The following is a 57,671-nucleotide window of genomic DNA, read 5'->3' on the forward strand; positions in this document are numbered from 1 at the left end:
AGAAAGCAATTTCCTCCAGGCAGGCAATCTTGAAACCTTGACGCTGCTGTGTTGTTTTAATAAATTCAGCTGCATCAAATAAGGATTCCTGCGTTCCTGCATCCATCCAGGCAAATCCTCTTCCTAACAGCTCTACATGAAGCTGGTTCCATTTTAAATATTCTTTATTTAAATCTGTAATTTCTAATTCACCGCGCTCAGAGGGTTTGAGCTTTTTCGCAATTTGAACAGCTCTGGAATCATAGATATACAGACCTGTCACCGCAAAATCTGATTTAGGGTCCTCCGGCTTTTCCTCAATGGAAATCGCATTTTGATGATGGTCAAATTCAACCACTCCAAAGCGCTCTGGATCCTTCACACGATAACCAAACACGGTTGCATGCTTATGTTTTTTGATTGCATTCCGCAGTAATGTTGTAAAGCCCTGACCAAAGAAAATATTATCTGCAAGAATTAAAGTGACATCATCTTTTCCAATAAAATCTTCTGCAATAAGAAAAGATTCCGGGATTCCTTTTGGCTCAGACTGTTCTTTATAGACAATTTGAATACCTAAGGAAGATCCGTCTCCTAATAACCTTTCAAAGCGTTCCGTATCTTCCGGTGTACTAATTATCATCACTTCTTTAATACCGCCAAGCATTAAGACAGATAATGGATAATAAATCATCGGCTTATCAAATACTGGCAGCAGGTGCTTATTAATACTATCCGTACTTGGAGATAGACGTGTTCCGCTTCCTCCGGCGAGAATAATCCCTTTCATGGTACACACCCTCCGTTAAAATAGATTTTTATTATAAAAAACTTCTCTGTGAATATAACTCTTAGATTAAGTATTCCTTCTTATGACCATTTATAAACTTACATTCTTATTTCAAATTTATTTCGGGATGGTAATAATAACGGTGTTCATTGCCTAAGAATTGCCACAATTAGGATAAAGGTGTTAAAAGACAGAGACGTTCAGGGGTAATCTTGTATCTAAGGACCCAGCTTTTAAAGTTTAAAGCGATATTCTCTTTAAGTCCGGGAAATTATAATCTATAAAAAATATAAGCACGCATATGCTGATTCTTCTTTGGTAAAATAACAATCATAATTAAATAGATAGATGGAGATTGATTTCAAATGAATCAAGAACAGTTAGAGGAAAAATATATAAAAATGCCTCCGCAGAGCTTAGAGACAAAGGTTATATCAGTCCAATTAATGTTTTGGTGCAAATGGACCGGCTAACAGTTAAGCAGGTGGAAGGCTGGCGTTTCAAAAGAATTAATTATTTAGAAGGAGCAATTAATCTTAATCTGGCAAAATTAAAACACTTTCTACAGGGCTTCAAAAAATATGCTAAAGAACATCATTTAAAGCCTTCTGTAACTGTCTATAAATCCTGGGGAAAAGGTGCAAAAAAAACATTGCGATTTTCGAAGACAGGAAATCCCAGTTTGGAAAAATCTTGTTTGACGCATTATGTAAAACAATCCGATAAAGAATAAAATTAAAAACCCTCTTCACCATTTTGAATTGAATGATGAAGAGGGATAAAATAATTAATTTGCCCAGCTTCCTTCGCTTGCTGCCGTTTCTTGTTTTATCATTTTCGTCTGCTTTGCTTTTTTCCCATGCAGAAAATAGTATAAAACGGTAATGCCGACCACTAACAGACCCATGGCTAAATATAGATTACGGTAGCCTAAGAATGGAATCAGCATGCCTAAAAGAAATGGAGCAAAGCCTGCTCCTAAATCTGCAAGCATATAAAAGGTTGATGTTGCCAAACCATTCTTTTCTTTTGGAGCAGCTTTTACAGCAATTGCTTGAGAACTTGGTATGATTGTTCCATACCCCAGACCAATAAAAACAGCGGATAATAATAGTAAAAACCCGTTTGTTGCTGTTGCTAATAAGCCTAATCCAATAACAAAGCTTAAAAAGGATGGGTACATTACTTTATTTTCTCCAAAACGGTCAAATATTTTTCCAGTAAACGGACGTGAAACCAATGTGCTTACGGCATAAGCCATAAAGAAGAAGCTTGCAACAGAAACAAGGTTAATTTCCTGTGCATATGCAGTTAAGAAGGAAAGTACACTTGCATATGCAACCCCTACGAATACTGCAACAAAAGCAATTGGCAATGCTTCTTTCTGCACATATTTATCCAGCCCTTTTGCCGGAGCAGGCAATTTTTGATCCTCCAATTTTGGCAGAGGAGCCATGTTAATTTTTTTTATTGTCAGGCCAATTAAGAATGCTGCTGTAATAATTGCCAGACAGAATGTAAAGTTCATTTCAAATCCAAGGCGCTGGTTAATTAAAATACCAACAAATGGTCCGATTGCAGATGCTACGGTTGTACTTAATGCATAGTACCCAATTCCTTCTCCCTTACGAGATTCAGGAACAATTTTGGAAGCAATAGCCCCCGTAGAGGTAGATGAAATACCAAAAGCGATTCCGTGTAAAAAACGGACAATCATTAGAATTACCAAGCTATGAATTGTGAAATAAAGAGAAATAGTGGCAATAGAAGCAACCAGACCAATCATTAAAATATATTTGGGCTGCCATTGGTCAATATATTTACCGGAATACAGACGTCCAACTAACATACCTATAATGAATATTCCAGCTGCTAAGCCTCCCATTCCTTCACTTGCCTTGTACTCTTCCATTGTGAATACAGTCACAGTTACAATAAGAGAATAGTGAATAATATACATAAGAAAATTCACTAGTGTAATCAACATAAAATCCTTTGTCCAAAGCTTTTCCGACATGAAAAACACCACTTTCTTAAAAAACAGTATATATTTATTATATCCATCAGAAATATTGTTGTATAATTAAAATTAGTGATGTTTACATTAATAAAACTTATGTAAAGGAGTGATTAGATTGAATTTTGAACAATTACAGTATATCAAAGCTGTATTAGAATATGAGTCGATCACACATGCCTCTGAAGCGCTGCATATCAGTCAATCGGCTTTAAGTCAATCGATTGCAAGTTTTGAAAAAGAAATAGAGCATAAACTTTTTATCCGTTCCAGAAGCGGTACGATACCAACAGAAAATGGAAAAAAACTTATCCCGATTATCTTAGAAATCCTAGAATCCGAATCAAAGCTAAGGCAAACTGCCAACTCCTTATCAGCGACGCTGCGAGGAACGTTAAAGATTGCAACAACTCCATCCTTATTTATGACAGTTGTTCCACGTGCCCTCTCAAGCTTCAGAAAGGACTATCCGCAAATCGAAGTAAGTATTATCGAGGCAGAGAATGATGAGATTTTTCATCTCGTACAAAAAAAGGAGATAGATATCGGTCTGTTTTCTTTAATGGATTATCATAAAATTGATTCCAGCATGGAGGTCTATTCTTTATTCCTCTCCAGCAGCTTTAAAGTAATTGTTCCGATTGATTCCAAACTGGCTTTCCGAGAGTCATTAACCTTGGAAGACATTCAGGATTCACCTTTTATTTTATTCGACCGGGAATTTTATAATGTAAATATTGAAAAGTTTGAAGCAAGCCAAGGGCCGTTAAATATTTTATTTACGACAAAGAATCCCAGTGTTCTTTTCCGCTCTGTATCAGCCGGGCTCGGGATCAGCATTGCTTCTGACTTAATGCTGCAGGATGATCCTTATATACAGACGAAAACAATTACCGCTGTTCCGATAGGGTATCCATTTAATGATGAAATTCAATTTGCAGGATTAGCTAATAAAAATAATGAAAAAAAACAGCTTACTGAGACATTTATTTCTTATATAAGAAATAATAAATAATCAGCTTAATCCATTAAGCTGACTAAAAGGATATAGCATATTAACTCTTCAAAATATACTATATCCTTTTTATTTAACTGATGTATTTATAGATGAAATACCTTTATTGTGCTCTAATCATGCTGTCTGATACACTTTTTAATATCCATAATTGCCTGCAAATGCATCCCTTCATGGAAAATAGTACGAATTAATACCTGCTCAACTGTATACATCCCCATATCAATCGGTGCAAATTCTTCGGTCAGCCGATCTTTATATTGTTTCTTAATAACATCAGGCTGCTCTCTTAATAAACTCACCAGCTGTTCAAACGCTGGTGTTTCTGAGGTGAAATCCTCTGGAGAAGTTCCAAAACCGAACCACTTATTAAAATACCTTGTTGCTTCAGAGGTCTCTTTCGTTAATGCCTCGATCCACAGAAATTGATCCAGGTAAATATGCCCCAGATTCCAGCGGATATTATTATTAAAATTCCCAGGTATTACCTCTGCCTGCTCACTTGATATTCCTTCCACAGCTGTCAAAACATCGGCCCGATATGCAGAAAGCTGATTAAACAATACTTCCTGTTCATTAGTCAATGTTGTCTCCTCCCTTCTACAGGTATTCCAACCTGTTTGTCCCCTCTTTAATCATTTCTACATAATTGATATAACTCCTGCCTGAACAGTACACGTATATGTAATAATCTATTGTGCCCTGCAACAAAAAAAGATATGATACTCATTTTCCAATGAGCAACATACCTTTGCTTAAATACTTATGCTTCTTTCTTAAATTTCTGGTCAACAGCAGACTCAGACTGCACATGCGAATTTTTCTGTGTGATTCCATACCAATAAGCAGCTCCAATAAAAACAGCTCCGCCGACAATATTACCTAAGGATACAGGAATTAAATTTGCAGCAAGTCCGGCCAGGGAAATTGTTTCCGGATGCGGAATCATTAAGGCCGTTGTCAATACAGTCATATTTGCCACACTATGCTCAAATCCAGATGTGATAAAAGCGAATAGACACCAGAAAATCATAATAAGCTTTGCTGTTTCATCCTTCAGCTTCACAGAACACCATACTGCAAGACAGACAAGAATATTACACAGGATACCACGGACAAACAGCTCCATAAACGCGCCATTCATCTTTGCTCCTGCTGAGGAAATAATGAAATCAGCCGTTCCTCCCGTTGCAAGTCCAGAATAAAAGAATAATCCGGCCACAATAATCGCTCCGGCAAAATTACCAAAATAACTGAACACCCAAATACGCAGCACATCTAAAATCTTTGTTTTTTTTGTTAAAAAACCAATCGTCATAATCATATTGTTTCCCGTAAATAAATCAGATCCAGCCATAATGACCAGGCTCAATGCTATTCCAAAGGATACTCCCATTACAATAGATGTTCCAGCAAAACCTGTCGGAGCAAGCATACCGCCGATAGTAAAAATCAAAATGATACCGAGTCCCACGAAAAAGCCTGCCAGCATGGTCATAATGAGATACTTACTTTTACTATGATTCAATTGTTTCACCTTGGAAACAGCGGTGTTACTGAAAGTGGTTATTGTCTCCATCATTTTTTATTCCTCCTCTTTGCATACATGTCTACAGTATAACCCAGGGTGTTGTTATAGCGGACTTCCAGTTCAGCTTTCAATTCTTTGGCGAGCTCCGGACTTGCACCGGATGTGGAAATTGCCAGGATGAACTTATCCCGTCTGACCACTGCCGGAGTAATAAAATCAGACCGTTCACTCTTACTCGTATCATTAACCCACTGATTCGCTGCAGCACACTGGCAAACATACTCATTCACTGCTTTGTTATCTGTCGCTGCAAAAATAAGATGTGCTCCCTTTAAATCTTTTGCTTCAAATTCTTTCTGCTTCCACACCACATCATGCAGTTTAAATAACTCCTTCCGTATACCCGGGCTGACAACTACTATTTTAACACCAGTCTCTGCCAGCCCCTTTGCTTTACGCAGAGCTATTTTTCCTCCTCCGATAATTACTGCCTTCTTTCCGCTCAGATTCATCATTACCGGATACAGCTTCTCCATCACAGGCTTCCTCCATCCGTTTGATTAATGTTTTTTTCATCAGCTCATCAAATTCTAAATTTCGGCAGATATCAAAGGTATCTTTTGAGTTGAAGACAGTCTGTTTTATTTTTTCAAGCAGCAGACCTGTAAATAATAGATAAGGCATTACATAGACTTTTTTATATCTATAGGGAAGGAAGGCCATTGCCTCCTCCATACTAGGTTTGCCAAGCTTTAGAAAAGCTGCATACACAGGAATACCCAATTTCTGCTCAACTTTTCTTCCAATCTGCTGCAATCCTTGAACAGGCCCAAGATGACTGCTTCCTCTGCCAACAAGTAAAATTGCTGTATCCTGCTCGTTCTTTTCAGCATTAATACGTTTCACTACAAGGTCAACCATATATGGATGCGTGCCAAATGGTTCTGTCATTTTAAATGATATAAAAGGATATTTCTTTTGAACAGCACGTAGTTCTTCCGGAATATCCAATTTATGATGGAGTGCTGAAAAAAGAAGGATAGGAACAACTAAAAAGCGTTTTGCTCCTCCAGCTATTAATTTTTCAAGTGTCTCAGAAATTGGTGGATCTGTTAATTCTAAAAAAGCAATTTCCTGGTTCCGATAATCTACTTCCTGCATCACTGATTCTATAAACTTCTTAAATTGAGCATTCCCTGCTTCACGCCGGCTTCCATGACCAATATAAACCACTGCATCAAACATGTTAATCCCTCCAATTCATTCGTTTTAATTCCGACTGAACCGCTTCATCAATAACACTAAACCCATGCTCCATGGCGTATTCCTTTACAGACTCTCCTATATATGCAAACTGAATATCCAATAGATGATGCACGTCAAGCTTCTTTAACTCTTTTATAAAGCTGGTTACCGCTGCTTTATTTGGAAAAATAACCGTTTCCCAATCTTCTTCCATTAACATTCGTTTGTTAATCTCATCAAAACGTTTATCAGCCAGCCACTCATGAGTAGAATAAGCTTCCTTTTCAGGACATATATCCGATTGTGAACCAATCACTATCGAAGATGCATCGCTGATCTCCGCTTTGTTCGCCATAATTCCTCTTGCTTCCAACGCTTTTTTTGTTTGCTCCGTCTGGTATTCTATATTACGAGGCAGATCACGAATATCATAATGGGCCTGAGTATATTGATGAAACAGAATATCTACACTTGATGCATTTGTAAAAGTGAGCCGATTCGCATGCATAATCACTTTTAATTCTTCCTTTGTAAATGAATGAATCTTTTGCTTCCATATTGGAAAGGAATAAGCTTCTGCTCCGAGCTCTGTAAAATAATCCTCCATAGCAAATGGACTTCCGGATGCTTTGGCAATAAGAATTCTTCTTCCACTGAACATTTTCTTATCAAACCAGATAAGCTTCTTTCTAAGCTCAACAACATCGCCGACAATCATCATCGCCGGACTTTCAATATGTCCTTTTTCAATGATGGCTTGAATGGTTTCCAATGTTCCCTCGGCCACTTTTTGTTTTCCTAATGTCCCCCACTGGATAATAGCTACTTTGGTGTCAACCGGCTTTCCCTGATTAATCAATTCTCTGCAATTAACCAGCATTTTTTTCATGCCCATATAGTAGGCAATCGTATCTCCCAACAGCTGTCCGTCACCATGCAAAGCCGCATTACTTTTACAGGTATGCCCTGTTCTGAGCGTCAAGCTGGTGCTGTAATCCCGATGAGTAACAGGGATTCCTGCATAGGCTGCTGCCGCAATACTGGAAGTAATACCAGGAACTATTTCAAATGCAATATGATTAGCGGCAAGCTCTTCCGCCTCCTCGCCGACTCTTCCGAAAACGGAAGGATCGCCACCTTTCAAGCGGACAACATAATACCCTTTGCTCGCGTATTGAACGAGCAGTTTATTTATCTTCTCCTGCCGCATCGTATGTCTCTCCGGCAGCTTCCCGCAATAAATAAATTCACAGGAATCCTTCGCATTGCGCAACAGTCTCGGGTTTGCCAGACGATCATACAAAATGATATCCGCTTTATTTAAACATTGAATTCCTTTTTCAGTCATCAGCCCTGTATCCCCAGGGCCGGCACCGACGAATGAAACAAATCCTTTTGGCTTTTCCATAAGCTACACCGTCATGTGTACATAACCGTCAATAATCTCTGTCTCATAGACAGTTACGCAGCCGTCATCCGGTGCTTGCACTTTTCCAGTGAGCAATGAAATTTTTCGGTTATGCAGTGGACAAAAGACAAATCCTCCAGAGACAATTCCTTCGGCTAAAGGGCCGCCGGCATGCGGACATCTGCTTCCGATTGCCTGAACCTCTCCATTAGTCAGATGAAAAAGAGCTATAGCCTCTCCGTTCACATGGATTTCCTTTCCAATTTGTTTTGGCAAATCCTCCAATTTGATGATTTTTATCTTCTCTTTACTGGCTTCCATAATAAGAACCTCCCTTTGTCAAAAGTACTATACTCTCTACAACTCATTGTTCATTTTTTCACAATTTCATACAGCTCTTTTTCTTTTCTATTTTTAAGTGTGCTGCTCCAAGCTTCTTCATACGTACCTTTTGCATGATGGAATCTTTCTATCAGTGCAGCATTTTGTTTTTCATTTAAAAGAACAAGTTTAATATTTTCCGCTCCTATCCGATCGACCCAAGGAGCAGTTCTTTCATTATAAATACCAGTTTCCCGATAATACTGCATAAAAGCCGTCGCCATGGTGATTACTTCTTCTTCTGTCTTTACGGTTGTAAAGGAGTCACATTCGCGGACCTCTGTTCCGCCATTTCCTCCAAAGTAAAGCTGAAATCCGTTTTCGACACAGACAACGCCAAAATCTTTGGTTAATGCTTCTGCACAGTTACGTGGACAGCCTGACACACCTATTTTCATTTTATGAGGAGTGTCTACCATCTCCAGCTCTTTCTCTAAACGAATTCCCAATCCCAGAGAATCCTGCGTTCCGAAACGGCAAAACTGAGCGCCGACACAGGATTTTACATTTCGCAATGATTTGGAATAAGCATATCCTGATCGCATGCCAAGGTCTTCCCATACTTGTGGTACATCTTCTTTTTTCACTCCGTATAATCCAACTCTGCTTGCACCGGTGATTTTTACTAAAGGTACATTATATTTATTCGCAACTTCCCCCAGCCGGATTAAGTCATCGCCAGTTGTTGTTCCGCCGTACATTCGTGGAACAACAGAGAATGTACCGTTATTTTGGATATTACCGTTCATCCGCTCATTTACTAAACGGGAAGCTTTGTCATCTTCATATTCTCCCGGTCTAATCATTCTCATATAATAATTGAGCGCAGGACGGCAGACATGACACCCTTCTTCATTTGCAAATCCAAGTACATTACGGACTTCTTTTGGAGATTGCAGACCTTTCTCTTTGATTTCTGTAACGACTTCATCCCGCGTCAGCATTGTACATCCACACATTCCAGTTTTTACCGCAGCCGGATCAAAGCTGTCTCCCAGCGTATGTGAGAGGATACCTTCCACAACACCCTTACATTTCCCGCAGGAAGCGCCAGCCTTGGTACAGGTTTTTACTTCCTCAAATGATTTTAAATTCTGTTCCAGGATAGCCTGAACAATCGTTCCTTTTGTGACACCATTACAGCCGCAGACTGTTTCATCCGGGCTCATCTCAGCTATCATCTCTTCTGCTGCATCTTCACTAGCTTTTTGCAGGACTGCAGCACTTGTAAAATCACTGATATCTGTTTCTTTCTTCAGCATGCTGAACAGCCGGGTTCCGTCTGAAGCATCACCATAAAGCACGACACCGACTACTTTGTTATCTGAAACAAGAACCTTCTTATACACACCCGAAAACTGATCCTGAACGATAATTGCATCTGTATTTTCATCTTCTTCAATTTTTCCACCTGAGAATAAATCACAGCCCGCAACTTTTAGTTGTGTAGATAAAATACTGCCGTGATACCCGGCTGTATTCTCTCCCGTTAAATACTTCGCCAGCTCAACCCCCTGCTCATAAAGTGGTGCGACCAGTCCATAGGTGATACCGTTATGCTCAGCACACTCCCCTATTGCATAAATAGAAGGAACTGAAGTCTGCATCTGATCATTCACGACGACACCCCGATTGACATTCAGCCCGGCCTGTTTTGCCAAAACAACATTAGGCCGGATCCCAACTGCCATCACTACAAGGTCACATTCGATAGAAGAACCATCTGAAAATGTGATTCCTTCCACCCGTTCCCCTCCATAAATTTCAGCTGTCTGCTTTTCCATTAAAAATTCCATTCCCTGTGCTTCTAAATCCTTCTTAAGCATTTTAGCTGCAGGGTTATCTAATTGCTGCTCCATCAGTCTTGGCATCAGGTGTACAACCTGAACCTGCATACCCCGATCCATTAATCCTCTGGCTGCTTCCAATCCAAGGAGTCCGCCGCCAATCACAGCTGCTTTTTTATAGCGCTTTGACGTGTCAATCATAAATTCTGTATCCTGAATGTTTCTAAAGCCGATAACACCTTCCAGCTCGCTTCCAGGTACAGGTAAAATAAATGCGCTGGATCCAGTTGCAATAATTAACTCATCATAAGGAATAACTCTATCTTTATCTGTCTTCATTTTTTTATCTTCCGTTTTTATTTCCGTTACTTTTTCACCGGTAAACAGTGTAATTTCATTTTCCTGATACCATTCCCAATCATTCATATTAATTTCAGAGACCTCTGTTTTTCCTTGTAAAACATGTGAAAGCATAATCCGATTGTAGTTCGGATAAGGTTCATCTCCGATAATAGTGATTTCAAAAGTCTCTTTATTTCTTTCTAAAATTTCCTCGATACACCTGACTCCAGCCATCCCATTTCCAATCATTACGAGCTTTCTCTTCATGGCATAATCCTCCAATTTTTGTGAAGTAATTCACATGATATCCCAAAAAATAAATTGTGAATTGTTTCACAATTGTAATTAAAATTTTTTGCTTTTTTAGCCTATATTTAGTTAAGAAGTAAATCCCTCTACAGTTAGTGTAGCATATTCTTTTTTTGAATTGCATTGATTTTTTGAACAGTTTGTGTCTGGTTTTGAGTGACTTGATGAAAAGTTGTTTAATTGAAAGGGCGTGCTTTAGGAAAAAATTAAATCGCTGAAATATATGCCATCATTTATTATGACAAAGCTGGGTCGCCTTAACCTCCAGGCAACCCTGCCAAATTAATGTTCATTCTGTATCTTTTAGCTTTATATATTTGTAAAACTATTCACTTTTTAGAAGTTGTCTAAATCCAAAGTGAAGGCATCCGTCTTTAAACTGCAACAGGAAATCAGTGCCCTGCATGGTAATTGTCACCGCTCTGCTGCTGACGGCTTGCGTTGGTATTTGAGCTCCCTGGATCTCTACAAAAATTGCTTTATCTTTTTCATAAACCTTAATTGTTTGTCCCTCATTAGATTTGTAGACTCCAGTAATAGCCTTGCAATCTGCTTCGCTAAGTGTATAATCATCATATTTAGCAGCTTTTTTATCTGGTGCTATATCCATTTCGCTTTGCAGAGCTCCTCTCAGAAGAGATTCCGCAGGGGCACCTGCAATATTCGTCAGACAGATAGCGGCAATATTTTTCTCAGACAGCACTGCGAAATGTGCCGTCACGCCTTTAATCCCTCCACCATGTTCAATAAGCGTTGTACCAAAAAAGTCAGGTGTAATCATAACTCCATAACCATAATACCGGCCAGGCTCTATTTCAATATATTGAGCGGTCATTGCAGTAAGACTTTCTTCCGTTAAAATACCATTGCCTTTGTTTAAAAAGACATCACTATAACGAAGCATATCATTCGCAGTTGATTTAACATAACCGGCTGCCCACATTACTGGGGCATCCCACCATTCAGGTGAGTATTTAATAGCCGGTGTCTCAGCTGTCGGGTCAATATCATACTGACGTGCTGCCTGCTCGTCCAATTGATTCGGATTCAAAAAGCTGCTTTTCATCCCGAGAGGAGTAAAGATATTTTTCTCTATATAATGTTCATATGGCAGCCCGCTAACACGTTCAATAATGATACTAAGCAAGGCATAGCCGTCGTTTGAATAGCTGAATGATTTTCCGGGCTCGTCAAGCAGGTCAAATGACAGGCTATTTAAATAACCTATAAATTCGTCATACGTATCAATACTGTCCTGCTCCCGTTCAAGAGGTAAGCCCAATTTGATCTGCACATCGAATGAGCCATCTCTTTCCATTGACCGCTTATTTGCGTAAAAAAGTGTGTTTAATGGCGGAATGCCGGACGTATGAGTCATCAAGTGATGAAGCGTTATTTCATCACTTCCTTTAAATGTAATCTCAGGTATATATGCCTTAATATAATCATCGACGGATAGATTTCCCTTTTCTTGCAGCTGGAGAATTGCGATACTAGCCATTGATTTTGTGATACTTCCAATTCCAAAAATCGTGTCAGCCGTTACAGGTAATTCATTTTCCTTATCCCGGTACCCGAACCCTTTTTCGTAAATTTGATTGTTCAATGCAACGATTGCTCCCGGAGTTTTATAGGCATTCACGAGCGATTCAGCGAATTCTTCATATACTTTTTTATCCATAGAACTACCTTCCTTTTTAACTTAATAAATATTCTTTTTATTGTTCAAATGTTCTCTGAAATTTCCTTTAAATACAATACTTGTTAAGTTATTTTAACATACATGGAGGTTAGTTCATGAAAAAAATCCGCCTATTTTTATTTATTAGTCTTTGTTTAATTCTTAGTAGTTGTAGTAGTCAAACGAGTTCTTCAAAAGAATTACCTCCTTCCATAACGATAAAACAAGCGATCGATTTAGCTTATTCAGATGCTATAAAATGGGATGAAAAAGCTAAATTAATTGAAGGGACCAGTGTTGATAATGATATGATAAAGAACCAACCGGAGCTGATGGAAAACGGAGATATTGGAACATAACTTTTGGAGTACCTAATACAAGCCGCCTTTATTTGGTAAACATACATGACGCAAAAATTAATGAACACGTAGAATTACCTGATGAAGGCATCATTCATCCAGAAAATCATTTTATTGATGACTTATCAAAAATCAAACACGACAGCCCTGAACTCTTAGAAAAAGCAAAAAAATTAACAGACTTATATCCAGGCGACCTATTTGCAAAAGGATATAACTTCGGAGTTACAAATGATCCTAAAAATGGGACAGTGGTGATTAAAGTAGTTGGATGGGACAAAGCATTAAAAAGCATGAAATATGTCTTATTTAATGCTGAAACTGGTGAATTTTATTCTGAATTTGAAAGAGAACAATACAGATAACATGGGGATGCTTTTTTTTAGCAAAGAATAATTTTGAACCTTAAAAGGGCCGCACATTTTTATCTGCTTCTAAGATGTGATCCCCCTTTTACTAATCAATATTGTAAAACTCTGTACATTGCAGATCGTCAAACACTGCATCTCACAAACCATTCAGGTGGATTATTATTATTAAAATCATGTGTTTCAATGATATAACGCGTTCTCTCCTGCACATCTTTCAAATTCCCTCTCAAGTAACCGCTGATTTGATTCGCATGCTGGTTTAAAGCAACAAATAAATTGTACTTTCGCCAGAATATATCTGGAATTTTATTATCAAAATATCCCATCACCTGTCCTTTAGCAAAATAAGTGCTTGTTTGAATTGTGTATTTCGGCAGCTTAAAAAATTCTTCCCATGGATCGCCCCAGTCAAATGAATCAAAATCGATAATTCCGTTTAACTTCTCATTTTTTATAATAATATTTTGAGGATGAAAATCATCGTGCTGGAAACTCACCGGGCTATTCTTTAACATATCAATATTCTCATTAATATAACCCTCTATAAATTTTTGTTTATAAAAGGCCAGGCCGAATTTTTTGCAGGTTTGTAATTTATCTTGATATTTTTGGAACCTTTTTTGATACCAGTTAAATGTGATATCCGGTGTTAATAAATGAATTTTTCTTAATTCTCTCCCTGCTTGCAAGCCAATTTTATACTGTGAATGCTCCCCTAGCTCAGGTAAAGCAATATCACCGCTTATTCCTTTAATATAAGGCAGAATCAGATAGCATATCCACTCTTTTTCACTGTATCCAAACAGCTTTGCTTTTTGGCATAAAACTTTATTTTGATAATGATGATTTAGCAGCTCAAATTCATGTTTGATTCTATCTCTTTTTTCAAAATCATATATTTTCAATAAATATGCCGGATTATTTTCAGAAGAATAGAGTTTATATTTTTTTGCAGATGAATACCCTGCTTTTAATTCTTTATAGCTTTCTGCGTGTAAATGATTAGAAGTGATGATCTCTCTTATGTTAACCATACAGCCCCCTCATAAGTTCCTTTATCTCATTCAATTTTTATCAAAGGTGCCCTTTCTCTTTTTTATACCATTCCAAAGCTCTCTGCTCCAGTTCACTCACATAGCTTCTTTTTGCTTTACTGTATTCGTTTGTATCCTGATACTTCATTGCTAACTGCTCTTTAAACTGGCTATATTTAACGGCTTCCTTTGTATGTATCCTTAAATAATCTCTGAATATTAAATGTCTGTCTATCTCCTCATTTCCTTCTTGATAGATATGTATATGATGTGTTCTATCCTCGCCTCCTTTGCGCAATAATCTTCTGCCTTCAATGCCCCATTCACCAGCTATATCATAGCCTAGTTCTCTTATGTACGGGTTAAGTTGATCAACTTTATCAATATTTTTAACAATAATCAGCATATCAATGACTGGCTTAGCTTTCATATTAACAATAGAGGTACTGCCAAAGTGCTCAAATTGAATGACAAGATCACCAAACAGTTCGCTTAACCGCTTACATTCCTTTTTATATTCATTTACCCAATCAGGATTATAAGGACTTAATCTGACTTTCAACATATCTCTCCCCTTTTATATACATAGTTTAAGATAATATTTTTAACCTGATTTCTGAGCCCAGTAACAAAATAGCAGTCCTAAAATAATAAAAAGAGTTGAAAACATTGATATATCAACATTTACAACCCTTTTTCATATTCTCCAAATGGAGACGGAGGGAGTCGAACCCTCGTCCAAGAGTATCGGCACTCAAGTATCTACACGCTTAGTCAGTATATTATCATTCGCTCTCATGTCAGCCTACTGACAGGCTTTCATGGAACTAGTCTGATTAAGTTCTTCTGCCCATCCTCAGACGGTGGATAGCAGTATAGCCCGCTTCATTTGAGACCCTTCAATCTGCCACACGGGCGATGGCAGGAAGGATCGTTTTAGGCTACTTACGCAGCTGCTAAAACAGGTTGATTGTTTTCTTTGCCAATTATATTTAGGCGTAACGTTTTACGAGCCGTAACCTCGACGTGCAACTTGAGCTCAATCTACCCCTGTCGAATCCGTAACGTCCCCGTATAAAAAAATCACAGGGAATAATTAAACACATTTTAATTATTCAGTTATCCCTTGTTTCTATAGTAATAGCTGTTCAATAAACAGCATACTATGAACAGGGTACCTTCCATTATAACAAATCATGCTAAATTGTCAAATATGCTTCAGATTAACGCATATGGTCTTTAATAGCACGGTCCACATCGCGCTTCATTTGCTTACGTTTTAGGTCTTCACGCTTATCGTATTTCTTCTTCCCTTTTCCAAGTCCAATTAACACTTTTGCATAACCATTTTTAATATAAATTTTTAATGGGACTAATGCATACCCCTGCTGCTGAGTCAGACCAATTAATTTATCAATTTCCTTGCGATGAAGCAACAGCTTTCTTGAACGGGTCGGGTCGTGATTATAACGATTTCCCTGCTCGTATTCAGCGATATGCAAGTTAATTAATTGCACTTCCCCTTTTCTGTCAATCCGCGCATGAGCATCTTTAATGTTCACTCTGCCGTTACGAATGGACTTAATTTCCGTGCCCTGTAGAACAATACCCGCCTCATACGTTTCTTCAATAAAATAATCGTGGGAAGCTTTTTTATTTTGTGCAATGGTTTTTCCATTTCCTTTTGGCATCTAAAATCATCCTCTTCCATCGAACTTTTAAAAGTTCTTGTTCACATGGAAAGAAATCTCGCTCTCTCCCCGTATGAATCCTCTGTATATTTTACCAAAAAACCTGTCTTATCTCAAAAGTTTCATTCATTTGATGAACCTCTGCTCCCTGTGTGAAAAAACGATAAAATCTCCTAGGCAGAGATTTTATCGTTTTGGTTTATTCTTTTTCTTATTTTTAAGATTTGCTTTACCTTTTGGGTTTGCTTTACCCTTCACTTTTGGCTTTGCTTTTGATTTTTCTTTCGTTTTTGGTGAAGATTGGATAACCCGTCTGGAAGACTTGTCCTTTCTTTCCTTCCTGCGCGGTGAACCTAAGGATGTCAGTTCAAAATCAACTGTGTATTCCTCCAGGTTTACATCAGCCACCTTAATATCCACTTCGTCTCCAACACGGAATACTTTAGCTGTCCGTTCGCCAATCATCGCCTGACTGCGCTCATCGAAATGATAATAATCATCTGTCAAATAGCTGACATGAACCAGCCCTTCTACCGTATTTTCCAATTCGACAAACATACCGAAATTCGTTACAGAGCTGATAATGCCGGTAAATTCTTCACCAATCTTATCTTTCATAAATTCTGCTTTCTTCATATTATCGGTATCACGCTCGGCATCTACTGCCCGACGTTCCATTTCTGAAGTATGGCGGGCAATTTCCGGCATCCGATCCTTCCAATGCTTCATCGTTTTCTTATCCATCTTGTTTTCAATTAAATAAGTGCGGATTAAGCGATGTACAATTAAATCCGGATAACGGCGGATCGGCGATGTGAAATGTGTATAAAAATCCGTTGCCAGGCCAAAATGGCCAACACTATGTGGCGAATATTTTGCCTGCTGCATGGAACGTAGCATTAACTTGGATACAATCATTTCCTCTGGCTCATCTTTAATGGAGTCCAGCACTTTTTGAAGCTGCTGCGGATGGATTTCGTTAGCTGTTCCTTTTACTGAGATGCCAAGTCCAGCTAAGAATTCATAGAATTTCTCAAGCTTCCCTTCATCCGGATCCTCATGAATACGATGGATAAATGGTACATCCATCCAATGGAAATGCTCAGCAATTGTTTCATTCGCTGCCAGCATAAATTCTTCAATTAATTTCTCCCCGACGGAGCGTTCGCGAATGACCACATCAGTCGGATGGCCTTTTTCATCGACAAGCACTTTTGCTTCTTTAAAATCAAAGTCAATAGCGCCTCGTCCAAAGCGTTTCCCGCGCAAAATAGCTGCAAGCTTTTCCATATTCTCAAACATCGGAACAAGCGGTTCATATTTCTTGCGTAATTCTTCATCCTTATCTACTAAAATCTTATTCACATCAGAGTAAGTCATTCGTTCATTCGAATTAATAACACTTTGGAAAATTTCATGATGAACAACTTGTCCACTTGTATTAATCTCCATTTTACATCCCAGTGTTAAACGATCAACCTGGGGGTTAAGGGAACAGATACCATTGGATAGGCGATGAGGAATCATCGGAATCACTCGATCGACTAAATAAACACTTGTTCCCCGCTCAAATGCTTCATTATCCAGCGGTGTACCTTCCTTCACATAATGACTGACGTCTGCGATATAAACTCCGAGCTCATAATTTCCATTATCAAGACGTTTGACACTTACAGCATCATCAAGGTCCTTGGCATCTGCTCCATCAATCGTAACGACAACTTCATCCCGCAGATCCTTTCTCCCCCGTATATCATTTGGATCAATTTCTTCCGGAACCTCATTTGCTTGCTCTATTACCTCTTCCGGAAAATCTATCGGGATACCGTGCTTATAAATAATGGAAAGAATATCAATTCCCGGATCATTTTTATGACCCAGAATCTGAATAATTTCTCCTTCTGCACTTTTTCTTCCTTCCGGATATTTAGTAATGCGTGCAAGTACTTTATGACCGTCGATAGCTCCATGTGTATGTCCCTTAGAAATAAAAATATCATTTGGAATCCGCTTATCATCAGCAATAACAAAACCAAAGGAACGGTTATCCTCAAATGTACCGACAACGGTAACTACTGCACGCTCTAAAATACGTATAACCTTTCCTTCCGGGCGGGAGCCTTCTGTATCTTTCTTTTCCAGACGTACAAGTACTTTATCCTTATTCATTGCAGATTCCATATCATTTGCATGGATATAAACATCCGTTTCATTTTCATCTTCCGGAATAAGAAAGGCAAAACCTTTTGCATGCATTTGAATGGTTCCCTTAATGAGATTCATTTTGTCAGGAAGTCCAAATCTGTTTTTCCTTGTCCGGACAAGCTCTCCCTCTAATTCCAGTTCATTCAGAGCAATGACCAGCTCTTTAAATTCTGATGCTTCCTCTAATCCCAGGGACTCTTCTAATTCTTGTACAGACAAGGGTTTGGTACTATTTTCTTTAATATAATCTAAAATTCGTTCTTTCATTGTCTCACCTTCTTTCTATTTATCTTTCCTGCTTTATAGTTTATACTTCCCAATTTAAGTTTTCTAAAAACATATAGATATCTTCGTGAAGCTGTTCCTTTTCTTTATCCATTGTAATAACATGACCTGAATTGGGGTACCACTTAATCTCTTTTTGTGTAGATTCTACATTATTATAAATATAATTAGCACTGTCCTTGTTGATCATTTCATCCTTTTCTGCCTGGACAACAAAAGTTGGTGTATAGATCATATCAATATTTGATTTTACTTCTTTAATGGTAGCTCCTACACCCTTAAACAGCTCCTTGGAATTTTCCATTAATGTATCCAATTCTTCTTCAATAACAGCTTCATCCTTTTGTTCGAGCTGTTTAAACTCTCTGGAAAACTCCCGAAAACCCTTCGTCAGCTGCTCCTCATTATCAAAAAACATCGGTGCACACATAGATACCATACCTTTAATTTGCTCAGAATAAGCAAGTTTTAAACCTAATACCCCTCCAAGAGAAAGACCCGCTACAGCAATTTCCTTATAACCTAAATCCTTCAAATAGTTATATGCGGCTTTTACATCTGCCCACCACTGTTCCGGATTACTTTTAATTAATTCCTCCGGAGGGAGCCCGTGCCCGCGATAAATTGGCGCATGGCTCGTATAGCCTTTCTTTTCTAAAAACCGTCCAAGCATACGGACATCTGCAGAATGACCTGTAAATCCGTGTAATAATAAGACAGCACGCTCTCCAGCTTCAAATGTAAATGGCTGCGGCAGCTTTATTTTCACAATCATCCATTCCCTTCATCTTCTCTAAATCATTTTTTCCAAATTCATTTCTAGTATACCCTGTATCGTTATAGAAGTGTGTTCAAAAAGGCTGGTAAAGCGTACTTTTTAAACTTCCCCTTTAAGCGGAAATAAAAAAACCTTACCACAAAACTGTGATAAGGAATAATATTTATTGTAATACGTACGCTGCCAGGAAAGCTAATAAAAAGAACAGCACACCTGTAACAATTGTTAAACGATGAAGCACTAAATCAATTCCGCGTGCTTTCTGTTTTCCAAATAACTGCTCTGCACCACCAGAAATAGCTCCAGAAAGACCAGCGCTTTTTCCAGACTGCAGTAACACAAGTGCAATCATAACGATAACGTCAATTACTAATAAAACATTAACCACAGTTAACAACATGTTTCCATACTCCTCCTATGTTCCGACAATCCCTAGTCTTTACTTTATCATACTTTGAATTTGTTGTGCAAGGCAGATTTGTGAATTACCAGGGGAAAATCAATATTTTATCAAATTGTAAAAGTGGACGAATTAATCAGCATGTGAACCTCCCTCACCAAATCTAAGATTTGAAAGGGGCTTCTATTGACTTAAATACAGCAAACAGCACGCATAATCACGCACCATTAGTACGTAACGCCTGATGTAAGCTAATTAATGAAGCCAATGTCAGCCGAGTTCTAGTTACTAAGGAAGGAACTTTTGCCTCCAGTAGTAACCTTTTCTTTTCAGAAAAGGACTTAAGGAATTCTCTAATAAAATACAGTGCTCCTATATTATAAGAAGCACTTAAATCTGCGTGATAGACTTTATCATTTTGATAGGCGGCAAGGTCTTTTTTATGATTCCGTTTCACTTCTCCAGAACCGTCAAAAGCAAGTGCGGAAGTATACTTAGCACTTACTCGTCGAATACGTATGCCCTTGTAATGGGCCATCTCTTCGGCTTTACTTTGAATGCCCAGCTTGCTCCAATGATGTACTTTATGACGTAACTTTTTTGCACCATACATTCCCTCTGGGTGTTTCATTTTACCAAGGTACTCAAATACGATGATATCTGCTTGATGATCGACAGCGAATTTGATAATTTCTGAAGATGTATGATGCACGATATGTTTCTTTAGACCATTAATTCGTCTCCAATAGTTTGGTGCATTTACATACCCAGAATGACGTTGAGCTTTCTTTAGTTTGTTGATTTTTGTGTACATACGGTCTTTTTCTACCGGTTGATTAATAAATTTCCTGCCGATGACAGTTCCATCTGAACGCATTGCGCAACAAACCGCAGAATTCGTTATACCTAAGTCTACAGAAACGATGACTTGTTCTTTTAATTTTGTTTTATTTAATGTAATCTTTTTCTCATAAGAAAAATGAATGAAATACTTTTTGCCTGTTTTTACTAAGGTAGGGTTATTTTCTTTCCAACCGGCAATTCCACGATTCTTTAAATTTTTATGATGGAAAGCAATCGTTACCCAAACCCAATCATTATTTAGGAAAACTTTGATTTTTGTTTGATTGCTAGATAATTGTTTAAACATATTCCCTTTATAAAACACCGGAAACACTTCATGCCTAACAGATAAAACAGGGCGCTGTTTCTTAAAACGCTTACCATTTACAATTGATTCGCTTTTTTCATCCAACCAGTTTTGATAGTTAGAACGATAACTTTTTACAATTCCATAACCTTTAGAATTGGCAGATTAAGAAGGGAACTTATAAAATGTTGCGTCAAAATCACATTTTGGGCAGGGGTTCGTTTTGGTGTGATGCGTTAATTTTTCTACAGCGTTTACCAACTCTTTCGTGCTTAAATTTTCTAAAACAGACCATTCCGTATTTATAACATCTACTAGAAAAGATAGTGCCTGCCGATAGATAGCAAGTGTAGGTTCGAAGGTTTCGAACTGTGAGAGGTTATTTTATTTTTAATCGTTTTCGTCTGTTGCATCAACCAACCCTCCCTTATATATGTGTTATAATCACATTGTAAAACAAACCGTTGTAAAACGGTATCCTCAAGATATATACGAAAGGAATTCGCTGTATTCTTAGCGCCATATTATTGGAAACCTTATTTTTGGAGTAGGAGCTATCTTATCCTTTCGACAGAAGGAGCTTCTTTAAAAGTAATCAAAAACTATATCGAAAACCAAGACCGTGAAGGCTGACCCCCACTAATTGCTTTTCAATTTGAAGGGGACTGCGCCTTCACTTTTTGTCCAAACAGATAGCATTTGTTGTCAACCTGTCTTCAAAGTATAATAAAAATAGCAGCGTTATATACAAAATTATATGAAGAATGACAGGGATAATAAAGGGGGAGACTAAATGCAGTTGAAAGAAGATTGGCTGGAGTCCTCTGATGGCACCAATATCTATATTAAACAGTGGCTTCCTGATAAACAAGCAATCGGAATCCTTCAGATTGCACATGGAATGGTTGAGCATATTGAACGCTATCACGACCTTGCTTCTTATTGTACTTCCCTCGGATTTATTGTTATTGGCAGTGATCATCGCGGCCATGGTAAAACCGGGGATAAAGGAATACAAGGATACTTTACAGAAGAAAATGGATTCCAGCGTGTTGTTACAGACCTTTATGAAATTATGCAATTTGGAAAAAAAGCCTTTCCACACCTCCCATACTACTTTCTTGGGCATAGTATGGGCTCCTTCTTAATGCGGAATTTTATTCAGCGTTACAGCGCTGAAATAGATGGATTAATATTAACCGGTACGGGACACTACTCCAGAATTGTCACAGCAGCAGGCAAAAGGGTTGCTTCCTTTTTACCGCCTCTGAGTCCCTCTCCATTGATGAATAAGCTTGTATTAGGGAGCAGTAAAAAGCGGAATAAACACTATAAGCATGCATGGCTGACCAGAGATAAAACATTTGCAGCTTCCTACGAAGAGGATGCCTATACCGGCTTTATTCCAACAGCCCGTTTTTTCTACGATCTATTAGAAGGTATCTATCAAACAAGAAATCAAAAACTCAATCAAAGCATTCGTAAAGGCCTCCCTCTTCTCCTTATCAACGGAGATCAGGATCCGATTGGCCAATATGGAAAAGGTATATGGAAAACAGCTGTTCTTTTTCAAAAAAGCGGTATGACAAATATTACCGTTCTGGTTTATGAAGGAGGAAGGCATGAGCTGCTAAATGATACATGCCGGGAAGAGGTATTTGCGTTTATAGGAAACTGGCTGAAAACGCTCTGCAATACCAATAATTAACACTTCTTTCAAATACAGAAAAACACTTGCAGCTGGCATTTATTACTTGCACAATGACCTGCGCTAATTTAGTATATATATGTTATAATGATGTTTAAAGCTTTACTAAAGAAAGGATGCTCTCATGATGAAAAAAATGAATGGAATTGCTGCATCTAGTGGAATTGCCATTGCTAAAGTATATGAACTTAAGGAACCAGAATTAAATTTCGAAAAATCTTCAATTGATGATCCAGGAAAAGAGATTGAACGTCTTGACAGCGCACTGGAAGTTTCCAGAAAAGAACTGGAGAAAATCAAAGAACATACATTAAAAGAGCTCGGAGAAGAACATGCAGAAATCTTCTCTGCACATTTGCTTGTATTAGGAGATCCAGAGCTTATTAACCCGATAAAAGATAAAATCAATGATGATAAAGTAAATGCAGAAGCAGCTTTAGATGAGGTTGCTACAATGTTTATCGGGATGTTTAAAGGAATGGATAATGAGTATATGCGTGAACGTGCAGCTGATATCCACGATGTAACAAAACGTGTGATGTCTCATTTACTGCAGGTTACCTTCCCTAATCCAGCCTTAATTGATGAGCAGGTAATTGTCATTGCCAGAGATTTAACCCCTTCTGATACAGCACAATTAAATCGTGAATTTGTAAAAGGGTTTGCAACAGATATCGGCGGCAGAACTTCCCATTCAGCAATTATGGCCCGTTCATTAGAGATTCCAGCTGTTGTCGGCACAAAAGAAATTACCGGCGCAGTGAAAAAAGACGATCAAATTATTGTTGACGGAATTGAAGGAAAGGTTATTATTAACCCGACAGAAGAAGAAATTAAAGTATATGAAGAGAAGCAGGCTGCCTTTGCTAAGCAGCAGGCAGAATGGGCAAAATTAAAAGACGAGCCTACTTTCTCTGCTGATGGTGAACAGGTAGAGCTGGCTGCAAATATTGGTACACCTGATGACGTTGAAGGTGTTCTTAATAATGGCGGTGAGGGCGTCGGCCTTTATCGTACAGAATTCTTATACATGGGTAACTCTGAATTACCTTCAGAGGATGTTCAATTTGAAGCATATAAAACAGTGTTAGAAAAAATGGGAGACAAGCCTGTCGTTGTAAGAACACTTGATGTCGGCGGCGATAAGGAAATCAGCTATTTAGATATGCCGCATGAAATGAATCCGTTTTTAGGATTCCGTGCAATCCGTTTCTGTTTAGAAAATGAACATGTATTCCGTCCACAGCTTCGTGCTTTATTACGTGCAAGTGCATACGGCAATTTAAAAATCATGTTCCCGATGATTGCTACATTGGAAGAATTCCGTCAGGCAAAAGCATTACTGCTGGAAGAAAAAGAAAATCTTCAAAAAGACGGTGTAGAAGTTTCTGAGGATATCGAAGTTGGTATTATGGTAGAAATTCCATCTACTGCAGTTATTGCAAAACAATTTGCAAAAGAAGTTGACTTCTTCAGTATTGGAACAAATGACTTGATTCAATACACTATGGCTGCTGACCGTATGAATGAGCAGGTATCCTATCTGTATCAGCCGTACCATCCAGCAATTCTGAACTTAGTAAACAATGTTATTGAAGCAGCTCACGCAGAAGGTAAATGGGCTGGTATGTGTGGTGAAATGGCGGGAGATTCTACTGCTATTCCATTACTTCTTGCACTCGGTCTGGATGAATTCAGCATGAGCGCTACTTCTATCTTACCGGCAAGAACGCAAATTCTTGGACTTAATAAAAAGGAACTTGCAGCACTTAAAAATGAATTCCTTTCTCTAAGCACAGCAGATGAAGTTGTTGCATTAGCTGAAAAAACAATAAATAAATAAGATGATGAAAACCTGTGATTATTGTTTGGACAAAACAATAATCACAGGTTATTTTAGTACATTCGGTACATTCCTACAGAATTGGGAGCTGTGTATTGAAATCCAAATTGTTCATATAATTTATCAGCCGGAATATCTGCAATCAGACTGACATATGAACCTTTGTATGTATGGCTATCTAAATAATTCATAATTTCCTTCATCACACGTTTTCCAAGCCCTTGTCCCTGATAGCTTGGTTTAACTACAATATCAACTACATGAAAAACAACTCCTCCATCACCAACAACTCTCCCCATACCTATTAACGTATCTCCATCATAAATAGATATAGCAAACAGAGTATTAGGAAGCCCAATTTCAATTGCCTTTCTTTCCTTGCTGCTGAGCCCGGCTTCTATTCTTAATTCATTAAATACTTCAACACCTGGTGTCTGATACTTGATTTGATAATGTTCATTCATTTCCTTGTCATCCTTTTCGACAGTTTATTCTATTTTAACATTTAAATATATATCCAAATAAGCTTCCATATAATATTTTCTTATCTAACCCTATTAAAAACCAATATTATACTTAAATAGTCTACAAAGCTATAATTAATTATAACGATAAAAATTACTGAGGAGGAGATGCGTTGGATTTTCATAGTAAAGATAATATGTACAGCTATACAAATCGTGAAGTCGATATGACATGGAAGGAGAAAATAAAAGAGCTGATTGATATTGCTTCTATTCACCAGGCTGCAGATATAGGATGCGGAGGCGGTATTTATTCTAAAGCTTTGGCTGATATCGGAATTCCCTCTGTATCAGGTATCGACTATTCCAAGCCGATTTTAGAAGGAGCCGTGAAACACTGCAGCAATTACTCCAATATTTCCTTTCAGCTCGGTTATGCTAATAATACCGGTTTAGAGTCGGGCAGTGCAGATTTCATTTTATCCAGAGCATTAATCCATCATATAAAAGACCTAGGTTCTGTATTTGTTGAAGCATACAGGGTATTGAAAAGTGATGGCTGTTATCTTATTCAGGATCGCACATTGGACGATTGCTTGCTGGAAGGAAGTAACGAGCATATTCGCGGCTACTTTTTTGAAGCTTTCCCGAAATTAAAGGAATTTGAAAAGAAACGAAGACGCTCCAGCGATAATATAAAATTAAGTCTTCAGCAAGCAGGTTTTCGAAAGATTGAAGAGCATCGTCTATGGGAAATAAGGAAGACATATAAAGACAAACAAGCACTCCTGGATGATATTCAATCCAGAGCCGGACGCAGCATCATGCATGAGTTATCTGATGCTGAATTGGCATCTTTAATTAACTATATCGATCAATCTATCGGTGATATAGAAGAGCTTGTGGAAAAAGACAGATGGACGTTGTTTAAAGCTGTGAAGGGATAAATTTTTATGAGCGGGCTTGTGCTACAACTTTTTTCAAGCCCGCGCTGCTATCCAGTATTTAAAAACATGAATATCACTATCTTTTTCTCGCTATTACAGTTCCTATCCCTGTAATCCAGATATAAGCAACAAAGAAAATCCACAAATAAGCAATAGATACTGATTCAGCTCCCAGAAGACTGAATATAAATATTCCCATAAATAATACAGCTAAGGAAACATAAGATACGTATGCGGAAAAACGAAATATATTATGCTTTACTCTTTCATCTGCTTCTGGAGTATTATCTTTTTTACGTTTGTACTTAATAAATGCAAATACTGCTAAAATAATTGCTCCGGTTAATCCCCCCAATAATACTTCATATGGAAATTCTTCCCCTTGAAAAAAGTAAAGATATCTTTACTAATTTCCGTTCTTTTATTAATCGAATAATGATATTACTTTTCTGTAAAGTGCATTCTAATCATCTAAAACTTTATAAGTACTCCTTTATCATCGATTATATAGCCGACGCCAGCCGTATAAAATAAACTGTAACCATTTATAAATCTCAACGTCAATTCATACTCATTTGCTTCGTCTCTTATTCTGTCTACATTATTAATCCGATATAATCTATACCCATCATTTATATATTGCTTTACTTCATCTCCTGCAATAATAAAATTCTGATTATCTTCAGGTATATATAATCCGAAAAATCAGTAAACTTATCCGGCAATTGCCCTGACATTTCAACCTCTATTCTTTCAATCGCATTCACCGAAGTTTCCGCATTGTCCTCAACCATCTCAGCAAAGTTAACGGGTAAAGAAAAAGTTAAGTTAAATATCCACATAATCAATGAAACGGCAATAATCAATAATAATATAAAATTAAATAACTTACTTAATTTTGATTTAGGCTCGTGCAAATAATACTCCCCCCTCTTCTTTCAACATTTTCAGGCTGTTTAAATAACTCACAGTTATGGTCAATCATTATATACTTCTTATCAATGTGTATACCCTGATTTTTAAAATAATAAAAAAGCCACCCGTAAGGCGACTAAAAATTTTATTTATCTGATAAATTCTTCCTGATACTAATCCTATACTAGTTAGAACCATATCTAAAATAATCAGATCTCGCTTATGTATTTTAGAAAGAGCCTCTCTTATTTAAATCGAGAGCTCTTTCCTTTAAATTCTTGTTAACGGGATTCTTCCTATAAAAAAATCTTATTTAAATTATTAATATTGGTTCTAGCACTTTCCAGCGGATCACCGACAAAATCTTCCTGTTCCACTATAAACCAGTTAACCCCATTCTCTTTTCCAACACGGAGCAATGTTTTTATATCAAGCATGCCCGCTCCTATCTCTATACTTCGTCTTTTACCGTTCTCTTCTTTCATATCTTTTATATGGAGAGATATAATCCGCCTCCCATATTTTCTGATAATATCAGTCGGGTCATAACCTGCGTGCGTTGCCCAGTAACAGTCCAATTCAATCTGTACAAGTTCCGGTTCTGTCTGACTGAATAAAAGATCAAAACCTGTTTCGCCATCAAACGTCTCAAATTCAAAGTGATGATTATGATAAGCAAATATCATCCCGTTGTCCTTGCATATTTGTCCAATTTCATTTAATTTTTGAGCTGTCCGTTGATAATCTGCTCTAGTTTTTCGGTCTGTTTCAGGCAGCCAGGGACAAATCAGCAGGCTGTTCCCGATTTCCTGATTATAAGCAATCGTCTCTTTCAGCTTGTCCCCGGTCAATTCATCAAGGCCTGTATGACTGCCAGCTGCACCAATCTGTTTATTGTCCATTAATCTTTTCAAATTCATTGCAGGCGTCTGAAAGAATCCTGCAAACTGAACTCCCTGATAGCCCATATCTGCTACAAGGCTGATAGTCTCTAATAAATTATCTTCTGCTGTATCACGAACAGAATAAAGCTGCAACCCAAATTCACCCATCATTCCATCTCCCATCTGTTTGTAATTTCTTTATATAATCACTTTCATCCGATTGATTTGATAGAAATGCCATTTATAAATCAGCTTATTCAGCGAAAAATTTAACCGGTTCTCCTTTATCGGCAGATTCATAAAGTCCATTAATAATTTTTTGAAGAATCACCCCCTGTTCTGCCGTACTGATTGGCTGGTCCTCATTCAAACAGCAATCTATGAATCTTTCCATTTGCAATTCGTAATTATCTTTCGCCGGTAGAAAAGATGGTGTAGTATCTATTAATGTTTGATGTTTTTCCTGGTAAATTTTTAAAGGAAAAACATCTGCACCTCCGCTTTCACCCATCAAAGAAACAGACATTTCATCATGTTTCTCTGTATTTGCGGCAAACGCCGATTCCAAAATAATCGATGCTCCATTTTTAAACGTCACCATTCCCCGTGCCATATCTTCTATCGAGAAGTTCTCCCAGTCCCAATGTCCTGCCAAGCCGACACCCGGTTTATTGCCGAGCTTCTGATAAGTAACACCAAAAACAGTATCCGGTTCCGGGTATCCCATCAAGTAAAGGGCAGCATCCAGCATGTGCACACCAATATCAATAAGCGGGCCTCCCCCCTGGAGTTCCTTGTTCGTAAAGACACCCCAGCCTGGGATTCCACGACGTCGGATTGCATGTACCCTCGCAGCATAAATTTCACCAAGTTCATTTTCATCAATAAACCGCTTTAAAGTATCTACTTCCTGTGTATGTCGAAAACTCAGCCCATAAGTTAATATTTTCCCATACTGCTTTGCTGTTTCAGCCATTTTTTGAGCCTCCTCCACCGTCATCGCGGGAGGTTTCTCACAAATAACATGACAGCCTGCCTGAAGCGCTGCAATTGTCACCTCAGCATGAAACTTATTAGGTGTACAGACGCTTACGGCATCAAGCTCTACTTCCTTCAACATTTCCTGGTGATCTGTAAAAACTTGATTAATATTAAATGTTTTGGCAACAGCTTTCGCATTCTCTTTGGCCACATCTGTGAGGGCAACAATTTCCACCTTGTTCTTTTGCTTTAGATAATTTGGGATATGCACCGTTGCCGCAATGCCTCCCGCTCCTATAATACCGACACGTAACGCCTTTTCCATTACTATTCCCCCAGCAATTCAATTAGTTCAATCCGGCGATTTTCTTCTTGTGATAAAGCTGCCGCTTCGTTAAGACGGGTTAATTGAATAACGTCTTCTTCTGTGATAGTTGGTTTCGATTTGCCCTGTATTGCTGCAGCCCACTGTTCCATTGGAATTGGGAGAGGCTCCTGTGCATCTTCTGGCTGTATCCATCCACTCCCCTCGAATTGACTGCTTCTTAAACGAATCTGTTCATCTTCAATAAGCAGTGTCCCTTCTGTTCCATAAAGTTCTAATTGAAAAGGGCTTCCATTTGATAAAAAGCTTGTTTCAATAATGCCCAAGCTGCCTGATTCATATTCCACAATAACAACAGCATTATCATCTGCACCAAGATTTCTTATGGAATGGAGTGATGCTTGCAATGCTTTCGCAGGACCAGCGAGCCGATTAGTCAAATAGAACGGATGCGCCCCAAGATCAATGAGCGCCCCTCCCCCACTCTGTGCTGCATTAAAAAAACGTTCCGGGAGCCAACCGTATTTTCCATCTCCAGCAGCAACTGCACCATTATGCGCAAACCGGCAGCGAATTGTGGTTAAATCTCCAAGCCATCCTTTGTCTACTGCCTTTTGTGCGTACACATAATAATTCGCTGTTAGTCTCGGCATGGAAACCATCAGTTTTACCTGATTTGCTTTCACAGTTTTATAGATTTCTTCACATTCTTCAACCGTAAATGCCAATATCTTTTCCGTAAATATATGCTTTTTATGTTCTGCTGCGGCGATAATGATATCTTTATGCAAACTTGTCGGTGTCGTAACAACAACAGCATCTATTTCCGGATTGTCCAGGACGGTTTGGAAGTTCACTTCAAAAGGAACTCCCAGTTCGTCTGCCCATTTCTTTCCCCGCTCTTCCTCCTCATCCCAGACAAGCTGGACAGAAAGGTGTTCGTTTTCTTTCACTTCTCTTGCATAATCATCTGCATGTACATGCCATCTGCTAAGTAATGCTACATTTGTCATTTTTTTCCTCCTCTGTTAAGGCAACATATTATTTGTTAAATATTTTTTTAGAAAATACTCCAATTAAAAATAAACTGCTTTCCCTGTTTTCGCAGATTCATAGATCGCCTCCAAAATTTGCGTAACAACAAGTGCTTCTTCTGGTTTTACCGTTGGTTCTGTATCGTTGATAATACTTTCTATCCACAATCTCGCTTCCAAATCGGCATCATTTTCCGCTTTTCCTTCATAAAAGGCCACACCGCTGGTTGAGAGATCAATCTCATTGGTATATAGTTTTCCAAAGTCCTCCCCATTAATTCGCAAGCCGTTTTTCATATCTGCGCCGCCCTCGGTACCACTGAGCGTACACTTTGCTTCATCCACATCTAATGAATTCAATGCCCAGCTCGCTTCTAGAGTAATCGTTGCCCCATTCTCCATTGTAATAAAACCGAATGCGGAATCTTCTACCGTAAATTTTTCCGGATCCCAAGGCCCCCATGCATTCGCGGCATCTTTCTTTTTGCCTAATTTATGATACGTGTTTCCCATGACAGACTTTGGTTTATAATTGTCCATCATCCATAAGGTAAGATCAAGCGCATGTGTTCCAATATCAATTAATGGTCCACCGCCCTGTTTTTCTTCATCCAAAAATACACCCCATGTTGGTACAGCCCGACGTCGAATCGCGTGTGCCTTCGCGAAATACACCTCCCCTAAATCTCCACGTTCAGTTACCTGATGCAGATGCTGGCTGTCTGGTCTAAAGCGGTTGTTGTAGCCAATCGTCAATTTCTTCCCAGTCCGGTGTGCTGCTTCTACCATTTGTTTTGCTTCCTCTGAGGTTTTGGCCATTGGTTTCTCGCACATTACATGCTTCCCGGCTTCCAGTGCAGCAATCGAGATTTCTGCATGAGAGATGTTCGGAGTCAGAACATGCACCACATCAATCGTCTGATCCTCCAATAATTTTTGGTAATCTTCATATACTGTCGCGTCTTCTGTTCCATATGCTTGAGCCGCTTTTACTGCTTTTTCTTTCTCAATATCACAGAATGCTGTTAATGCTACTTCCTTTATTTTTGATAGGCTTGGAAGGTGTTTTCCATTAGCAATTCCTCCGCACCCGATAATAGCCACATTTAATTTTTTCGTCATATTCAAATTCCTCCTATTTTTTCAAAAAAGTTTTTACCTTGTTCATCAATTAAAGATTCAAAATGCATTTCAAAAATGGAGCAGGCGCCAATAATACCAGCTTTAATTCCCTCCACTGCCGGCCCCTTTTCTTATTTCAGATTTCATTCCAGATATTCTGAACATTGTTCAAACTAATTTTAGTAGCTTGTCTGCATTCTTCCATTCCTTCGAATTCAATTGAAATGTATCCATCATAGCCGGATTGCTTGATGACATGGATGATATCGTACAAGTTGATATCTCCATGTCCACTGATTGCTCCGCGCAAATAATTACCTGAAGCTGTTTGAAACCAGCCTTCACCAAGATAATGCGCAGATGCTGGACGATAATAGAAATCCTTGATATGAATCATAGATGCATCTTTTATATTTTTCTTCACGGCAGCAACAGGGTCTTCATCCACACAGAGGAAATTTCCGACATCCAAAGTCGTTTTAAAATTTTCCCGATCCACACTGCTAAGTAAACGCTGAATTCGGTCGCTTGCCTGAACATAAAAACCATGATTTTCAATGCTGGTCACAATATCGTATTTCTTTGCGTAGTCAGCTATCCGTTGACAGGCTTCCACCAGCCGCGGCAGGTCTTTTTCAAACTGTTGAATCGACGTTTCCTGGATCGGTTTAAATGAAACATCATGCCGCATCCGCTTAACTCCTAATGCGTCAGCGACATCTACTTCTTTTTTGACACGCTCCACCTCCTGTTCATATGCTTCTGCTGTAGCCGGCAGAAAATCTGCACCAATAGCATAATTAGAAATTTCAATTCCAACCTCTTTTACTCTTTCTTTAATTTTTTTAATTAAACCCGGATTATCGGTCAATGTATATCCCATTGGCACCAATTCAATATGCTTTCCTCCCTGAGCTGCTGTCAAATCAATAACATCCAAAATGGTCATTTCTCCGACATTCAGCGCCTTCACTAAACTATAAGAACTTATCCCAAGCTTCATTTTCGAACACCTCCAGCAGTTATTTGTTTCCTTTTCATATATCTAGTGTGTTTAAAATTTTCATGTCTGAAGGGACTGTGCCTTCCCAAGAAAACGATGGTATGATCCGCGCTTGCCCTGTATGTCTCTACACAATCCTCTATTTCTTCACATTCCAATATTAAATGGCTGTTATATCCTGGCTCTTTCATAAGTTTGACGACCTTCTTTCTGCTATTTGCCGCAAATTCATTTCAAAGTATTCAAACATACTTTTTTCTGGCGGTAAGTCGAAAGCGATTACATCATTCTATATGCATTTACTACTCAACTATTTTAACCTATCGACATGTTTTTTCACATCATCCTTTCGTTGTTAATCATTTTCTTTCCAGCGATTATAAGCATCCTGATAAATCTCCACGTAACGTTTGATATTCATCTTTTCAATGGTATCAACATAATTATCCCAGTTGGATAATGGCTCCACACCTGTAATAAATTTCGCCTCCATTTGTTCTACATAAGAATTCAAGTCCACTTCAATATTGTTTACTTCTTTTTGCTCCTCTTTTGTCAAATAAACAAGAGGATATCCGATTTCGCCAAACGGTTCAATCTTTTCCGCTGTTTCTTCCTTAATAAATTGTTCAAATTGAGTATCTTCTCCCAAACTATCTAGATCATTTCTTAATGACGGTGTTGTAATACCATAGTCGGGAGTAAGCGAACCCCGATAATCCTCTGAAGACTCATATCCTTCCGGTGTATCAAGCTTCTGCTTCGTTCCTTCTTCTTCATCTTCCCACTCCCATAGATGCCCTTCTGGTCCCATATTCAAATATTCAAATCCTTCTTTGGAGTAGAAATAATCAATCCAGCGAATCGATGCTTCTGGATTCGGATTACTTTCTGAAATAGAGAAGGCTCCTCTGGACATCCCATGACCAAGAGGAATTACAGGCTCTCTGGAATCGTCATTCGTCAAAGGATAGAACATTGGATTCCCGACAGCTTCTTCTTCCGGTTCTCCAGTAGTAAAGAAAGAGTACCAATCCGGGAAAACACCAATGCGGCTGTCTTGACCTTTGGCCTTTTTCTGTTCATCAGACTGAGAAAATGTTTCCGAATCCAATAACCCTTCTTCATAAAGTTTATGCATATACGTCAAATACTCTTTATATGCTTCTTCCATTGGGGCATAACGCACTTTTCCGTTATTTTCTTCAATTCCCCATTCCTTGATACCAAATGCAGCAAGCAGCCATGGACGGGAGCTTTCCATTTTTACATCCAATAACGGAATTTCATCAGCTTGTCCATTTCCGTTTGGATCTTCTTCTTTAAACCGTTTCAATAATTCATAGAATTCATCTGTAGTTTTGGGTAATTCCTCAACTCCTAGTGCTTCCAGCCATTTCCCGTTATACCATAATGGCCCTGTATACCATTGTGCAGTTGTTTCATCACTGACCATCGGTAAGGAGTAGATGTGGCCGTCAACGGTTGTAATTGACTTTTTAATATCCGGTCTTTCTTCCAGCAGTTTTTTCAAATTCGGGGCATATTCTTCAATCAATTCTTCCAGTGGTATAAGTACACCCTGCTCTCCATAATCAACCTCCATCCCAGGTGTCAAATTATCTGTGCCTGCACCGTAAATAATATCCCCTATGTCCCCGCTGGTAAAGGCAAGGTTCAGCTTTGTCTGAAAATCACTGACCGGCGGCGTAACGTATTTGAATTGAATGTTGGTCTTCTCTGTATAGTCCTTCAGCAGCTCCATGTTTTCCCACTCTTCGATTCCGTTTCCCGGAGCCATCATTGTTAATTGTATTTCTTCATCCACAATAGGAAATCCCTCTTTGTTGACCTCCGCTTCTGCTGCTTTTTGTGCATTTGCATCTCTTTTTTGCGTTTCTTCATCTGAACCGCATGCTGCCATTATGGTGATGAATAGCATTAAAGTTACTAGCAGCCTCCAAGTTTGTTTCATTGTTATTCTCCTTTCCATTTTACAAATAATCCATAAATTTCATATTATTCATCTCTAACCTTTTAGCGAGCCAATCATAACACCCTTTACGAAGAAGCGTTGTAAAAATGGATATATAATAATAATCGGCAAGGTGGAAACAATCATTACACCATATTTGATAACTGCTGCAAGTTGTTGCTTACTGTGCATTGCTTCTGCCATACTTCCTGTTACATCCGTGTTCTGTGAAGCCATTTCTTGTAAAACAAGTATTTCCCTCAAAACCAGCTGAAGCGGAAACAGTTCTTTGTCTGATAAATAAATCAATGCATTAAAGTAGCCATTCCAATGTCCTACACCATAGAATAGTCCCATTACTGCGATAATAGGCATAGACAAAGGCAATATGATTTTGAAAAACATTTTAAAGTTAGATGCTCCGTCAATAATTGCCGCTTCCTCCAGTTCTTTCGGGATCGTTGACTGGAAAAACACCCTGGCAATAACAATATTCCAGACAGCCGCTGCATTTGGCAGAACCATTGCCCAAATGGTGTCGATTAACCCAACACTTTTTACAACCAGATAAGTAGGAATCAACCCGCCACTGAAAAACATAGTAATTACGAACATTGCCATGAATAAATTTCTGCCCGCAAAATCCTTCCTCGACAAGGCATATGCTGCAGGTATAGTTACGGCAAGATTAATTGTTGTCCCCAATACTGTATAGAATAGGGTATTTAAATACCCTTTCCAGATTGCACCATTTTCAAAAATAATGCGATATCCTTCAAACGTAATTCCTTTAGGAAAAAGCCACATTTTTCCTGAATTCACATCGGCAGGGTCACTAATAGATGCACTGATTATATATACCAGAGGATACAGTACAATTAACGTAGCAAAACCCAGGAAAACGTAAATCAGAATTTTTATAATCTTATCGGTCATTGTTTCACTGATAGCTGAATTCATCAAAACCCTCCCTTTTTACCATAAACTTGTTTCTGATCGTTTTTTTGCAATTTGGTTGACAGTTATAAGCAGAATTGCGTTAATTACTGAGTTAAATAGACCGACTGCAGCTGCAAAACTGTACTGTGCATCCAACAATCCAGCCTGGTAAACAAATGTTGCGATAACATTAGACGATTCCAAGTTAAGCGGATTTTGTAAAAGCAAGATTTTCTCGAATCCCATTGCCATAATATTTCCCAGGTTCATAATTAACAGTATAATCATCGTCGGTACGAGAGCGGGAATGTTGATATGCCAAATCCGTTGCAGTCTGGTTGCTCCATCTACAATTGCTGCTTCATGATGCTGTGGATCCACTCCGGAAAGCGCCGCCAAATAAATAATCGTTCCCCAGCCAGTGCTTTGCCATACGCCGGAAAAAACATATACTGTCTTAAACCATTTCGGATCACTCATAAAAGGAATTGGATCTAATCCCAATAATGTAAGCCCGTGGTTTATAATCCCCGTTGCAGGAGAAAGAAAAGCAATAATCATACCGGCCATTACTACAACTGATATAAAATGGGGTGCATAAGTGACTGTTTGTACCGTTCTTTTATATAGCCCATCCTTTGCTTCGTTTAAAGCAAGCGCCAAAATAATAGGCAGTGGAAATCCGATGATTAATTCATACACGCTGAGTCCCAACGTATTCTTTATAAGGTCCCAGAAATAATATGAATCAAAAAATCGTTTAAAATGTTCTAGCCCTACCCATTCGCTTCCCCAAATCCCACTCGAAGGAATAAAATCTTTAAAAGCAATTTGAATACCGTACATTGGAATATAATGAAAAATAAAAAAATATAAAAAGGCAGGTAAAATAAATATGTACAGCTGCCAATTCTGTAATATTTTTTTATTCTTCTTTTTTGGCTTTGGCAGTTTTGCCGGAACTTTCCTGCTTTTTGGTGTTTGTTGCTTTTCTTCCTCGGTTAACACCGTTGCCGTATTTGAATCCATATCCTTTCCTCCCCTCATGTAACTGCTTTCATTCTAGATTTTTCTGAATACAGATTCAATATGTATATTTGGTTATAACTTGTAGCCATACACTGCAAGAATCGATTTACCGCCCGCCCACCAATAAACTTAAAAATTTAAGATATGTTAAATTTGTTCACCTATGTCAAATACGTTGAAACCATGATAAACGCTATAATAGCACCGTTTACAAATTATGTAGTAATCAAACCATCTACTGATTTTCTCTCTTCTGCGTATAACGCAAAAGGAGAATCAGTCCTCCGCCAAAAGCTAATAAAAAAGCTGATAAAAGAATTCGAGACATATTGGATATACTTGATTAACCAAGTATGGCCGATCCCGTAATTTTCTTATCAACTGGATAGTATCATCACAGTAGAAATAAGTGACATCCACATTTTCAAGACATATGAGAAGTCTATAAAAAAGCCTGATATAAGCTCGTTTTAAAAAACAAGTTATCAGGCTACTTTTCCCTATTTACATTTCTATTTAGCGAATGAATTAATTTAATTATATATATTTCTTAGTTTTATAGTTAAACTCAACTTCTATTAATCACTTTCTTTCCATCGATCATAGGCTTGCTGATAGATTTCCACATATTCTTCTGTATTCATTTTCTGAACTGTTTCTACATAATTATCCCAATTGGATAATGGTTCTACGCCTGTAATAAACTTTGCTTCCATTTGCTGGACATAGGATTTCAAATCTACTTCAATCGTATTAACTTTCTTTTGCTCGTCTGTTGTTAAATAGACTAAAGGAAAAGGTACTTCAGCATAGGGTTCGATTTTTTCTTTTGTTTCCGCAGCAATAAATTTATCGAAATCTGATTCTTCTAATCCACGGATTGGACCACTCTTTGTTGGTGTCGGAATCCCGTAATCCGGAGAAATAGTGGCTCGGAAATCTTCCCTGGAATCATAGCCTTGAGGGACATCGAGTAATTTTCTTTTTTCCCCTTCCCACTCCCAAAGCTCTCCTTCCGGTCCCATGTTTAAAAATTCATAGCCTTCTTGCGAATAAAAATAATCAATCCATCTAATCGATGCTTCCGGATTAGGATTTTTATTTGTAATAGAGAAGGTTCCTCGCTCAATTGCAGGATTTCTCGGTATAATGGGCTCCTCTGAAACAGGGCTTGTCAAAGGCTGGAACATCGGATTGTTCATCGATTCGTCTTCAGCTTCTCCAGTGGTAAAAAATGAAAAGTAATCTGGAAAAGCTCCTACTCTGTTATTCTGTCCTTTTGCCTTCTTTTGTTCATCTGCTTGTGAAAATGTCTCCGAGTCCAATAATTTTTCGCTATAAAGTTTATTCATATACGTTAAATATGATTTATACTCCTCTGTAATTGGGGTATATCGGACTTTTCCATTCTGTTCTTCAATCCCCCACTCCTTCATCCCAAAAGCTCCTAACATCCAATGACGTGTGCTATCCATGTTCACATCAATCATCGGGATCTCATCGGCTTCCCCATTTCCATTAGGATCTTCATCTCTAAAACGAACCAGTAGTTCATAAAATTCATCTGTTGTTTCAGGTAATTCTTTTACATCAAGCGCTTCCAGCCATTTTCCGTTATACCAGATTGGTCCTTTGTACCAGATTGAGGTTGAACCGACAGACACTCTCGGCAAGGAATAAATATGTCCGTCCACAGTAGTGATAGATCTTTTTACATCCGGATTTTCTTCTAACATTTTTTGGATATGTGGAGCATATTCTTTAATTAATTCTTCTAAAGGAATTAATAATCCTTGTTCCCCGTAATCTACTTCCATCGCGGGAGTTAAATCATCAGACCCGGCAGCGTAGATAATGTCTCCCATATCTTCACTTGCAAAGGCTAAATTAAGCTTCGTTTGAAAATCATTCATTGGAGGGGTGGTGTATTTAAATTTAACATTTGTCATATCTGAATAGGCAATTAAAGTTTCCATATTGCTCCACTCCTCCATACCGGCACCTGGCGCCATCAGGGTCAACTCTATCTCTTCATCTACGATAGGAAAACCTTCTTTATTTACATCTACACTTGCAGCATGTTCCATTTTTTTATTTTCTTCATCATCTACCTTCTCCGTGGAAGCACATGCTGTCAATATAGACATCAATAAGGTAACAGCTATAAATAATTTCCAAATCTTCCTCATTTTAATCCCCCAATATAGTAATTTATTAACTTTTTTATTTAAAATCGCTCCATAAGTCCAGCAATCATTGAGATAGTACTACAATAGAATTTTTCACTATTTCTCTATATAGAAAGATAGCCAGACAAAACTTATTTTTTCAGAACACTGCCCGGGTCGACGGACTTTTAGGGTTTACATATTAGCGAAAGCAAGTAGGAAATCTAGTTACTCCTCCAGTTGTTATAGGCCTCCTGATGAATTTCAACATATCTGTCAATGCCCATCTCCTTTATTGTTTCTACATATTTATCCCAATTTGATATCGGCTCCACACCGGTGATAAATTTTGCTTCCATTTGTTCCACATATGACTTCAAATCTACTTCAATCGTATTTATTTCTTTTTGTTCTTCTCTTTTTATACTTACTTCAGGAATAGCAACCTGATAATATGGTTCTCTTTTTTCTTCTGTTTCATCAATTGTAAAAAGAGCAAAATCATCAGGCTCTTCTTTTACCTCAAGAGGAGGATTTAAAAATGGTGCTGCAATTCCATATGATGGTGTTAACGTCTTGCGGTATTCTTCTGTATTGTCATATCCTTCAGGCAGGGGAAGCTGATTTCTTTTATTTTTTTCTTCGTCAGCCCATTCCCATCTATACCCTTCAGGCCCCTGGTCGAGATATACTCCTCCATCCTCCGTATAAAAATAATCTGCCCATCTGATAGATGCCTCCGGATAAGGATTTTCTTCCGTTAAAATAAAAGCGCCACGGTTAAAACCTTGCGATGCAGTAACAATTAATTCATCAGACACCGGACTTGTTAATGGAACAGTCATTGGATTATTTACTGCTTCATCATTTGCCTCACCAGTTAAAAAGTAAGAATAGTAACCTCCCAGCAGACCAATTTTATTTTCCTGTCCTTTTGCGTTTACTTGATCTTCAGATTGAGAAAATGTCTCCGGATCCAGCAAGTTCTCCTCATATAACCTGTTCATATATATTAAATATTCTTTATAATTTTCGGTTATTGGCGCATAGCGAACTTCGCCATCTATTTCTTCTATACCTTGGCTTTTCAAACCGAAAGCGTTCAGAAATAACATTCTGATGGGGTCCATTCCTTCACTGCTGATTGGAATTTCATCCGCTTCCCCATTTTCATTTGGATCTTCATCCCGGAATTGAATTAATAAATCATAAAGTTCATCTGTTGATTCAGGCAGCTCCTCTACTTCTAAAGAATCCAGCCACTTTCCGTTATACCACACAGGGTTCACCCATTTTCCTCTGTGATCCGTATTAATATGGGGCAAAGCATAAATATGACCGTCTGCTGAAGTAATCGATTTTTTGATATCCGGTCTTTCTTCCAGCACTTTTTTCATGTTCGGTCCATACTCCTCGATTAAATCCTCTAAAGGTAAAAATAGACCCTGCTCTCCGTATTCTCCTTCCATACCTGAAGTCAAATCAATTGGTCCATAAATAATATCGTCTAAATCACCGCTGGATAGAGCAAGATTTAAGTTTGTGCCAAAATCACTGGCCGGAGGAGTATTAAATTCAAAATGTATATTGGTTTCTTCTGCATAATCTTGAAAAAAGGGCATATCCTTCCATTCTGTACCTTGTGCATTCGGCCCCATCATCGTCATCGTAATTTCTTCATCAACAATTGGAAAACCTTCTTTTCTTACTTCTACATCAATGGCATGTTGTTTATCCTCCTCAGCTCCCGATGAACAAGCTGATATAAAACACGCTGTAACGATTGTAACAACTGACATCATCACTCTATTCCCCATCCATAATCTCCTTTCTTACTCTTTTATAGTGAGTTGATAGATTTCGGCAGAATTTACAGTACCTCCTTTTTTTGTAATGCTTACATATTAGTTCTTTTTGAAACCGTTTTCAATATGTGTATTTGCGTATGAATTGTCACTGTTACTAGGCAACATTTGTTTACAAAGGTTTTATACTTTATGTGATATGTGAAACTTGTCCAACTATGCTGATTATTACAAAAATGAGGAGAACCTCTTGGTTCCCCTCATTTTTATTATCGATTAAACCTGCGATATTGTCCTGGTGTGATACCAACATTCTTTTTGAATTTCCTGGTAAAATTAGCAACATCCTTATATCCGACATTCAAAACAATCTGCTTGATTGAATCATTGCTTTTTACCAATTGCTGTTTAACATAATTCATTCTTAGCTCTTGTACATATTCAGAGAAATTTACACCGGTTTGGTCTTTAATAAAGCGGCTGACATAAGATGCCGATAGTTGGAATTCAACTGCAATTTTCCCCAGTGATAGGTCGTACTGATCAAAATTGAGCTGTATATAGTTTAGAATATCTTTTCGTAACTGATCATTATGGCTTTCTTTATCTTTTGCAACTTCCTTGCAGACCTCCTGAATCATTGTCAGCAAATCTCTATGCAGCTGTTCAGACGAGCTAAATTCTGCAAGTTTATCAATATTTTGTATATGGTTCCTGAGCCCAAGATCCGATATTGTTTTAATAACCGTATTAATAATATCGTAGTATATCAACTTCACAGCATGCAGTGGAAGCCCTTTCTTTGTATGCAGCGAAAAAATGTCAGTTAACGTTTCCTTTGCTACTGCCACATCACCCTGTTTTAAACTCTGCACCAGTTTTATTTGTTCTTCTCTAGGGTAACCGAAGACCTGCTCCTGTTCCAAACTTATATCTTCAAAGTTAATAATGCTTCCCGCTGGATACATAAATTTATAATCCATAGCTGCCAGTGCTTCAATGTAGGAACGATTTATTGATTTTTTTTCATTACAAATTCCTCCCACACTAATTGTAGGCTCCGAGGAAAGCCTCTCTCTCATATAATACTGTACTTCTCTAATTACCTGTCCCCTTTCTTGCCCAGCATTCCCATGTCTTTTCTCTAAGCCGATAATCAACGCGAATGTGTCATTATAAAGTAAATTGACAGCCTGCCCAACGGCATTCGTCAGTGCAAGTTCAGAAAAATCCTTTAATACTTTCTCCCTTATTTCTACTTCATTTGCTTTAACATTTTTTTCCTCAAAAAAGATTATGGCAACAAAGTAGGCTTCAGCTTTTATTGGAATATGCAATGTATCCAGCATCTTCTCTATTTCTTTCTCATCATTTATATCTCCTCTTAGCAAACGGACCAACAGTTGTTCCCTTGCAAAAGGCTGCTGTAAATCGACGGTTTCATTAATCATCTGATAATCGTGATAAATATGCGAAATACGGTGTTGAATAGTTTCCAACTCATTTTTATTTTCATTATTAAGGCCGCCATTTGTCAGTTCAAACAATTTTTTTATCGGCTTGTACTGATTTCTGCCCAAATAAACTGCAAGCACAATACCCAACACAAAAATCCCTGTTATAATCAAGAGGATTAATTGCTTTGTATGCTGCAATCTTTCAAAAAACTGTTCCGTATCCAGGATCGTTACAAATGTCCAACCACTGTCATCCGATTTAACAGTTGAACGTGAATATTCATTCCCATTAATTTTTAAATTATCGATCCCCTGCTTGTTTCCAATAATCTTATCCAAATCTGACTGTGCAATATCTTCATCATGTATTGCAGCTGCAACCTCTTCATTATTTTCATTCAAAATATATGCATTTCCTTCAAAATCGCCAAGAATGGTTTCCATCTGGTCATTCATCATAGATTCCTTAATAAAAAACATCACCGTTCCATAAGGCGTCGGATTATTTGGTGCAATTGGGAACAAATAAGCGACAACACGTTCCTTATTTCCTTCATTTGTAATGATATTTTCAGCAGATTTAATCATTGGCAAATTCGTATGTAATTCTTCTATAAACTGTTCTTTTTCCCAATCCTCAAACTGGTATTTTCTTTCTAAGAGTACATTAAGCGGGTAAGAGCCATTGGTGGAATACAAAATATCTTTTGAATGATAATAAACAAATAATTCTTCTATAATGGAACTATTTGCTTTATATTTTTTCAACTCATCGATGGCCTCACCACCGTAATAATCATCACTCACCATGTAGGGAGTTAAACGGGGATCATAGGATATTCTTGCAGCAAGCGTTTCCAATTCATTCATTCTTTCATCTGTCAATTGTTTTACTTGTTCCAATTTACTGATATTGGCCTGTTCAATTTCTTCACGTAAACTGGAAACCGAATTCTTGTATACGATAAAACTTAAAACAGAAAATGGAACTAGAAATATTAATAGATAGGAGACAATATATTTGTATAATAAGCGGGATTTTAACCATTTAAATTTAGACAACTCCCTGGCCTCCTTTTATTTTTAATTCATCTTTTTTTCTTCCAGTTGAATAAAAGCTCTATGAGCAAACCATGTAATAGGAAAAATAGTCAATGACGCTCCCAAAAAAAAAGTCAGCACCGGAAGATATATAAATAAATAATACAGCAATAAAATGCATAACAGCATAGCAATTGTTTCAAAAGGCCGGGCAAATGCAACGAAGAAGGATTGCTTGAAATATTGAAAGTATTTTAATTTATAACGTGAAAATACAGGAAAGAAATATAAAAGAACCACGATATATAGTAAAACGATAAGTAATAATAAAGAATGGATAAACGCAGATTGGATTACTTGTTTAGATATGTTCAAATCCATATATAGAAAGACGCCTATCCCTAGAAGAACAATTCCCAGCCCATTCGATCTTAAAAATTGTTTCTTATATGTATGAAGAAAAACCTGAAAAATAGGCGCATCGTATCCTTCCTGGAACCATTTACTTATAACTGTAGTCACCGAAACAGTTGCTGGAATAACCCCAAAAAGACCAAGTCCTAATATAGTAAACATAAGCCAGAGTATTTGTAAATAAATCATTTTAGATAACCAATTTCCAAAATCGTAAAAAACCTTAATAAAACCGCTTAGTGCTGACATATTTCCCCTCCCATTTAATGTTATCGGCCTCTCATTAATAAATTGTTCGATACATCCGAATCTTCTTATTTATCAAATAATAAAAATTACAACTTACCCTCTCTGTATAACAAACATATCATACTTATCCATCTTTTAGTAGGCTCAAATTTTACGCTCTTTCGATATAATTTTGCCCTTACAATATACATTTTTTTGAAATCCATCACCTTACCCGCACTTCAAATTTTCACTGCACTGAAATACTTTTACGATAAAAACAAGAAAAGTATCTGATTAAAAAAACCTCTGTCTATGATGAATCATTCATCTTAGACAGAGGTTTCTCCATTTTTATTACATATTATTTATCGGCTAAGTTGTAGAAAGAAGTTAATCCGCCATACTCGCCCATGCCAGCTAATTCATCTTCAATGCGAAGTAACTGGTTGTATTTCGCAACACGGTCTGTACGGGATGGAGCACCTGTTTTGATTTGACCAGCATTTGTGGCAACTGCAATATCAGCAATTGTTGTATCTTCTGTTTCACCAGAACGGTGAGAGATAACAGCTGTATAGCCAGCACGTTTCGCCATTTCAATTGCTTCAAAAGTTTCTGTAAGTGTACCGATTTGGTTAACTTTGATAAGGATAGAGTTACCAATACCCTGTTCGATACCTTTAGAAAGTTTTGCAGTGTTTGTAACAAATAAATCGTCACCTACAAGCTGTACTTTATCGCCAAGACGATCTGTTAATAATTTGAAGCCGTCCCAGTCGTTTTCATCTAAACCATCTTCAATAGAGATGATTGGGTATTTAGAAATCATTTCTTCGTACCAGTCAACCATTTCTTCAGAAGTACGTACAACGCCTTCCCCTTTAAGGTTGTATTTACCATCGCTGTAGATTTCAGAAGCAGCTACATCCATAGCAAGTTTTACTTCTTCGCCAGGCTTGTAACCGGCAGCTTCAATTGCTTCAACAATTGTTTGAAGAGCTTCTTCATTGGAACCAAGGTTTGGAGCAAATCCGCCTTCGTCCCCAACAGCAGTATTATAACCTTTTGAGCCTAATACTTTTTTCAGGGAGTGGAAGATTTCAGCGCCTGTGCGTAGTGCTTCTTTGAAAGAATCTGCGCCTACAGGCATAATCATGAATTCTTGAATATCTACGTTGTTATCTGCATGCTCTCCACCATTTAAGATATTCATCATTGGTGTTGGAAGAGTTTTTGCATTGAATCCGCCAAGATAGTTGTATAAAGGAACCTCTAAGTGGTTAGCTGCTGCACGGGCTGCTGCCATAGATACGCCTAAGATAGCATTAGCGCCTAATTTTCCTTTGTTTTCTGTACCATCTAAATCGATCATTAAAGCATCAATAATATTTTGACGGGTTGCATCTAAACCGATTAGTTCAGGAGCAATGATTTCATTTACGTTTTCTACCGCTTTTTCAACACCTTTACCAAGGTAACGGTTTTTATCGCCATCACGTAATTCTACAGCTTCATATTCACCTGTAGAAGCACCGCTTGGTACGATTGCAGAGCCAAAAGCTCCGGATTCAGTGAAAATTTCTACCTCAACAGTCGGGTTACCTCTTGAGTCTAATACTTCTCTTGCGTATACGTCAGTAATATATGGCATTATTTTCTCTCCTTTAATGTAATTCAAAAAGTTCGTCAAAAATGACACTTCAGGAAAAGGTACTTCTACTAAGTACGTCCACGTCCTGTGGACAACGTAGAAGTCATCACATCCTGTGAAAGCTCGTTAGCTTGCATTTCCGTTGGGGCTGGGACTGCGATTACTCGCCCCCATTAAAAGAGCTGCTCACGTATTAAAAGCATACGTTCCGCTACTCAATACTGCGCTGCCTCAAACTTCTTGGTCATTTCCACCAATCTTTTTGACTATTTATTTTAAATTTTTATTTTTTAATCAAGGATGAACCAGTCATTTCTTCCGGTTTCTCTACATCAAGTAAATCTAATAATGTTGGTGCCAAGTCAGCAAGAATGCCGCCGTCCCGCAATGTTATATCATCTTTCGTTACGATAACGGGAACAGGGTTTGTTGTATGGGCAGTCATTGGTTTATCTTCCAATGTAATAACCTCATCAGAGTTTCCGTGGTCAGCTGTAATAATAGCATGTCCACCTAACTCCGTAATCTTGTCAACAATTTTACCAAGACATTCATCGACTGCTTCAATCGCATCGATAGTCGGTTGCAGCATTCCTGAATGACCTACCATATCCGGATTGGCAAAGTTTAAGATAATCGCATTCTGCTCTCCGCCGTCAAGTTCTTTTAATAACGCGTCCGTTACTTCATAAGCACTCATTTCCGGTTGCAAATCGTAGGTTGCTACTTTTGGTGAATCAATAAGAATACGTTTTTCACCATCAAATTCTTTTTCACGGCCACCGCTCATAAAGAAGGTGACATGTGGATATTTTTCTGTTTCTGCAATACGTAATTGGTTCAGGTTGTTCTGAGCTAAAACTTCGCCAATCGTATTATCCAAGTTAATTGGTTTATATGCAACATATCCATCCACAGTTTCACTGAAGTTCGTCATCATAACAAACTCAAGATTCTTTGGAGCTTTCTCTCCGCGGTCGAAATCTCTGAAATCGTCGTTTGCAAATGTTCTTGAAACCTGAATAGCGCGGTCAGGACGGAAGTTATAGAAGATAATAGCATCTTCGTCTTCAATAGTTGCAACAGGTTTATCATTCTCATCTGTAATAACAGAAGGAATCACAAATTCATCGTAAATTTCGTTTTTATAGCTGTCTTCTACTACTTCAGCAGCACTGTGATAAGAAGGGCCTTCTCCATAAACCATAGCATCATATGCTTTTTTCACACGATCCCAGCGCTTATCGCGGTCCATGGAATAGTAGCGTCCAGAAACGGTCGCAATTTGACCTACTCCTAATTCCTTCATTTTTTCTTCAGTCTGTTTCAGATATTCACCCGCTGTTTGTGGACCTACATCACGGCCATCAAGGAAAGCATGAACATATACTTTCTCTAAACCATGCTGCTTTGCCAGTTCCAATAAGGCGAATAGATGATTGATATGACTATGCACACCGCCATCAGATAAAAGCCCGAAAAGATGTAATGCTTTATCTTTCTCTTTTGCATGTTTTACAGCATCAACAAGTGCATCTACCTCGAAAAAGTCGCCTTCCTCAATAGATAGATTAACACGTGTCAAACTTTGATAAACAACACGGCCTGCGCCAATATTTAAATGACCAACCTCAGAGTTACCCATTTGGCCCTCAGGCAGTCCAACTGCGTTACCGGAAGCAGTCAGCTGATTATGTGCATAAGCATTCCAATAACGGTCAAAGTTTGGTGTGTTTGCCTGCTTGACTGCATTTCCTTTTACTTCATCACGGATAGCAAAGCCATCCAGAATAATTAATGCAGCTAATTTATCTTGACTCATTTTGTACCTGCCTCCACTAATTGAACAAAGGATTCCGGTTCTAAGCTTGCGCCGCCGACAAGTGCTCCATCAATATCAGATTGAGCAAGAAGTTCATCAATATTAGCAGGCTTTACGCTGCCGCCATATTGGATAATTACTTGGTCAGCTATGCCTTGAGAAGTAATTTCTGCAATTACTTTACGTGTTTTTGCACAAACTTCATTTGCATCCTCGCTGGAAGCTGTTTTTCCTGTTCCAATTGCCCAAATTGGCTCATATGCAACAATTGTTTGTGTTACTTGCTCATCAGATAACCCTGCCAATGCTTTTTTTACCTGATTGCCAACAACATCCATGGTTTCGTTTGCTTCACGCTGTTCCAGTGTTTCACCTACACAAACAATTGGAGTTAAGCCATGTGCAAAGGCTGCTTTTGTTTTTTGATTAACAGTTTCATCTGTTTCCGCAAAATACTCACGGCGTTCAGAGTGTCCGATAACAACATGTGTTACGCCTATATCTGTTAACATAACCGGGCTGACTTCCCCAGTGTAAGCTCCAGATTCTTTAAAGTGCATGTTTTGAGCAGCAACTTTCACATTTGAACCCTTTGCTTTTTCAACAAGAGCAGGTAAATGTACGAAAGGTGCACAAACAATTGCTTCTGTATTCCCACCTGAAGCTTTTGGAATAACGGCATCCATAAAATCAGATGCTTCCGCCAGTGTTTTATTCATTTTCCAGTTTCCCGCAATAACTACTTTTCGCATGCGCTCACCTCATCCATTCTTAATTATTTATCGTTTAACGCATCTACTCCCGGCAGAACTTTACCTTCCATAAATTCTAACGAAGCTCCCCCGCCTGTAGATACATGGTTCATTTCACTTGCCAGACCGAATTTTTCTACTGCCGCTGCAGAGTCTCCACCGCCAATAACAGAGAATCCTTCTGTTTCAGCTACAGCGTCAGCAACTGCTTTTGTACCGCCGGCAAATGCATTTAATTCAAATACACCCATTGGCCCATTCCAAATAACTAATTTAGAATCTTTTATGATTGAAGCAAATGCTTCACGAGTTTTTGTTCCGATATCCAACGCTTCCCAATCAGCAGGAATTTGATCGATATCAACAATTTTCGTATTCGCATCTTCTGAAAAATCATCTGCTACAACTGCATCAACTGGTAAAACAAAATTAACGCCTTTGTCTTCTGCTTTTTGCATAAACTCTTTCGCTAAATCAATTTTGTCTTCCTCTAATAGAGATTTACCAATTTCATACCCTTGCGCTTTAATAAATGTATAAGCTAATCCGCCGCCAATAATCAAGTTATCAACTTTGTCGAGCAGATTATCAATAACATTGATTTTATCTTTTACCTTTGCTCCGCCGATAATTGCGGTAAATGGACGCGCCGGATCTTCCAATGCTTTCCCGAGAACTTCGATTTCTTTTTCCATTAAAAGCCCTGCTGCAGCTGGAAGCTTTGTAGCAATACCTGTTGTAGAAGCATGGGCACGGTGTGCTGCTCCAAAGGCATCATTTACATATACATCAGCCATTTGTGCAAATGCATCAACTAACGCTGGATCATTCTTTTCTTCACCAGCCTCAAAACGAACGTTCTCAATTAATAAAATATCGCCATTTTGTAATTGGTCGATAGCTTTATTAACTTCTTCACCGTAGACTTCATCCGTCTTAATTACTTCTTTGTTTATTAAATCGCTCAAACGTTTTGCTACCGGATCTAAGCGAAGTTCCTCTACAACTGTCCCTTTAGGACGTCCAAGGTGACTCGCTAAGATAAGTTTTGCTCCTTTATCCGTCAACTCACGAATTGTCGGCAATGCAGCACGAATACGTGTATCGTCCGTAATTTCGCCGTCTTTTAAAGGCACGTTAAAATCTACCCGGCAAAATACACGTTTACCTTCTACTTGTAAATCAGCAATGGTTTTTTTGTTCAACGGAATCCCTCCTAATTAGGTATATGTAACTCTCGTTATTATACCATTTTATCTTGCTTTACTACTAATTCTAGTGAAAATAAGTGTTCAAAAAGTCCGTTAAAAGGACCGAGTCGGCTAAAATCGCAACGTCCTAGGGTTGCGATTACTCACCCCATCGAAGACATTTGTTGCAACGCCGACACTAACACGTCCTGTGCGTGGAAAGTTCAAGGCAGCGTAGCTTCGAGTAGCGGAATGTATGTTTTTAAATACATGAGCAACTCTTTTAATGGGGCGAGTAATCGCAGCCCCAACGCAGAAACAAGCTAACGAACTTCCACAGGATGCGGTGACTTCTACGTTGCCCACACGACGTGGGCGCTTTTAGTAGAAGGTCCTTTTCCCGATGCGTCATTTTTAATGGGCTTTTTGAACATCCTATAAAAAGAAAATAGAGGAGGAAAACTGCTCCCTCCTCTACTTATACCGTTCGGAGAGGCTTACCTTACAACGAACGTCGTTTATTATCTTATAGTCCTTTTTTAGCCATGAATACAGCTAAGTCTACACAACGAGAAGAGTAACCCATTTCATTATCATACCAAGAAACAACTTTTACAAGGTTGCCTTCCATTACGATTGTAGATAAAGAATCGAAAATAGAAGAGTGATTGTTTCCTACGATATCAGAAGAAACGATTGGATCTTCCGTGTACTCAAGGATTCCTTTTAATGGTCCTTGCGCAGCTTCTTTCATTGCATTGTTAACATCTTCAACAGTTACTTCTTTATCAAGTTCAGCAACTAAGTCAGTTAATGAACCATCTGGAGTTGGAACACGTACTGCGTTACCGTTTAATTTACCGTTAAGTTCTGGTAATACCAGACCAACTGCTTTAGCAGCCCCAGTTGAAGTAGGGATGATGTTTTGAGCAGCTGCACGCGCACGACGATAGTCTTTATGCGGTAAATCAAGGATTTGCTGATCATTTGTATAAGAGTGGATTGTAGTCATTAATCCACGTTTAATGCCAAAGTTATCGTTTAATACTTTAGCAAATGGTGCTAAGCAGTTTGTTGTACAAGAAGCATTAGATACTACATTGTGCTGAGCCGGATCGTATTTATCATCATTAACACCCATAACGATTGTTAAATCTTCGCCATTAGCTGGTGCAGAGATAATTACTTTTTTAGCTCCTGCTTGAATGTGTTTTTCAGCATCTGCTTTTTTAGTGAAGATACCAGTAGATTCGATAACGATTTCTACACCAAGGTCTCCCCATCCAAGGTTAGCAGGATCACGTTCAGACAGTACTGTGATTTCTTTCCCGTCAACAACAAGGTTAGAACCATTTACACTGATTTCTTCTTCCAATTTTCCATGAACTGAGTCATATTTCAATAAGTGTGCAAGCATGTTAGCATCTGTTAAATCGTTGATTGCTACAATCTCCACTTCATCATTTTTTAAAGATTGACGAAATACGTTACGTCCAATTCTTCCAAAGCCATTAATACCAACTTTTACAGCCATATTAAATTCCTCCTAAGAATATCTTGAAATTTTTATTTATATAAAGAGGTTATCCTCTTAATATCTTTTCTGCAGCACCTTGATCGGTGATTAACATATTGCTCTTCCCCTGTTTAAAGTAAGAGTTAATTGCATTTCCCTTCGATGCCCCTCCAGCAACTGTAATAATATGCTTTGATTCATCCATATCCTCCAGCTGCAATCCTACTGTTTTTACTTTGTAAACAATATCGCCATAGACATTAAAGTAATAACCAAAGGCTTCTGAAACTGCATTTTCCGACTTTAATAAATCCAATACTTTCTGGGAAGACTTCCTTCGTTCCGCCATACGCAATGCATCTCCAATTCCATGTAAAACAATGTTAGAAGCTTTAATAACAGCTAATGCATCAATCACATGGGGTTCCTGAATAATCAGTTCGTATGTGGAATCACTAATCGGATCTGGTACATAAAGCATTCTGTATTGACTATTTGATCTTCTGGCCATTTCTGAAACAATACGCGATGCCTGATTCTCAACCTTTTCACCAATACCGCCTCTTGCAGGGACAAATAATACATCTGTTCCTTCAGGCAATGGTTTCATTGCATCGGCTACTGCAGCGATAGTGCTTCCGCCTGTCACAGCAACTGTATTGTTTTTTTGTAAGACAGATTGCAGATAGGCAACACTTGCTTTCCCCATCTCCGCTTTTATTTGAGGATTATGATCACTATCACCAGGAACTACAATCACATTATCAACCGATAAAGTACGTTTTAACTGATCCTCCAGATTATCTAACCGGGACAAATCTCCAATTAAAGCGGCTAACTGATCCAGGACTACTTTTCCCTCATTGGTAATAAACATACCCTTCGAAGTAACCTCGACTAACCCTTGTCCATGAAGAAAATCAATCTCCCCGCGAACATGCCGCTCTGTTAAATTTGTACTTTCCGCTAATGCTCGTCTGCCAATTGGCTGATGCAAATGTACATGCTGTAATAACGTATACCTTTCCTGCATCAAACTAACCAATTCAGGTACGATTTTTCTCTGTAGGGCCATGATGGAATCCATTTTAACCATTCTCCTCTGTTCGGGATTAAAAGCGTCCCAGGTGGTAGTTCTACGTCCCGAATCAATTGTATTATAACATACATCCTATCAAAAGCAAAGAAAAAGTCTTAAAACAGCTGCTATTTTATACAAAAGTAAGAAGCATTTTATACCCCCTAATTTCTTCATTAAAATGCATACACTTTATCTATTCCCATTGCATGTGAAGTTAAACACAGAAACTTATTTAAAACTGTTTTTTTATGCAATATAGAAAGAGATTCTCCAAAAATCAACTTTTAGAGAATCTCTTTCTTATTCAGACAGCAGTCTGCTGATATTTTCTATATTTATTTCATTTCCGTATACTTCTTTTTCTTTGTATGCTATCACAGGAATCATTAATTGATACTTTTCTAATAAAACCTCCGATTGATAAATATCTATTTCTTCTATTAGAATATTATTCGTATTCAGCATATCTAATAATGCTTTTGCTTCGTCACATAAAGGGCAATTATTCTTAGTATAGAATTGAATCATTTTCTCAGTCCGTTCTCCTTTTCCGCTTTGAGGAAGATTGAATACCCAATTCTTCTCTGTATTTCATCACTGTTCTTCTTGCTACATATACTTGATACAGCTCTTCCAGTTTCCTGCGAATTTTTTCGTCAGAGAGCGGCCGGGCCTGGTCTTCATCAGCTATAATCTCCTGTACATACTGCTTCACGACCACGCGGGCAACTCCTTCTCCTTTTCGGGCTTCACGCTGCAATAAATACTTTACCCGAAGAATACCGAAATCAGTTTGTAAATATTTATGACTGATGGTGCGGCTGATGGTCGAGACATGGAGATCCAAAATATCTGCAATTTCCTGGAGAGTCAAAGGTTTCAATGCTGTTATACCTTCTTCAAAAAAAGGTAACTGTTTATTTACAATAATACGCAAAACCTGTTCTAAGGTTTTCCCGCGGTATTGAATGGCCTGATCCAGCATCTCTAACTCCTTTTTCTTTTCTTTTAAAAAATCTGCTCCATCTTTTGGCATATCAGCCAGTAATATATCCTCACGAATTTGAATTTGCGGGCTTGACCAGTGGAAGAAAGACAACCGCCATTCATCATCTTCCTTAAAAACCACCGCTTCTGGAATAATATACTCTACCTCTTCATCTTCTAATAATTTACCCGGATTCGGATGGCAAAGCTTCATATTAGTAATTAATCTATCTGCCTCATCTTCCGTGATAGCATATATTTCAGCTAAGCCTTGAATATCTTCCTCTGCAATCAGAACAAGATTATTTTCAAAAAGATCCTCTAAAAAGCAATAATCACTGTCCATTTCTTTCAGCTGCAAATGGATACACTCTTGTAAATTTCTTGCTCCTATTCCAGGCGGATCAAGCGATTGCAGATAAGAAAGTGCCTGCTGTATTTTTTCCATAGATAATTGGCACTGCTCTGCCCAATCCTCCAGTGTTATATCCAGGTACCCGTTCTCATTTAAAGAATCAATGCCAAATAAAACAGCTTCTTTTATTATTTCCTCTGAAATGGACAGCATGTACACATTTTCTTTTAATTGCTCGTACATATTTTTTTTCGAGGCATTCATATTTTCAAAGGCATTCGAATCACCGTGAAACTGCGAGAGCACCTGTTGATCAATTGGACGAATATCCTCAATCAAAGGATTTTCTTCAGCAATCTTCTGTACATAATCATATAATTCAATACCGGAAAGCTGCAGAATCTCAATGGATTGATGAAGTGATTGATTCATTTTCCAGGATAATGCCTGCTTTAACACTAAACTCTGCTGCATGCTTTGACCTCCGTGCGATTCTTAGGAAATATTGTATTTAGGAAATACCTCTAATACCAGACTTTTAATAAAATGATATTATACTTTTTTCACCTGATTTTCCATAACACCTATTCCTTCTATCTCTAATTTCACATGGTCCCCTCCCTGAAGCAGTCCGGACGGCTCCATAGCTAAACCGACACCGTGTGGAGTTCCTGTTAAAATAATATCTCCCGGTTCAAGTGTCATAATTTCTGAAATAAAGTTTATTAAAAAGGGGATATCAAATATAAGGTGCTCTGTATTTGATGATTGACGTTCCTCCCCATTAACAAAGGAACGAACATTTAATGCGTGAGGATTGTCTATCTCGTCCTTCGTCACAACCCACGGACCTACAGGTGTAGTATGATCAAGTGTTTTTCCTTGCAGCCATTGTGGTGTCCTTTTTTGTAAATCACGCGCAGATGTATCATTTGCAAGTGTGTATCCGGCAATATAATCAAAAGCATCTTCTTTTTTAACCTTTGAAGCTGTTTTTCCAATAACCAGTGTTAATTCAACTTCATAATCTAATTTTTCAGTAATTGATGGATAATGAATATCATCCTCCGGGCCAATAATAGCATTATCAAATTTAGCAAATAGAACCGGGAAATCAGGAATATCCGATTTCATTTCATGAACATGCTCCTGATAATTCTTACCGACACAAATCACTTTTTTTGCTTTTCCAAGCGGCATTCCCAGATGAACATCCTGAAGTGAAATAGTTTCATGCTCTGCTTCTTCATTTAAAATTTTCTGCAGCTCTTCCACATGCTCTGCCGCACGTGCATAAAAATCAACCGGGTCAGCCGGAAGCTTTTCTTTACCAGCTTGCTTGGACAACGTTTCCACGTCTGCAATTGATTCCGAATCTGTTAAAACACCTGTACGATATTTTTCACCTTGTTCTTTCCGATAAGCTACTAATTTCATATGTATTCCTCCCTTTCCCTTATTATAGTAGAGTTACTGTAGGAAGGAAAATAAAATATGTCATAATTTATTCAATCAAACGACTCATTAGTCATGCTATACTAGGTGTTGATTATACTAAAAAAAGTTGAAGAAAGGAGCTATATAAATGAAGAAAAAAATATTCTTTATCCTGATTGCTCTTATAACTGTATTAGTTGCCTGCTCCAATAATGAAGCGGATACAGCAGAAAAGGATGATGATACGGATTCACAGGAATTATCTGTCCTGGAAGTAGATTTTGATGTACCAGAGCATGTTGAAGTTGGGGAAACAATTGATTTAACAGCGCATGTCAGCTTTGAGGATGAGCCTGTTGAAGATGCACATGAGGTTTTATTTGAGGTATGGACACAAGGCCATGCTGATGACAGTGTTAAATTAGAGGGAGTCCATCAGGAGAACGGTACATATACTGCAAGCTTTACCTTTGAAGAGGAAGCTGTCTATGAAATGTATGCACATACAACAGCAAGAGAAATGCATATCATGCCTTTAGAAACGGTTATTGCCGGCGATGCAGAACCATCTGAAGAAGATGCCCATGACGAAATGGACCACGAGCATCATGAACATGGTGATGATGGAGATGAGCATGGTGAGCACCAAGGGCATGACGATGATGAAGATGAGTAAAACAGTTTTATAAACAGACAGAGCTGACATGTATTCCTTTCTGATCTAAAATTCGTTATACTATGTACGTAGAAATGGAAGCTTAAATGAGGTGATATGCTTTGATTCAAGTGTATACCGATGGAGCCACAAACGTGAACACTGAAAAAAGCGGCGCCGGTATTTATATAAAATCAGGAGAAAAGAAACTGGAATATGCAGTTCCTTTACCTTATATGCCAAATCATGAAGCTGAATTTCATGCCATTATAGAAGCATTAAAAATCTGCAAAGCAAATTTTCCTGGAGAAATCCTATCTTTCCGGACAGACTCTAAAGTAGCAGCAGAAGTAATTGATAAAGGCCGAACAAAGAACAAACAATTTCTTCCTTTACTTGAAGTTATACAGTCTGAAGCAGCAGAATTTCCTTTTTTATTTATCAAATGGATACCTGAAAAAGAAAACGGCAAAGCAGATCAATTAGCAAGAGCAGCAATCTATCAGCAATAATGCTTATATATACACAGGGTACGGGAGGAAATAAAAATGAATAAAATACCGTTAAAAGAACAAAGTATTGTATTAATCGGTTTTATGGGGGTTGGAAAAACAACGATTGGTCAGGCGGTTGCTCAAAAGTTATATCGTGACTTTATCGATATTGATGAAGTAATTGAACGCAGATTCCAGATGCCTCCAAAAGATATTTTTGCTAAGTATGGGGAAGCTGTCTTTCGCCAGCACGAAAAAGAGATCATTTCTGAAATGTGCCATAAAAAATTAAAGGTAATTTCCTTAGGCGGCGGGGCATTTCTACAAAAAGAAATTCAGGATATCTGTCTTGCAACCACTACTATTTTCTTCCTCGACTTAACCTGGGACAAATGGAAGGACCGGATTGGGTTACTGATAGACAGCCGCCCTGTTTTGCAAGGAAAAAATATGGATGAAATTAAACAGCTTTTTGATGATCGGCAGCCAATTTATGAGCAGCATCATTCACGTGTATTAACAGATGACCAGGAAGTAGAAGAAGTAGCTGATTATATCGTAGATTCTTTAAAATTAGCCTGGGAGCTTTATGCTTGATTGGAAAATCAAGAAAAAGCATATCTATTTACAGGTAAGTAGTTAACCTTAGTAGATATGCTTTTTTGCTTTAATCAGACAACTGCATCTGTTTTCATGTTTAAGATATCCTTCACACTGTTCAATGTGTAATGAGGCTTATAAGGTGTCGTTTCCACCATGCATTTATCTGTTATACCTGTCAAAACCAAAATAGAATTCATACCATAATCATTTCCCATTTTCACATCTGTTTCCAATCTATCCCCTACCATAAAACATCTTTCTGACGGCAGTTTTAAAATATCTTCTACAATAAATTTAGCTGCTAATAAAGAAGGCTTGCCAAGTATAATTTCTATTTTTTCTCCGGTTGCTCCTTCCATTGCTCCAATCATTGCCCCGCAATCTGGTATTTGGCCTCCGCGCATTGGACAAGTGCGATCCGGATTAGTAGCTACCACGACTGCCCCATTCCTCCATGCCTGAAAAGCACGATTTAATTTATCATAACTGAATTTTCTATCCCAGCCCAGCACAACATATTTTACTTCTTCCGGATTATCAGATACTTCAATACCCTGTTTTTTTATTTCATTAATTAATGGCTGTTCTCCAATAACCATGACCTTTTCTGTTTGCTGTAATTGAGATTTTAAATATCTGGCTGTCAGTATATTAGAATTAATGACATTTTCATTTGTTACTTCAACTCCAAGTTTATTTAATTTGTTTACATAGGTCTCTGTTGTTTCAATCGACTTATTTGTCAGAAAAACAACTTCATCTCCTCTTTCACGTAAAGCCTTAATCGTCTCGCTTGCCCCTTCAATAATTTTCTCTTCTAAATAAATCGTACCGTCTAAATCAAAAATGTATCCCCGTTTCACCCTGTTGTCCTCCTTGTTGTTTTATAATTGCTTGGTGTATTTATTACCATCGCCAATCTGTAAAGCTTCAGGCAATAAGAACTTCAGGAACAAGCTCTTATTATCTTTTTATGAAGAGAGAGGCGCTTTCACAACCTGTATATGTCTATTATTCTCTCTGACTCATAAACAATTATATAACTGAATATTCAGTAAAATAAAAATTGTATAATGCCTTTTCTTTATAAAAATTGACACTTAGCAAGCTATAAATAGCTTTTAAGAGTATGCCATATTTTTTATCCGGGATTTATTTCTAAAGATTAAAACCCCGGACAAAGCATTTAAAACTTAACTCTTTTTCTCACTTCTATTTGTAAGTTTTTCTGCAATCAGCTGGAATATAACTACTATGACAACAAGAACAATTGACATCGCTGCCGCGGAATAGTATTCTGCCCGCATTACATTTTGAAAGATTGCCAGACTCATTGGGGCCCAGCTTGCCGGCGCCATCAGAATTGATATACTTGTCTCTTTAATAACAGTTACAAAAACTAATATCGATCCTGCCGCGATACCAGGAAGCATCAATGGTCCAACAACTGTCAATAAAGCGGTGAAGGTAGAGGCGCCTAGATTTATGGCTGCTTCTTCAATATCGGCTTTAATGGATTTCATCGTACTCATCGTAGACCGGACCATATATGGCAATCTTCGCATTGCATACGCGACAATTAAAATAAATGCTGTTCCTGTAAGCTGTAAAGGTGCTGTATTAAATGTCTGAATCAACGCAATACCAACAGCAATTCCCGGAACAATCAACGGTACTGTCGTTACAAAATCAAGCGCTGTTGATTTATGTCTTACAACAAAGTAAGCTACTGCCGCTGATACGACAACACTTATTACCAGAGCCCCCAGCGCCAGCACAATACTGTTTTGAATGTTCCCAAGGGAGGATGTGAAAATAGTCTGGTAATGAGATAACGTGTAACCGCTTGGCAGAAGATCCTTTCCCCAAGTAGTTGCAATCGACTGTAAAAATACAGTAAGTACGGATAATAGTGGAACGATAATAACGAAAGCTGAAAATACGAACAAAGGAACAGTCAGCATTTTATTATCGCTGAGTTTGACTTGTTTTGGTTTTCCAGATACAGAACCGTAATTCATATTTTTAGTGAAATAGTTTTGCAGCCAGTAAGCAAGTCCCGCAATAGCAATCATGACAACAGTC

Annotated in this window: 53 protein-coding genes, 1 other RNA gene and 1 pseudogene (2 of these 55 cut by a window edge); 11 read left to right on the forward strand and 44 right to left on the reverse strand. The window is 38.1% G+C overall.

The window, feature by feature from the left end; genetic code table 11:
- A protein-coding gene (gene rfbA, locus MHH51_RS17135; protein ID WP_147210303.1) for a glucose-1-phosphate thymidylyltransferase RfbA crosses the window boundary here: on the reverse strand, positions 1–769 show its 5' portion. 164 nt of this gene lie to the left of the window's left edge; the window shows 769 of its 933 coding nt (coding positions 1–769); it begins with the start codon at positions 767–769; its stop codon lies off the left edge, out of view.
- A gap of 355 nt (positions 770–1,124) precedes the next feature.
- Here rfbA and MHH51_RS17140 point away from each other — a divergent pair, with 355 nt between their 5' ends.
- Positions 1,125–1,502: a hypothetical protein gene (locus tag MHH51_RS17140; RefSeq protein ID WP_339282601.1), complete on the forward strand. Its 378-nt coding sequence runs from the start codon at positions 1,125–1,127 to the stop codon at positions 1,500–1,502.
- Between the two features lie 54 nt (positions 1,503–1,556).
- On the opposite strand, the gene MHH51_RS17145 is transcribed toward MHH51_RS17140, so the two are convergent.
- The gene (locus tag MHH51_RS17145) at positions 1,557–2,786 is read right to left on the reverse strand and encodes an MFS transporter (protein ID WP_339282602.1); all 1,230 of its coding nucleotides are present in this window, start codon (positions 2,784–2,786) and stop codon (positions 1,557–1,559) included.
- Positions 2,787–2,904: 118 nt separating this feature from the next.
- Here MHH51_RS17145 and MHH51_RS17150 point away from each other — a divergent pair, with 118 nt between their 5' ends.
- Complete coding sequence (locus MHH51_RS17150; protein WP_156984854.1) at positions 2,905–3,801, forward strand: LysR family transcriptional regulator; 897 nt, start codon at positions 2,905–2,907, stop codon at positions 3,799–3,801.
- Positions 3,802–3,914: 113 nt separating this feature from the next.
- Here MHH51_RS17150 and MHH51_RS17155 read toward each other — a convergent pair whose 3' ends face one another.
- The 8 genes from MHH51_RS17155 to MHH51_RS17190 all read right to left on the reverse strand — a co-directional run bounded on the left by MHH51_RS17155 (position 3,915) and on the right by MHH51_RS17190 (position 12,485).
- A complete protein-coding gene (locus MHH51_RS17155; RefSeq protein WP_147210300.1) occupies positions 3,915–4,385 on the reverse strand; it encodes a DinB family protein in 471 nt (156 codons plus the stop codon).
- 179 nt (positions 4,386–4,564) lie between these two features.
- Positions 4,565–5,383, reverse strand: a complete 819-nt coding sequence (locus MHH51_RS17160) for a formate/nitrite transporter family protein (RefSeq protein ID WP_339282604.1) — start codon at positions 5,381–5,383, stop codon at positions 4,565–4,567.
- On the reverse strand, positions 5,380–5,868 hold the full coding sequence (locus MHH51_RS17165) for an NAD(P)-dependent oxidoreductase (RefSeq protein ID WP_339282605.1): 489 nt from the start codon (positions 5,866–5,868) through the stop codon (positions 5,380–5,382). The genes MHH51_RS17160 and MHH51_RS17165 overlap by 4 nt, the downstream gene beginning before the upstream one ends.
- Positions 5,786–6,577 carry a sirohydrochlorin chelatase gene (locus tag MHH51_RS17170; protein ID WP_339282606.1) on the reverse strand — a complete coding sequence of 264 codons (792 nt, stop codon included), beginning with the start codon at positions 6,575–6,577 and terminating at the stop codon, positions 5,786–5,788. The genes MHH51_RS17165 and MHH51_RS17170 overlap by 83 nt, the downstream gene beginning before the upstream one ends.
- Before the next feature lies 1 nt (position 6,578).
- A complete protein-coding gene (gene cobA, locus MHH51_RS17175) occupies positions 6,579–7,985 on the reverse strand; it encodes a uroporphyrinogen-III C-methyltransferase (protein WP_339282608.1) in 1,407 nt (468 codons plus the stop codon).
- 3 nt (positions 7,986–7,988) lie between these two features.
- Positions 7,989–8,306, reverse strand: coding sequence for a nitrite reductase small subunit NirD (gene nirD, locus MHH51_RS17180; protein WP_339282610.1), 318 nt, complete (start codon positions 8,304–8,306; stop codon positions 7,989–7,991).
- A gap of 50 nt (positions 8,307–8,356) precedes the next feature.
- Positions 8,357–10,762 (reverse strand): nitrite reductase large subunit NirB, encoded by a 2,406-nt coding sequence (gene nirB / locus MHH51_RS17185; protein ID WP_339282612.1) that lies wholly within the window; start codon positions 10,760–10,762, stop codon positions 8,357–8,359.
- A 367-nt stretch (positions 10,763–11,129) separates the two neighbouring features.
- On the reverse strand, positions 11,130–12,485 hold the full coding sequence (locus MHH51_RS17190; protein WP_339282614.1) for a serine hydrolase domain-containing protein: 1,356 nt from the start codon (positions 12,483–12,485) through the stop codon (positions 11,130–11,132).
- Positions 12,486–12,601: 116 nt separating this feature from the next.
- Between MHH51_RS17190 and MHH51_RS17195 the strand changes: the two genes are divergently transcribed.
- Both MHH51_RS17195 and MHH51_RS17200 read left to right on the forward strand, forming a co-directional pair.
- Positions 12,602–12,844: a hypothetical protein gene (locus MHH51_RS17195; protein ID WP_147210292.1), complete on the forward strand. Its 243-nt coding sequence runs from the start codon at positions 12,602–12,604 to the stop codon at positions 12,842–12,844.
- A 32-nt stretch (positions 12,845–12,876) separates the two neighbouring features.
- Complete coding sequence (locus MHH51_RS17200) at positions 12,877–13,209, forward strand: hypothetical protein (RefSeq protein WP_147210291.1); 333 nt, start codon at positions 12,877–12,879, stop codon at positions 13,207–13,209.
- A gap of 128 nt (positions 13,210–13,337) precedes the next feature.
- On the opposite strand, the gene MHH51_RS17205 is transcribed toward MHH51_RS17200, so the two are convergent.
- The 8 genes from MHH51_RS17205 to MHH51_RS17240 all read right to left on the reverse strand — a co-directional run bounded on the left by MHH51_RS17205 (position 13,338) and on the right by MHH51_RS17240 (position 20,863).
- A complete protein-coding gene (locus MHH51_RS17205; RefSeq protein WP_339282617.1) occupies positions 13,338–14,249 on the reverse strand; it encodes an aminoglycoside phosphotransferase family protein in 912 nt (303 codons plus the stop codon).
- 40 nt (positions 14,250–14,289) lie between these two features.
- Positions 14,290–14,811, reverse strand: a complete 522-nt coding sequence (locus MHH51_RS17210; protein ID WP_339286316.1) for a GrpB family protein — start codon at positions 14,809–14,811, stop codon at positions 14,290–14,292.
- A gap of 146 nt (positions 14,812–14,957) precedes the next feature.
- Positions 14,958–15,321: a transfer-messenger RNA gene (gene ssrA, locus MHH51_RS17215) on the reverse strand.
- A gap of 151 nt (positions 15,322–15,472) precedes the next feature.
- Positions 15,473–15,940 carry an SsrA-binding protein SmpB gene (gene smpB / locus MHH51_RS17220; protein WP_077601995.1) on the reverse strand — a complete coding sequence of 156 codons (468 nt, stop codon included), beginning with the start codon at positions 15,938–15,940 and terminating at the stop codon, positions 15,473–15,475.
- A gap of 186 nt (positions 15,941–16,126) precedes the next feature.
- Positions 16,127–18,412: a ribonuclease R gene (gene rnr / locus MHH51_RS17225; RefSeq protein WP_339282620.1), complete on the reverse strand. Its 2,286-nt coding sequence runs from the start codon at positions 18,410–18,412 to the stop codon at positions 16,127–16,129.
- A 40-nt stretch (positions 18,413–18,452) separates the two neighbouring features.
- Positions 18,453–19,199 carry an alpha/beta fold hydrolase gene (locus MHH51_RS17230; protein WP_147210359.1) on the reverse strand — a complete coding sequence of 249 codons (747 nt, stop codon included), beginning with the start codon at positions 19,197–19,199 and terminating at the stop codon, positions 18,453–18,455.
- A 172-nt stretch (positions 19,200–19,371) separates the two neighbouring features.
- Positions 19,372–19,605 (reverse strand): preprotein translocase subunit SecG, encoded by a 234-nt coding sequence (gene secG, locus MHH51_RS17235; protein ID WP_147210358.1) that lies wholly within the window; start codon positions 19,603–19,605, stop codon positions 19,372–19,374.
- Between the two features lie 220 nt (positions 19,606–19,825).
- Complete coding sequence (locus MHH51_RS17240) at positions 19,826–20,863, reverse strand: transposase (protein WP_339282622.1); 1,038 nt, start codon at positions 20,861–20,863, stop codon at positions 19,826–19,828.
- 366 nt (positions 20,864–21,229) lie between these two features.
- Between MHH51_RS17240 and MHH51_RS17245 the strand changes: the two are divergent.
- The 3 genes and pseudogenes from MHH51_RS17245 to ptsP all read left to right on the forward strand — a co-directional run.
- Positions 21,230–21,391: pseudogene (locus MHH51_RS17245) on the forward strand (transposase); the annotation flags it as partial.
- Positions 21,392–21,551: 160 nt separating this feature from the next.
- Positions 21,552–22,466, forward strand: a complete 915-nt coding sequence (locus MHH51_RS17250) for an alpha/beta hydrolase (protein ID WP_339282624.1) — start codon at positions 21,552–21,554, stop codon at positions 22,464–22,466.
- 127 nt (positions 22,467–22,593) lie between these two features.
- Positions 22,594–24,309: a phosphoenolpyruvate--protein phosphotransferase gene (gene ptsP / locus MHH51_RS17255; protein ID WP_147210356.1), complete on the forward strand. Its 1,716-nt coding sequence runs from the start codon at positions 22,594–22,596 to the stop codon at positions 24,307–24,309.
- Positions 24,310–24,362: 53 nt separating this feature from the next.
- On the opposite strand, the gene MHH51_RS17260 is transcribed toward ptsP, so the two are convergent.
- The gene (locus tag MHH51_RS17260) at positions 24,363–24,773 is read right to left on the reverse strand and encodes a GNAT family N-acetyltransferase (protein WP_147210287.1); all 411 of its coding nucleotides are present in this window, start codon (positions 24,771–24,773) and stop codon (positions 24,363–24,365) included.
- A gap of 173 nt (positions 24,774–24,946) precedes the next feature.
- On the opposite strand from MHH51_RS17260, the gene MHH51_RS17265 reads away from it, so the two are divergent.
- Positions 24,947–25,720 carry a methyltransferase domain-containing protein gene (locus MHH51_RS17265; protein ID WP_339282626.1) on the forward strand — a complete coding sequence of 258 codons (774 nt, stop codon included), beginning with the start codon at positions 24,947–24,949 and terminating at the stop codon, positions 25,718–25,720.
- Positions 25,721–25,796: 76 nt separating this feature from the next.
- Here MHH51_RS17265 and MHH51_RS17270 read toward each other — a convergent pair whose 3' ends face one another.
- The 23 genes from MHH51_RS17270 to MHH51_RS17380 form a co-directional block, all read right to left on the reverse strand.
- On the reverse strand, positions 25,797–26,075 hold the full coding sequence (locus MHH51_RS17270) for a hypothetical protein (protein ID WP_147210286.1): 279 nt from the start codon (positions 26,073–26,075) through the stop codon (positions 25,797–25,799).
- 289 nt (positions 26,076–26,364) lie between these two features.
- Positions 26,365–26,637, reverse strand: coding sequence for a hypothetical protein (locus tag MHH51_RS17275; protein ID WP_339282627.1), 273 nt, complete (start codon positions 26,635–26,637; stop codon positions 26,365–26,367).
- Positions 26,638–26,931: 294 nt separating this feature from the next.
- On the reverse strand, positions 26,932–27,687 hold the full coding sequence (locus tag MHH51_RS17280) for a TIM barrel protein (RefSeq protein ID WP_339282628.1): 756 nt from the start codon (positions 27,685–27,687) through the stop codon (positions 26,932–26,934).
- An 85-nt stretch (positions 27,688–27,772) separates the two neighbouring features.
- Entirely contained in the window at positions 27,773–28,825 is a 1,053-nt protein-coding gene (locus MHH51_RS17285) for a Gfo/Idh/MocA family oxidoreductase (protein WP_339282629.1), read from the reverse strand.
- Positions 28,826–28,827: 2 nt separating this feature from the next.
- Positions 28,828–29,838 (reverse strand): Gfo/Idh/MocA family oxidoreductase, encoded by a 1,011-nt coding sequence (locus MHH51_RS17290; RefSeq protein ID WP_339282631.1) that lies wholly within the window; start codon positions 29,836–29,838, stop codon positions 28,828–28,830.
- A 63-nt stretch (positions 29,839–29,901) separates the two neighbouring features.
- Positions 29,902–30,981: a Gfo/Idh/MocA family oxidoreductase gene (locus tag MHH51_RS17295; RefSeq protein WP_339282633.1), complete on the reverse strand. Its 1,080-nt coding sequence runs from the start codon at positions 30,979–30,981 to the stop codon at positions 29,902–29,904.
- A gap of 136 nt (positions 30,982–31,117) precedes the next feature.
- Positions 31,118–31,984 carry a sugar phosphate isomerase/epimerase gene (locus tag MHH51_RS17300; RefSeq protein ID WP_156984872.1) on the reverse strand — a complete coding sequence of 289 codons (867 nt, stop codon included), beginning with the start codon at positions 31,982–31,984 and terminating at the stop codon, positions 31,118–31,120.
- 355 nt (positions 31,985–32,339) lie between these two features.
- Positions 32,340–33,959 carry an extracellular solute-binding protein gene (locus MHH51_RS17305; RefSeq protein ID WP_339282635.1) on the reverse strand — a complete coding sequence of 540 codons (1,620 nt, stop codon included), beginning with the start codon at positions 33,957–33,959 and terminating at the stop codon, positions 32,340–32,342.
- 54 nt (positions 33,960–34,013) lie between these two features.
- On the reverse strand, positions 34,014–34,919 hold the full coding sequence (locus tag MHH51_RS17310) for a carbohydrate ABC transporter permease (protein ID WP_339282637.1): 906 nt from the start codon (positions 34,917–34,919) through the stop codon (positions 34,014–34,016).
- Positions 34,920–34,934: 15 nt separating this feature from the next.
- On the reverse strand, positions 34,935–35,927 hold the full coding sequence (locus MHH51_RS17315) for an ABC transporter permease subunit (RefSeq protein ID WP_339282639.1): 993 nt from the start codon (positions 35,925–35,927) through the stop codon (positions 34,935–34,937).
- A 578-nt stretch (positions 35,928–36,505) separates the two neighbouring features.
- Entirely contained in the window at positions 36,506–38,116 is a 1,611-nt protein-coding gene (locus MHH51_RS17320; RefSeq protein WP_339282640.1) for an extracellular solute-binding protein, read from the reverse strand.
- A gap of 203 nt (positions 38,117–38,319) precedes the next feature.
- On the reverse strand, positions 38,320–39,912 hold the full coding sequence (locus MHH51_RS17325; RefSeq protein WP_339282641.1) for an extracellular solute-binding protein: 1,593 nt from the start codon (positions 39,910–39,912) through the stop codon (positions 38,320–38,322).
- A 257-nt stretch (positions 39,913–40,169) separates the two neighbouring features.
- Positions 40,170–42,419: an AraC family transcriptional regulator gene (locus tag MHH51_RS17330; protein ID WP_339282642.1), complete on the reverse strand. Its 2,250-nt coding sequence runs from the start codon at positions 42,417–42,419 to the stop codon at positions 40,170–40,172.
- Positions 42,420–42,440: 21 nt separating this feature from the next.
- Entirely contained in the window at positions 42,441–43,061 is a 621-nt protein-coding gene (locus tag MHH51_RS17335) for a DUF624 domain-containing protein (protein WP_156984876.1), read from the reverse strand.
- 343 nt (positions 43,062–43,404) lie between these two features.
- The gene (gene eno, locus MHH51_RS17340) at positions 43,405–44,694 is read right to left on the reverse strand and encodes a phosphopyruvate hydratase (RefSeq protein WP_147210273.1); all 1,290 of its coding nucleotides are present in this window, start codon (positions 44,692–44,694) and stop codon (positions 43,405–43,407) included.
- 283 nt (positions 44,695–44,977) lie between these two features.
- A complete protein-coding gene (gpmI, locus tag MHH51_RS17345) occupies positions 44,978–46,516 on the reverse strand; it encodes a 2,3-bisphosphoglycerate-independent phosphoglycerate mutase (RefSeq protein WP_156984878.1) in 1,539 nt (512 codons plus the stop codon).
- Entirely contained in the window at positions 46,513–47,268 is a 756-nt protein-coding gene (gene tpiA, locus MHH51_RS17350) for a triose-phosphate isomerase (protein ID WP_147210271.1), read from the reverse strand. Before tpiA ends, gpmI begins: the two co-directional genes overlap by 4 nt.
- Positions 47,269–47,291: 23 nt before the next feature.
- Positions 47,292–48,473: a phosphoglycerate kinase gene (locus MHH51_RS17355; protein WP_339282646.1), complete on the reverse strand. Its 1,182-nt coding sequence runs from the start codon at positions 48,471–48,473 to the stop codon at positions 47,292–47,294.
- Positions 48,474–48,984: 511 nt separating this feature from the next.
- Positions 48,985–49,992, reverse strand: coding sequence for a type I glyceraldehyde-3-phosphate dehydrogenase (gene gap, locus MHH51_RS17360; RefSeq protein ID WP_147210269.1), 1,008 nt, complete (start codon positions 49,990–49,992; stop codon positions 48,985–48,987).
- Positions 49,993–50,041: 49 nt separating this feature from the next.
- Positions 50,042–51,061 (reverse strand): sugar-binding domain-containing protein, encoded by a 1,020-nt coding sequence (locus tag MHH51_RS17365; RefSeq protein ID WP_339282648.1) that lies wholly within the window; start codon positions 51,059–51,061, stop codon positions 50,042–50,044.
- A 294-nt stretch (positions 51,062–51,355) separates the two neighbouring features.
- Positions 51,356–51,583 (reverse strand): glutaredoxin family protein, encoded by a 228-nt coding sequence (locus tag MHH51_RS17370; RefSeq protein WP_339282650.1) that lies wholly within the window; start codon positions 51,581–51,583, stop codon positions 51,356–51,358.
- A 4-nt stretch (positions 51,584–51,587) separates the two neighbouring features.
- Entirely contained in the window at positions 51,588–52,871 is a 1,284-nt protein-coding gene (rpoN, locus tag MHH51_RS17375; RefSeq protein ID WP_339282652.1) for an RNA polymerase factor sigma-54, read from the reverse strand.
- Positions 52,872–52,949: 78 nt separating this feature from the next.
- A complete protein-coding gene (locus tag MHH51_RS17380) occupies positions 52,950–53,834 on the reverse strand; it encodes a fumarylacetoacetate hydrolase family protein (RefSeq protein WP_147210265.1) in 885 nt (294 codons plus the stop codon).
- 148 nt (positions 53,835–53,982) lie between these two features.
- On the opposite strand from MHH51_RS17380, the gene MHH51_RS17385 reads away from it, so the two are divergent.
- The 3 genes from MHH51_RS17385 (at position 53,983) to MHH51_RS17395 (ending at position 55,580) form a co-directional block, all read left to right on the forward strand.
- On the forward strand, positions 53,983–54,510 hold the full coding sequence (locus MHH51_RS17385) for a FixH family protein (protein ID WP_156984881.1): 528 nt from the start codon (positions 53,983–53,985) through the stop codon (positions 54,508–54,510).
- A 110-nt stretch (positions 54,511–54,620) separates the two neighbouring features.
- On the forward strand, positions 54,621–55,001 hold the full coding sequence (locus MHH51_RS17390) for a ribonuclease HI family protein (protein WP_339286317.1): 381 nt from the start codon (positions 54,621–54,623) through the stop codon (positions 54,999–55,001).
- Positions 55,002–55,037: 36 nt separating this feature from the next.
- Complete coding sequence (locus MHH51_RS17395; protein WP_147210262.1) at positions 55,038–55,580, forward strand: shikimate kinase; 543 nt, start codon at positions 55,038–55,040, stop codon at positions 55,578–55,580.
- 74 nt (positions 55,581–55,654) lie between these two features.
- On the opposite strand, the gene MHH51_RS17400 is transcribed toward MHH51_RS17395, so the two are convergent.
- Both MHH51_RS17400 and MHH51_RS17405 read right to left on the reverse strand, forming a co-directional pair.
- Complete coding sequence (locus tag MHH51_RS17400; protein WP_339282656.1) at positions 55,655–56,449, reverse strand: HAD-IIA family hydrolase; 795 nt, start codon at positions 56,447–56,449, stop codon at positions 55,655–55,657.
- A gap of 330 nt (positions 56,450–56,779) precedes the next feature.
- On the reverse strand, positions 56,780–57,671 hold the 3' portion of the coding sequence (locus tag MHH51_RS17405) for an iron ABC transporter permease (protein ID WP_339282657.1). It continues 818 nt past the right edge of the window; the window shows 892 of its 1,710 coding nt (coding positions 819–1,710); the start codon falls outside the window, past its right edge; its stop codon occupies positions 56,780–56,782.

It is taken from the genome of Oceanobacillus sp. FSL K6-3682 (assembly GCF_037976165.1).
Taxonomy (GTDB): Bacteria; Bacillota; Bacilli; order Bacillales; family Amphibacillaceae; genus Oceanobacillus; species Oceanobacillus sojae.

What these genes read in the sequence shown, in the direction of transcription:
- rnr (WP_339282620.1), bottom strand. Translation starts at nt 18,412, where the DNA reads ATGAAAGAACGAATTTTAGATTATATTAAAGAAAATAGTACCAAACCC.
- MHH51_RS17160 (WP_339282604.1), bottom strand. Translation starts at nt 5,383, where the DNA reads ATGATGGAGACAATAACCACTTTCAGTAACACCGCTGTTTCCAAGGTG.
- MHH51_RS17295 (WP_339282633.1), bottom strand. Translation starts at nt 30,981, where the DNA reads ATGACGAAAAAATTAAATGTGGCTATTATCGGGTGCGGAGGAATTGCT.
- MHH51_RS17165 (WP_339282605.1), bottom strand. Translation starts at nt 5,868, where the DNA reads ATGGAGAAGCTGTATCCGGTAATGATGAATCTGAGCGGAAAGAAGGCA.
- rpoN (WP_339282652.1), bottom strand. Translation starts at nt 52,871, where the DNA reads ATGCAGCAGAGTTTAGTGTTAAAGCAGGCATTATCCTGGAAAATGAAT.
- MHH51_RS17170 (WP_339282606.1), bottom strand. Translation starts at nt 6,577, where the DNA reads ATGTTTGATGCAGTGGTTTATATTGGTCATGGAAGCCGGCGTGAAGCA.
- nirD (WP_339282610.1), bottom strand. Translation starts at nt 8,306, where the DNA reads ATGGAAGCCAGTAAAGAGAAGATAAAAATCATCAAATTGGAGGATTTG.
- MHH51_RS17385 (WP_156984881.1), top strand. Translation starts at nt 53,983, where the DNA reads ATGAAGAAAAAAATATTCTTTATCCTGATTGCTCTTATAACTGTATTA.
- MHH51_RS17315 (WP_339282639.1), bottom strand. Translation starts at nt 35,927, where the DNA reads ATGGATTCAAATACGGCAACGGTGTTAACCGAGGAAGAAAAGCAACAA.
- cobA (WP_339282608.1), bottom strand. Translation starts at nt 7,985, where the DNA reads ATGGAAAAGCCAAAAGGATTTGTTTCATTCGTCGGTGCCGGCCCTGGG.
- eno (WP_147210273.1), bottom strand. Translation starts at nt 44,694, where the DNA reads ATGCCATATATTACTGACGTATACGCAAGAGAAGTATTAGACTCAAGA.
- smpB (WP_077601995.1), bottom strand. Translation starts at nt 15,940, where the DNA reads ATGCCAAAAGGAAATGGAAAAACCATTGCACAAAATAAAAAAGCTTCC.
- MHH51_RS17285 (WP_339282629.1), bottom strand. Translation starts at nt 28,825, where the DNA reads ATGGAAAAGGCGTTACGTGTCGGTATTATAGGAGCGGGAGGCATTGCG.
- MHH51_RS17370 (WP_339282650.1), bottom strand. Translation starts at nt 51,583, where the DNA reads ATGATTCAATTCTATACTAAGAATAATTGCCCTTTATGTGACGAAGCA.
- gap (WP_147210269.1), bottom strand. Translation starts at nt 49,992, where the DNA reads ATGGCTGTAAAAGTTGGTATTAATGGCTTTGGAAGAATTGGACGTAAC.
- MHH51_RS17280 (WP_339282628.1), bottom strand. Translation starts at nt 27,687, where the DNA reads ATGGGTGAATTTGGGTTGCAGCTTTATTCTGTTCGTGATACAGCAGAA.
- MHH51_RS17335 (WP_156984876.1), bottom strand. Translation starts at nt 43,061, where the DNA reads ATGTCAGCACTAAGCGGTTTTATTAAGGTTTTTTACGATTTTGGAAAT.
- MHH51_RS17195 (WP_147210292.1), top strand. Translation starts at nt 12,602, where the DNA reads ATGAAAAAAATCCGCCTATTTTTATTTATTAGTCTTTGTTTAATTCTT.
- MHH51_RS17260 (WP_147210287.1), bottom strand. Translation starts at nt 24,773, where the DNA reads ATGAATGAACATTATCAAATCAAGTATCAGACACCAGGTGTTGAAGTA.
- MHH51_RS17395 (WP_147210262.1), top strand. Translation starts at nt 55,038, where the DNA reads ATGAATAAAATACCGTTAAAAGAACAAAGTATTGTATTAATCGGTTTT.
- MHH51_RS17190 (WP_339282614.1), bottom strand. Translation starts at nt 12,485, where the DNA reads ATGGATAAAAAAGTATATGAAGAATTCGCTGAATCGCTCGTGAATGCC.
- MHH51_RS17380 (WP_147210265.1), bottom strand. Translation starts at nt 53,834, where the DNA reads ATGAAATTAGTAGCTTATCGGAAAGAACAAGGTGAAAAATATCGTACA.
- MHH51_RS17145 (WP_339282602.1), bottom strand. Translation starts at nt 2,786, where the DNA reads ATGTCGGAAAAGCTTTGGACAAAGGATTTTATGTTGATTACACTAGTG.
- MHH51_RS17300 (WP_156984872.1), bottom strand. Translation starts at nt 31,984, where the DNA reads ATGAAGCTTGGGATAAGTTCTTATAGTTTAGTGAAGGCGCTGAATGTC.
- MHH51_RS17205 (WP_339282617.1), bottom strand. Translation starts at nt 14,249, where the DNA reads ATGGTTAACATAAGAGAGATCATCACTTCTAATCATTTACACGCAGAA.
- MHH51_RS17310 (WP_339282637.1), bottom strand. Translation starts at nt 34,919, where the DNA reads ATGAATTCAGCTATCAGTGAAACAATGACCGATAAGATTATAAAAATT.
- tpiA (WP_147210271.1), bottom strand. Translation starts at nt 47,268, where the DNA reads ATGCGAAAAGTAGTTATTGCGGGAAACTGGAAAATGAATAAAACACTG.
- nirB (WP_339282612.1), bottom strand. Translation starts at nt 10,762, where the DNA reads ATGAAGAGAAAGCTCGTAATGATTGGAAATGGGATGGCTGGAGTCAGG.
- MHH51_RS17290 (WP_339282631.1), bottom strand. Translation starts at nt 29,838, where the DNA reads ATGACAAATGTAGCATTACTTAGCAGATGGCATGTACATGCAGATGAT.
- MHH51_RS17320 (WP_339282640.1), bottom strand. Translation starts at nt 38,116, where the DNA reads ATGAGGAAGATTTGGAAATTATTTATAGCTGTTACCTTATTGATGTCT.
- MHH51_RS17365 (WP_339282648.1), bottom strand. Translation starts at nt 51,061, where the DNA reads ATGGATTCCATCATGGCCCTACAGAGAAAAATCGTACCTGAATTGGTT.
- MHH51_RS17305 (WP_339282635.1), bottom strand. Translation starts at nt 33,959, where the DNA reads ATGAAACAAACTTGGAGGCTGCTAGTAACTTTAATGCTATTCATCACC.
- MHH51_RS17250 (WP_339282624.1), top strand. Translation starts at nt 21,552, where the DNA reads ATGCAGTTGAAAGAAGATTGGCTGGAGTCCTCTGATGGCACCAATATC.
- MHH51_RS17325 (WP_339282641.1), bottom strand. Translation starts at nt 39,912, where the DNA reads ATGGGGAATAGAGTGATGATGTCAGTTGTTACAATCGTTACAGCGTGT.
- gpmI (WP_156984878.1), bottom strand. Translation starts at nt 46,516, where the DNA reads ATGAGTCAAGATAAATTAGCTGCATTAATTATTCTGGATGGCTTTGCT.
- ptsP (WP_147210356.1), top strand. Translation starts at nt 22,594, where the DNA reads ATGAAAAAAATGAATGGAATTGCTGCATCTAGTGGAATTGCCATTGCT.